This window comes from Neoalteromonas flava, assembly GCF_002807685.1.
In the GTDB taxonomy this organism is placed as follows: Bacteria; Pseudomonadota; Gammaproteobacteria; order Enterobacterales; family Alteromonadaceae; genus Alteromonas_E; species Alteromonas_E flava.
Map to the genome: position 1 here is coordinate 403700 of NZ_PEAX01000002.1, position 57671 is coordinate 461370.

Sequence of the window (57671 nt, forward strand, 5' to 3'; positions counted from 1 at the left end):
CTAGCCGCTGCTTTCTACCCGGTCAAGACCGAGCTCGTGTGGTAAATAGTTTTGATACCACGAGCACCGTGCGAGCAATGTTCGAATCAATCTTGCAGACCTATCGCTTTAACATCGATTTTGAAGATAAAGAACGAGATTTGCAGCTGATGGATAGTGCACTACGACTGCGTCTTAATCGGCAGCAATTGGCGAGTGTAACTGCTGTAGAGCTACTTAAACCCGTTTTTTATCGCGGTAAAGCAGCCTATTTGATAGGTCGCATTTGCATGCCTGATGACACTCTTCCTTTTGTTCTAGCGTTACAGACTAATGATTCGCAAAAAATTTTCGTTGATGCGCTACTCACCGAACGCAAAGATTTAAGTGTTATCTTTGGCTTTGCGCGCTCTTACTTTATGGCAGATACACAGTTCCCGGCCGAAGTTGTCGCATTTTTACAAGAGTTACTACCGAATAAAAAGCATTTCGAACTGTATATGGCATTGGGTTTCTATAAACACGGGAAAACCGTGTTTTATCGTAATTTTCTCGAACATTTGCAGCAAAGTAACGACAAGTTTTGTATTGCCCCGGGGATCCGTGGTTTAGTCATGGCAGTTTTCCATTTACCCACTTATGGGGTGGTATTTAAGATAATCAAAGATGAGTTTGCCGAAAGTAAGAAGATCACCCGTGACCATGTAAAAGATTGCTATCGGTTAGTTAAAACCTCCGATCGGGTCGGACGCATGGCCGATACTCACGAATATGTGAATTTTCGTTTTCCCCGCGCACGCATGGAGCCTGAGCTAATCGATGAATTGCTTGAAACGTGCAAATCCAGCATAGAACTAACCGAGAACGAAGTTATCATCAAGCACCTCTATATTGAACGCAAGATGATCCCGCTGAACCTATACCTGCAACAGGAAACCGACCCAGAAAAGATCCGTAATGCCATTGATGAGTTAGGCACGTGTATCAAGCAAATCGCACTGGCGAATATTTTCCCTGGCGACATGCTGCACAAAAATTTTGGTATCACCAAGCATGGTCGAGTGGTGTTTTATGACTATGACGAAATATGTTTCATGCATGAGCGCAACTTCCGTGCACTGCCGAAGTCTGACGATCCTTACGTATTGGATACGCTTTCGGTGGCACCCAATGATGTTTTTCCCGAACAGTTTGAACATTTCATCGTTGGTAAAAAACAATTTAAGGATATTTTAAAGGAATTGCACGGCGATTTGATGACTCCAGAGTATTGGCGTGAAGTACAACGCATTACCGCGACAGGAGCCATTCAAAACTTTTCACCTTATCCTGCCAGCCGACGGTTTACCCGTTAACGGTATTATTCTGCCACTAACCGAAGGCCAACAATAGGCGAACAAGAAGCATGATTGAGCAGGCAAAACCAATCACCCAAAAAATGCTCCGTACCACGTGTAAGTTAAACCAATAACACAGCAGATAGATGATACGACTTGCGACAAAACACATGGCCAAAAGCTTAGCCGTGTCATCAATCGCTCCTAGTGCAATTACAGTCACCACAGCTGGGGTAAAATAAGCAATGGCCTCAAAACTATTTTTATGAGCTGCAAGAGCACGCGCCCCAAACCCCTCCAGTTTTGCCTGCTGCTCACGCGGATGACGGTTATCATACCCGGCTAGCTGATGCATGGCTAAAGCAACGGGAGCTTTTGCCACAATCGGTAAAACTAAGGAAATAAGTAAACAAATCAACATTACCGCCATGAAAATGTTCTCCTGTACATGACAAAATTGTCATGTAAATAAACTAATCTAAACTTCACCAGGTGCACGTATCAACAACAAAACTGTTAGTTCGAACACATATGAACTGTTTAATCATCGAAGACGATAATGCGGTAAGTCAATACATTCAGCAAGGCTTGCAGGCAAAAGGGCACGCGTGCACAGTATGTCGCGACGGTGAGGCCGGATTGCAGGCGTTGGCCAAAGATAAATTTGAAGCGGTGATATTAGACCGCATGTTACCGAAGCTTGATGGACTTGGGGTGCTACATGAGGTTCGCCAAGAACATGAAGATTTACCAGTGTTGATTTTAAGTGCGCAAAGTAAAGTGGATGATCGGGTTTCTGGTTTGCGCGCCGGCGCTGATGATTACCTCACCAAACCTTTTGCATTTGAAGAATTGCTCGCACGCTTGGAAATTTTAGTGCAACGTCATGGTAAAAGTTCGTCTGTTAGCACTCCGGATACGACAATAAAAGTAGGTGATCTGACGCTAAATTTACTGACGCGAGAAGCAACGCGCGAAAATCAAACCTTCGCTTTAAAAGCCCGTGAGTTTCGTTTACTCGAGTTTATGATGCGTAATCCGAACAAAGTCATCACGCGCTCAATGTTACTCGAACATGTTTGGGACTATCACTTCGACCCGCAAACTAACATTATTGATGTGCACATTAGCCGTTTACGCAATAAAATTGATAAAGGTTTCTCGCACTCCATGATCGAAACCGTGCGCGGCGCTGGATATCGATTATACGCCTAAACCCCAGGGTAAACTGGGCGTTTTTACTCTTAGCAATTGCCTTTGCCGCGGTGGCCTAGTTGTCTTGAGCATACTTTTGCAAAAGCGACCATGCGAACTACACTTATCCTATAAAGTATTCGGACGCAGCGCATTGACAGCACAGTCACTACGACAGAAAGACCAGCAGTACCGCCGCAATTTGGTAATTTCAGCGATAGTTGTAGTCCTTATTGGTATGGCTGCCTCTGGTGTTTCTTTTTACTACTATCAACAGACTGAGAAAGCGTGGAATCAGTTTTCTGAGCAGCGTCGAGTAGTGTATGAGCAACATGACAGGCTGGTGCGGTACTGGGGCTACGGCGGGTTTATCCATGACTTTAAAAACCTTGTATTGAGGCGGAACACCGAACGTTATGAACCGTCCATACGCAAGTCACTAGCGGTCTTAAAAAGCACGGTACAAGGATTATATGAATCTTCCCTATATGACGCATCTGAAACCAACGCGCTGGTTAACACCCTCGCTGCCTACGAGGCCAATTTTGAGAAAACGTTGCTCTTAATTAGTCAAGGTCTGTCGGCTGAAGATATCGATCAACAAGTGAAAGTCGACGATACCTTAGCGTTACAGGCATTGGCTGATTTTGAAAGTAATATGCGCCAGCGTATCGAGCAAGAGAGCAAGGCCTTACATCAACACTTTGCATTAGCTCGCTGGATACATATCGTAAGCGTTGCCGTGTTTTTAATCGTTATTTTGGTGTATTTGCGGGCCTTATTCCAAGCCAGCATTAGCGAGCGTTATTTAGCTGAGAAGGCTTTGAGCAGTGCCCAATCCAAGTCTGATTTCCTTGCCAATATGAGTCACGAAATTCGCACTCCGCTTAACGGAGTCATGGGCATGCTGCAACTATTGCAACGCAAGATCCAACGTAAAGAAGATGCCGAAAAAATTGACAAAGCACTTTACTCCACCAAAACGCTGCTAACTATTCTTAACGATATACTGGACTTTTCTAAGATCGATGCTAACCAGCTGAAAATCGAAAGTGTGGCTTTTTCGTTAAGTCTGCTATTGGAGTCTTTAGACTCCGATTTATTGCCAATCGCCAGTGCAAAAAGCAACCAGTTGACCTTTGAAAAACCGGCAGACTTACCCAACTATTGGATTGGAGACCCTGTACGAGTGCGGCAAATTTTGCTTAATCTGTTATCCAACGCATTAAAATTTACCGAAAATGGTGAGGTTAAGCTGCAAATTGCTCATTCAGCGCAAGGCCTACAATTTGAGATTATCGACACTGGAATTGGCATCTCTGCAGAAGCACAAGCTCATTTATTTGAACGCTTTAACCAGGCCGATGCTTCCACAACACGCAAATATGGTGGGACCGGCTTAGGCCTTGCGATTACCCATAGTTTAACCACCTTGATGAAGGGCCGCATTGAAGTTAAAAGTGAAGCTAATAAAGGCACACATTTTACCCTGCAGTTGCCTTTAAAGCAGGCACCGCAAGAACACAGTTTTTCCGACAATGAAGTTCCAAAGGGGCCGCCAGATTTGACCGGCCGCACCATCTTACTCGCTGAAGATAATTTGATTAATCAAGAGATAGTCAAAGCCATGTTGGAAGAAACCAACGCGCAACTGATCGCCTGTGAGAATGGCCGCGAAGCCTTTGAAGCCAATACTAAACGTAAATTTGATTTGATATTAATGGATATCCAAATGCCTGTAATGGATGGTGTGCAAGCATGCATTAAAATTCGAGAACAAGACACACACACGCCAATAATTGCGTTAACTGCAAATGTTATTAAAGAAGATGTTGAACGCTATCAACAAGCGGGGTTTAACGAGCACGTGGCTAAACCCATTGATTTGGAGAACCTTTATAAGACGCTTAGTCGTTTTTTGACCCAACCCGAATAACGCCAATTAATAGCAAGTGATATCGCGGCCTTTGCGCTTGCCCTCGTAAAGATGACCATCCGCAATTTTAATACATTCATCCAAGTTTTGGTCTGGCATTATCTGACTAACACCAACTGTCATCGTTACCTTTACTACCTGCTGCTCAAAGTTAACCTCGAGCTCGTGGATTGCTTGGCGAATTTTATTCGCTGTGGCAACGGCAGCGGTCAAATCTGTATTCACCGCTAATAAGATAAATTCTTCTCCTCCCCAGCGTGCCAGTAAATCATGCTTGCGTGTTAATTGCGTCATCATCTGCGCACATTCCACCAGTACCCGATCACCGCACGCATGGCCCAATGTGTCATTGATTTGCTTAAAATGGTCGATATCAATCATCAAAATAGAAAAGGGACTGCCTAAGCGTTTAAAGCGATCCAGCTCCAACTCAGCATGGATGCGAAAATCCCGTCGATTGCGTAACCCTGTCAATTCATCAATTGACGATAAGCGCAGTAACTTCCGATTGATGTCCTCCAAATCTTGCGTCCGCTTTTCCACCAACCGTTTTAACTTATCGGAGCGTTTTTGTAGGTCCCAGACTCGCCACTTATAGACTCCACTGACGAGCAAGAGCGTCAACATTAGCCACAACACTTTTGACCACGTGTTCCAGTACCAGGGCGGAGTGACCACAATTTCAATACTCGCGCTATTCTGACTCCAAACGCCGTCTTTATTGGTACCCCGCACCTGCAATTGATAACGCCCGGGATCTAGGTTTGTGTAGGTGGCGACACGATGACGTGCGATGGCGGTGTTCCAGTCTTGGTCAAAACCATCCAATTTAAACGCATATTGATTGGTCTCTGGTGAGGCGTAATCTAGAGCACTAAATTCAATGCTAAATACATTGTCACTGTGAGCAAGATTGATGCGTTTGGCAATATGAATAGGTGAATCAAGCACCGCGCCTTCACTGTTACTTACTGTAGCGCTAACGGGCTTGTTTAACACTAATAGGTTGGTTAGCACCACATTGGGTTGCCATTGCGAAACACCGATCTGCTCAGGATAGAAATGGCTAATGCCACGCGGTCCGGCAAAAACCAGCTGGCCATTGCTCGCTTTAACACTGTGATTAATATAGTACCCCACAGTAAACGCGCCATTTTTCTTATTAAAGTAACTGATGTTCCCCGTTTTCGCATTGACGTGAGCAATCCCTTCAGTTGTGCTGGCCCACAAATCCCCCTTTGCATCCAACTGAATACCACCAATAGATAAGGAGGCTAAATGTGAGTCTGGATACAGCGCCTCAAATTCGATGACATCATTGGCTTTTAATCTCATTGCATAAATACCTGAGCCTTGTGTCCCCAGTAAAAACTCAGACGCGTTAACTTGAGAGATCCAGGTTACAACGCGTGGGCTGCGTTGCTCTGCTGGTCTTGAATTATCGTGTAAATTGGTGATTGCCCCGGTTGTTTTGTCAATTTTTAACAGCCCCTCTATGGTACCGGCCAAAACAAAATCAGGATGAGTTACCAGCGAGTGGGCTACCGTAGCGACTTCCCAATGTTCAAGTATCTCGCCAGATTGAACGCTGATCCGATATAACCCACTATTGAATGTACCAATCCAGAGTTCACCATTTGCATAGGCGATATGGAAAACATTGGCATCAGACAAAAAGTTAGCAGGTTGCAGACGTGGCTGAGTCACGTCGAAATGATAAACGCCAGTCGTAGTGCCAACCCAAAACTGGCGATTCTGTTGGTCAAATGTAAGACTACGAATGGTGACTGCACTCATTGACTTATCAGTGACCATTGTGGGAAATTTCAACGGGCCACGAACTTCACCACTAACTTCGCGATACCAAATGCCAGCTGCGGTACCAAACCAAAGTCGCTCAGTATCATCAAAAGCCAGTCCTCGTACCCAAGTGTTTGGTGCTGCGTTTAGTGATTTAATTTGCAAACTATTGGGATCAAAAATGGAGAATCCACCTGTCCAAGTTCCCTGCCAAATAAGCCCTGATTGGCTTTCGAAGGTACGTGTCATATGCGCAGAACTAAGCACACTTGCACCATTATTACTAAAGTAGAAATCAGCCGCCTGACTAAGGTCGTCTTGGCGCATGATCCGTAACCCTGTCATGGCACTTATCCAAATATCACCGTTGCGTAATTGTTTAATTGCATTGACGCCTGAACGCGTTAACTCGGCGGGAAGCCCTTGCAGGGGCTCCAGCGACTCAATGCTAAAATCATTGACACGTAATTGCTGTACACCTTGCTCCAGAGTGGAAAACCAGAAATCGCCCGAGTGTAGACGCTCAATATCTGTCACCTGAGTACCTACCAGGCTATGCTGTGGAGGGATTCGCCCAGTTGTATCAATCAATAACAGTCCTTCGGTTGTGGCAACCAAAGCTATATCTTGGGCGATCGCATCAACGTCAAGTACCCAAGCCGTAGGGCTGATTGGAATGTCAATCGACACAAAGGAATCTGTTACCTCTTGGTAACGAAACAAGCCATGCCGGGTGCCCACCCAAACCTGACCAAACTGATCTGCGGTAACACTCGGTACGATAAACCGTTGTTCGCCGTCACTGCCGGTGAGATTGTAGTGCTTAAATGAGTTGCTGGCGTATTGGTACCGACTAAGTCCGCCAGAGGTCGCTATCCAGATGTCATCTGATGTTGGATCGAGCAATAGTTTGTAAGCAAACTCGCCTATCGGGCCAGAGCCATCGAGTGTGCGATCCTTTTTAAAAATGGCAAAATTATAGCCGTCATAGCGATTAATGCCGTTTTGGGTCGCAAGCCAAATAAATCCCTGCCGGTCTTGAATAATATCAGCCACAGTAACTTGAGAAAGCCCATCTGCGACCCCGACATGACGGAAATAGGTCGGGACCGTCAATGGCTCGATATTAACCGGCTTTGTTTCGCCGAATACCAGCGTGGCGCAGAAAAAAGTCACTGCACACAAATAGCGCCTAAGGCAATAGATTGGATAAATGTTAAGTTCCTGCGCGATTTACTACTACATAATTAAACATAGTCCAGCTTTGGGCATGTGCAAGCTGCTAATTCAAGGCAAAATACTCGACTATTGTCTCTGCATAAAAATGGTAACTTCGGCCATCACCAAGCCAAACTTTTTAATATAGCTGCGGTTCATCATGGTGTTCTCATCAAACGCCCAAAACCAATCATCAAAAGCGACACGATAAGTAGTGCCATCGACAGGAAGGTCCATCTCGTACCTGAAATTAAACGCATTACCGTGGGCAATACCTTGAGCAGGTCCAGCAATATCTCCGGCATTGCCAATGTATTTACCATTAGACGCGCGCTGGATCCGCCAGACTCGGCTTTTAGGGCCATCGCCTACACCGTACTCAAATGCCTCATCGAGAATCAGTACGTCGTCGTCCATCCGCCCATCAATATTTACAATAAAGCGCTGAACCACCTCACCACTGCGATTTTGTACAATACCCCAGGCTTTAACTTTGCCGTTAAAAAAACTGTTGATTTCAAAGGTAGGTTGGACGTTTTTGTAATCTTCGCCATCAATCGAAACACTACAGGCACTTAACCCCAGCATCGTAGTGATAATAAACAAAGAGCGTATAAGTGTTTTCATTTTACCTCCTGCAGAGAGACCAAGCATTCGATCGTTGTTGGTACCGTCTGACTATTTCATTTGTCCGTTGTATGTGAAAAAATTAAGCCGACGCGCGTCTACAAATTGAGTAATTTGCGCCGCATACCAGGCTCTGACGTCTTCTCGCCCAACCAAATAGCAAAAAAACGTCGGGTGAATTCTGCGTCATCTACCGCACCGATCGGGTTTGAATCCAAATAAAACTGCGACACTCCGTTTGAAGCTACACCGGTTATAGACTGCCCCTCCTGCACATCGGGAAATATTGCCTTCATTTTCTCGTCCCACTCCATAAGGCGCTGCTTATCATCAAACCCTTGCTGACGAATTTCGTCTAACGAACGTTCAGCAATGTCTTCGCCTTTAAAATCTCGCAAGTATGTGATTGCCAGTGCAAAGTTTTCATCTGGTGCGTATTGCCCATTTGGCGCATAAAGTCTGGCTCGATAAATATCCCAAAAGAAGTACTCCAGTTTTGCCTCTCCGACCAATTTGTGGTCTGCCAACTCTGGTTCAGAAACAAGTAAATCCGCCATTGTAACTCCATGTAATCCAAGGAGAGCAATCAAGGTAAGCATCAGTTTTTTGCCGCTCATTACAGTCTCCGGCATTGGTGTAATAAAATTTGATACGCGAGTTAAGACAGTCTGATCAATTACCGACGTTAATTTTTTGTCATTGGGTATTTCAGCTCCTACCTCATGCGTGCAAAGCGAGAGCTGGACTGTACATTACAACTGAATTCCCGAATAATCGGAGTATCGACCCCTTTTTTTTGACTGACCCGCTGGCTCTTGAACGCGCTTATTCACTCGCAATTATCAATTACCATACCTAGCCCACTGGAACGGATACGACCGCAATGGCGAAATGCCAAAGACTACACTCTGTGGGTCAAACGAGATGATCTGATCCACCCGATTATTTCGGGCAATAAATGGCGCAAGCTAATGCCGATGCTCGACCAGATAACTACAGCTAAGCAGCATGGGGTTGCCAGTTTTGGCGGTGGATATTCCAATCATATTCATGCCCTAGGCTATATTTGTTACCGTTTAAACATACCGTTTTATGCTGTTATCCGTGGAGACTATGCACACAATCTAACCCCCATGTTGCGTGATATCATTGCCTGGGGAACCAAGATTATTTACGTGACTAAAATCGAATACCAACGCCGTACGGATCCCCAATACCAAGCCCAGTTGCAGCATCGCTTGCGAGTGTCTGTCATCATTCCAGAAGGTGGAAGCGCGCAAGGCCATTTTGTTGGTATGCAACAATTGCACGACGAGATAACGACTAAATTGGATTTACTGGTCTGCCCGTTAGCCAGCGGAGGCACGCTGGCCGGACTCGCTTTGAGTGAGGGTAAAATAAAAGCTTTATTAGGCGTCGCAGTATTAAAAGGGCCTGACTATCTAAGTAAGTTGGTCAAAGGATTGCTAAGCAAAGGGCCCAAAACCCCATATACGCTAACGCATGAACATCATTTTAACGGTTATGCAAAAGCACCTGCAGAACTACAGATGTTTTGCCAGCAAATGGAGCAGCAACTGGCAATCCCATTTGAACCAGTTTACTCAGGCAAGGCATTGCATGCGTTTAAGCATGTTGTTGAAAGTGGTCAATTTCCTGTAGGAAGCCAACTTGCGTTATTACATACAGGGGGGTTGCAAGGTGCGCGCCCATCTCAGTGTTGAACCAATTAATCCTTTTTTCCGTTTAATCAGACATTAGGGTTGCTGGAGAGAGATATGCGTAAACAATTGCCGTGTCTGGGCACTGTTAGCGCTCATGCACTGGTTCGAATCTCACTGGATTTTGCCCGACTTTTATTAGGTTTGGGTAGTTCCTTCTTTCCCTTTGCGACACTGGCAATTGGAAAGCAGATTGATTGTGTGGTGTGTTCTGACAATGAAGCTGCCCAGGGCGCTCTAATCGAGCAACTTGAATGGTTAATATTAGAGCGCAGCCATCAATTAGACAACGCAGAGAGTGTATTGGTCTATCTAGCTGAACAGCGATTGGGGCCCTGCCGGCAGGAGGTGTTGGTGGTCACGTTTACCCGTTCCTTCAACCAAACACAAAAATATATTTATCCGCTCAGGCGTGATGAAAACGGCGTATCATTCGGTACACCACAGGTCATTTAGCGATTAACTTCACTTGCAAGATCGTGATTTACTGCTAGCATTCAGCGCAAAATCAAAGAGAGTCTTTAGGATATTAGTTTATGGCAAAAGTACTTATTATCGGTGCCGGCGGAGTGGCCGCAGTTACAGTTAAGAAATGCGCCCGTTTAAGCGAACATTTTGATGAAATTTATTTAGCGAGTCGCACTGTTTCAAAGTGTGAAGCCTTGCAACAAGAGGTTGGCGCTGATCGAGTTAAGGCAGTGTTTGCTGTTGATGCAGACAACGCGAAAGAAGTAGAAGCATTAATCAATAAGGTTAACCCTGACTTGGTGATCAACCTCGCGTTACCGTATCAAGACTTACCCATAATGGATGCGTGTTTAGCCACCAAAACTGATTACTTAGACACTGCGAATTACGAGCCAAAAGACGAAGCTAAGTTTGAGTATTCTTGGCAGTGGGCCTATCAGGAGCGTTTTAAAGACGCAGGGATCATGGCATTGCTTGGTTCAGGATTTGATCCGGGCGTTACCAACGTCTATACCGCCTATGCAGCGAAGCATTACTTCGATGAAATCCATTATTTAGATATCGTAGACTGCAATGGCGGTGATCACGGTCAGGCTTTTGCGACCAACTTTAATCCTGAAATTAATATTCGTGAGATCACTCAGCGCGGTCGTTATTGGGAAAATGGCGAGTGGAAGGAAACCGATCCTCTCAGTGTGCGCGAAGATTTGGACTATCAGAACATTGGCGTGCGCGCTTCTTATCTAATGTTCCATGAAGAGCTGGAGTCTATCGTTAAACACTTCCCAACGCTCAAGCGTGCACGCTTCTGGATGACATTTGGCGACGCTTACCTTACTCACTTAAGAGTATTGGAAGGGATCGGCATGACCAGTATAGAGCCAATTGAATTCCAAGGTCAGCAAATTGTGCCACTGGAGTTTTTGAAAGCCGTATTGCCTAATCCCGGCTCTCTGGCAGAGGGTTATACCGGTAAAACCTGTATCGGTACCTACATAACGGGCATTAAAGACGGCAAAGAGAAAACCATCTTTATCTATAACAATTGTGACCATGCAGCCTGTTTTGAAGAAGTGGGTGCACAAGCTGTTTCGTATACTACCGGTGTGCCCGCAATGATTGGTGCAGCATTAATGCTGAACGGCACTTGGAAGCAGCCCGGTGTTTGGAATATGGAACAGTTTGATCCTGATCCATTCATGGACATGCTGAATCAGCACGGTCTGCCATGGCATGTACTCGAATGTGACTCCCCATTCGCGCGCTAATAAGGAATGACTATGGACCTGACCACTCGACGTGATATTCCGTCACCATGCTATGTGCTGATTGAAGAAAAACTCGAACGTAATCTGCAACTCATGCAGCGTGTGCAAGCTGAATCCGGAGTCAAGATTATTCTTGCTCTCAAGGGCTTTTCGATGTGGTCAGCCTTCAAACAAATCGGTCAATACTTACATGGCGCTACAGCCAGTTCGGTGTGGGAAGCAAAACTTGCAAAGTATGAAATGGGTGGTGAAGTTCATGCCTATTCTCCAGCCTATAAAGAAGCAGATATGCAAGCGCTTGTGCAACTGGTAGATCACCTCTCATTTAACAGTATCGCTCAGTGGCAACGTCATCAAGCGACTGTCGAAGCTGCGGGATTATCAGTTGGATTGCGAGTCAATCCTGAAAACCAAGAAGCGGATACACCACTTTACGACCCGTGCGCTCCAGGCTCACGTTTGGGGATTCGGGCTGAACAGTTACGCGGAATCGACCTGACCGGCATTGATGGATTTCATGTCCACAATTTATGTGAATGTGATTCCTTTGCCACAGAACGTACGCTTAGAGCGATTGAAGAAAAGTTCGCGCCATGGCTTGGTCAAATGAAATGGTTGAACTTAGGCGGTGGACATCTTATGACGCGGCAAGGCTACAATGTCGAACATTTGATTACGACATTGAAAGACTTTAAAGCGCGCTATCCACACCTAGAGATCATTATGGAACCTGGCTCTGCAGTCGCGTGGGATACCGGCCCTTTGATCGCTGAAGTAGTCGACATTGTCGAAAACCAACAGCAAATTGCAATTTTGGATATCTCTGCAACGGCACATATGCCAGATGTATTGGAGATGCCGTATCGCCCGCGCATCTTGCATGCGGGTCAGCCAGGTGACAAACCACACAGCTACAAACTGGGTGGAAATTCATGCTTAGCCGGTGATGTCATCGACGAATATACTTTTGACCAACCGTTAAAAGTCGGTGACCGCTTGCAGTTTGAAGACATGATGCACTACACCATGGTCAAAACCACATTTTTCAATGGGGTTGAACATCCAGCAATTGCAATCTTGCGCAAAGATAACACCTTAGATGTTATCCGCACGTTTAACTACGAAGATTTTAAAGGGCGTTTATCCTAACGCCCGTTAAAAGTAATACTGCACTCCAAGCTGCCCATTGCGCGGCTCACCAGGGAAGTATCGGGGACCACTAAACGTGGTAAAGTCAGCGCGCTCAGCGTAGGCTCTGTCAAATAAGTTATTGATTTGCAAGGTCGCCGTTAATTGGGGTGTGATCTGCCATACACCGCGTAAATGAAACAGATGATGACCGTTATAACGGTCGCTATTTTCTGGGGCGATAAAATAATCATCACTAAATTCCCAGTCTAACTCCGCCCGCAGCGAAGAACTCGGTTGCCATTCTAATTGTGCGCCACCCAGCCAACGCGGGGCAGTATCCATATCATTCCCTACAACTTCACCACCCAAATCACTGGCATAAGTATGCTTGTTGTAACTCAAAGCTGTGGCGAACGCCCACGCATCTGAGAGCGGAAGGCGCAGCGATACTTCGATACCACGATGCTGAGTTTTTGCGTCACTGCGATTAAAGAAGTCACTGTCACGAATAATCACATTGTCCTTGTTCATCGCATACACCGCCGTTTGTAGTTGCCAATCGTTGGCAAAAAATTGGTAGCCTACTTCTGCGTTTAACGCCGATACACTATCCAGCTCTGCGCTGCTTTGCCCTCTCTGCAGGCGATAGAGCTCGGTTGCTTGCGGTGCTCGATACCCCTGACCCAATGTAGCGTACCAGGCGGCATTAGAATCGACTTGATAGTATAATGAAACGCGCGGAGTGAGATTGAAAAAACTATCTTTTCGATCCTCAGGCCGAGAGTAGCGACATCCACCAAACCCACATGCCTGGCCGTTTTCGTCTACCCGTCCGCTAACCATCCTATTGTCGTAGTCATAACGCATTGATTCAGCCCGCAAGCCCACGGTAATGCGCCAGTCTAGCGATACTTGCCAATTTACTTGCGCAAATCCAGCAATCTGCGTAGCGTCGACTTGATAGTCATATTGTTTACCCGCCGGAATCGTGGCTTGTAAAAAGGCTGAACCTGGAGTGGCTTCGGCTTGAGTTTGGGCTAAGTCTGCGTGTGTGACTTCCGCATCAGCCCCAAATTGCAACTCAACATCAGAGCGCAGTTGCCAGAGTATGGTCGATAGCACTCCCACACTTTGCTGACTATTTTCTTCCAAAGGCTGGCCGGGTAGGAAGTGCATTAAGAATTCCATATCCTGCCAGCGAAAATAAGGTGTAACTTGCCAACGATTATCACCTGCACTGGTATTTGAAATTTTAGCCCACCCGCGCACGGCTGTAGCCTTTCGGTACGCTTCTGGGTTGGCATTTGAACGCGCTATGGCAAGATTTTTATAACTGTCTAAACCTACGATATATCCAGCCGTTTCTTGGTCTAGATTGTTTGCACTTACGCCTATTTCTAATTGTGTTTTCGCCACCTCATGACGATAACGAAGATGCAGTTTTTGCTGTGACAAACCTTCGTTGTCTCGGTACCCATTGTCATCCGTAACAGATAAATGCGCACCTAAACCGTGCAGCTCGCTGTCGTTACCCACCGTAAGCAGGCCGCGCTGATAGCCGTAGGAGCCCCACTCAGCACTAACTCTATTTGGTGCGGATATCGGATCCTGGGTCAGTACATTAATAACACCATGGATCGCATTCGAACCATAAACTACCGTACCCGGTCCTTTAAGCACCTCAATACCTTGCGCATACTCTGTGCCGGCTTCAAATAACTCATTGATGTTACAAAATCCCGCTGCCCGCAGCGCAATACCATCTTCAGCTGTAAGAAGCTCACCGCAGGCTCCAGCTCCAGTGAATACCGGAGATCTCACTGCAGGCAGGTATTCCTGACCATTACCGCGCTGCAAATTTACGCCAGCAATCCGATTGATCACTTGTTCAATATGCTGTGGGTTAACTATGCTAAGTGCTTGCTCATCCAACCAACCCAGAGCCCCACCCTGCTCTTGTGCAATGCTAGCGAGACGCGACGATGTTGTGGTGATACGTTCAATATCGCTGCTATCAGGCTGGGCAAAAGACTCTTGACAGACAAATACAATTAGGGAGCTGAAAATGGCCAAATATTGTTTCATTTCTCTCTTAAGTTCATGTTGTTGGGGTTGTTAGAAAAATTATGATAACAACTCTATAAATGAAGACACCCAAACTTATCGCAGGTTACTCACAGTTAGTCGAGTCTGAAATACTAGGCTTAACGAGCGCTGATTATCCATTAACAAAGTCCATGTCTTATACTGACTTGCCAAATGAGAGTGCCGCTAAACACTTTTTGATTGAGTTATTAAACGCCGGGTTATCGCTAAACGATCATTTGTTCTCCATTAACCAGGCGTACAACGCATTTTTCTTCAGGTTGAAATGGGCTGCAACAATCGCCGCAGCTTTCTTCGGGGGTAGTTCATTGCTCAATGCTTGCAGTAAGTTGATTGCCTCCGCAGGCATAGCTTCGCCGCCACTTTGAGATGGAGAAATCATAAGTACAAACTCACCTTTTTGATGTTTCTCATCAGCCAATAACCAAGCTTTGACCTGGTCCGGTGAGCCACTGATGTATCTTTCAAACGTTTTACTTAACTCTTTTGCCAGTACAATTGTTTGACTTGGATGCAAGTACTCACAACAGGCTTCAATCGTCGCGAGAATTCGCCGTGGCGCTTCGTAGCAAACCGTAGTCATGGGTGCAGCTGCTATCGCCGATAAACTGTTGACTAAGGCTTGCTGCTTAACCGGTAAAAAGCCGATAAAGTGAAATTGGTCGGTCGGCAATCCTGAAGCACTCAATGCTGTAATTGCCGCGCATGGACCCGGCAAAGCCACCACTGGAACATCGTTAGCTCGGCAATGGTGCACCATGACGTAACCCGGATCACTGATCAAGGGCGTGCCAGCATCAGAAATTAACGCCACACTTTGCCCTTCTTGCAAACGTGCGCACAACATCTCCGCACGCTGCTGCTCATTGTGCTGATGCATAGAGATCAGTTTAGCGTGGATGGAAAAATGCTCAAACAAACGCTTACTGTGTCGAGTATCTTCTGCTGCAACTACATCGACGCTCGACAGAATTGCCAGCGCACGTAATGTCATATCGGATAAGTTACCAATCGGCGTAGGCACAATGTATAGCGTGCCGGGTTCAGCGCTTTGGGTATTAAGCGCAGCATGATTTTCAATTAATTCGTTCAGCGGTTGCATATAGATTTAGAGAGTTCTCATCGAGTAAGACGAAAAGTGTATCACGGGATCCGGCTTAGCCTCTATTGTACATCATGTACCTTCCTGTACTTTAGCCCGAATTCGCGCTGCGGTAGTGGTACATTGCAAATGCCTAGTGTTAAACTCTTTAGTCTTAATTAATTGAACGGTATGCGTGCATTGAATTTATCTGCTAAAGCGCACTTTGCAATACTACATACAGTGCTACTTGGATTGCTGGTTTTATTATCTGGCTGTGGTTCAACCCCAAACACAGCGAGCCGTTTGCCTGTGCCAGAGATCAATCAGCCGGTCGATGTTGAGCAAAATGAAATGCTCACTGCTGAGGCACTGATTGACCTGGCTAGAGAAACTGCGGCGATTGAGGCAGAAGGAGGTCCACTGAATGCAACAGCGACCGACTACTTATTACAGGCAGCAGACTTGTATAAAACGCAACAGCAATGTGACCGAGCATTGACCCTGTTACATGCTTTAAAACCCTCGATTACTGACGTGTATCGCGCTAAATTCAATCTAATCTTAGCGACCTGCGCAGGTCGTAATGATTTAACTCTGGAAGCACGTTTAAACCTTCTTCAAACCTACTCAAATGACGCAGCATTGAGCGCGCAACAACAGCAATTGTTGGCTCAAACCTATGCACAAGAAGGTCTGTGGGTCGATGCTGCCGCAGCGCTAGCTCGCCAATCAATAGTTTCTGAAGAGGACAACCAACTAATTTGGCAGTGGCTGAATAAAGTACCCGCAGAACAACAGTATCAATGGTTGAACCAACGTAACGGTAATGTGCTGCACCCATGGTTAACTGTAGCCGCGATGCTGCGTGAGTACGGTGCTGACCCAGAGCGTCTCTTTCAAACCTTTCAGCAGTTTGTGATCAATAATTCTGAACATCCAATAGCCCTATATCCACCCGCCGAACTAGTAAATGGTATACAAGTGCAGAAGGCTAATATTAAGCGCGTAGCAGTGCTGTTGCCGTTTGGTGGGCGTTTAGCTAACCAAGCACTGGCAATTAAACAGGGGATCGTTGCTGCGTATGTTCAACATCAGCAAACGTTAACTCCGGATAATGAGCCGATAGATCTCCGATTTGTTGATTCCGAAACGTTAACCGCAGAGGTGGTAGCTGAGCAGCTGAGCGATATAGACATTGTTTTAGGTCCATTGTTGCGTGAAGAGATTGTACGTATTGAGCCACTATTGCCCGCATCTACAACCTTGTTGGCGCTCAATCGGGTTACTGAAAGCCTTGAGATATCTTCTGCTGAAGCCCCATTATTAGCTGAACCGTTGCCCAGTGACATCGCCACCACCAGCGAACAAGCTGCTGAGCAGGTGTTACAAGAGCACTATTTCTTCGCCCTAGCACCCGAAGATGAAGCGCAGCAGTTAGCACTACATATATTCAATCAAGGATATCGCGCGCCAGTTATGGTGCACTCACAAGACAGTGTTAATCAACGCATGGCGGCTGCGTTTTTAAGTCAATGGCGAAAACTCAATCAACTGACAGACAATCAGGGCATTACAGTGGTCAGTTATGACAGCATTAACAGTATGCGTGATGGTATCGCCAGCGCATTAGATGTTGCTCAGAGTAAAAGCCGGATCAATCAGCTGGAAAGTATTTTAATCCCTGAGCTGTATAATGTGCCTCGCAACCGACGTGATATCGATGCCATTATTGCCTTTTCGAGCCCCGACCAAACAGAGTTACTCAATCCGGTTATTGAAGCCAGTCTCAGTCCTTTTACTGACAAAGATGTGCCCGTTTATGTAACGTCACGCAGTATTCGTTTTGATAGCAGTAAAAATTTACTTCGAGATTTACAAAACATTCACTTTATTGATATGCCTTGGATGATGCCGAATTCAGAATGGCAAGAATTAGCAAGTGAATACACTATGCTTTACCCAAATCAGCGTGAATCATTAAAACGCCTGTTTGCGCTTGGCTACGATGCATTCCAAAAGATGCACGTAATGCGGCATATGGCTGTGGTCCCACAATTGAGTGATTATGGCCTTACCGGCCGCTTACACCTTAATAGTGAGAATGAAGTTGTAAGAGAGTTACCACTTGCCATCATTGATAACGAACAGGTTCGAGTGATTGCCAGCCCAAGGTAACCAAAATAAAGCGATTGGAGATAACGCTGAAAGTCGTGCGCTCGCGTATTTACTGAAACAAGGGCTTGCTTTTGTAACCCGCAACTATCGTTGTAAATGTGGCGAGATTGACTTAATTTTTCGGGAACAAGCGACTTGGGTGTTTGTCGAAGTTAAGTTTCGCAGTGCACATAAATACGGGTATCCGGTAGAGCAACTTTCTGCAATGAAGCTACGTCGAGTGGTTAATGCAGTTCGGGTGTTTTTAATGGATAATCACTTGAATGAATATGATACTGCAATTCGGATTGATTTAATCGCGCTAGATGAAAGCTCAATCCAATGGATTAAAAATGTAACGGGATAACAATGATAGAAAAAATCAAAGCGAATTTTACTGAAAGTGTGCAAACCAAACTGTCTGCGCTCGAAGTACTCCCAGAGTCTATCGAGAAAGCAGCCATGATGATGACCCAGTGTTTAATCAATGGAAATAAGATTTTAAGCTGCGGGAATGGGGGTTCTGCCGGTGATGCACAACACTTTTCTTCAGAGTTACTTAATCGTTACGAGCGAGAGCGGCCCAGCTTGCCCGCGATTGCATTATCAACGGATACATCCACATTAACGTCTATCGCCAACGATTACAGTTATGATGAGGTCTTCGCTAAGCAAGTTCGTGCACTTGGCCAACCTGGTGATATTTTGCTTGCCATTTCGACCAGCGGAAATTCACGCAATGTTATCAATGCCATGCAAGCCGCTTTATCACGTGATATGACGATCGTAGCGCTAACCGGCAAGGACGGCGGAGAGATGGCTGGCTTCTTTGGCCCTAATGATGTCGAAATTCGTGTTCCTTCCTCGCGCACCGCGCGTATCCAAGAGGTACACTTACTGGTCATTCACAATCTGTGTGAATGCATTGATGATACTTTGTTCCCTATTGCGGCGGATAGTTAAGCATGCGTGACATCAAAAAGTACTCGTTCTTGAGTGTAGTCTTAGCACTAACACTATTGACCCAAAGTGGTTGTACGATTTTAGCGGTAGGCGCCGCAGGAACAGTTGCTGCGGTGAGCGCTAATGACCGCCGCACTGTTGGTACGCAACTCGACGACACAACCATTCAAGGTCGCGTTGCGTTTCAGCTCGCTCAAGTCGAAGCACTGCGCGAACAAGCCAACATTCAAGTGAATGTATACAATTCAGTTGTACTACTTACTGGCCAGGCTCCTACTGAAGCGCTGCGCCAAATGGCGATCGATGCGACTCAGAAAGTCGAAAATATCAGTAAGATCCACAATCAAATTCGAGTTGGGCAACCGATTGGCGCAACCACTCAAGCGAATGATATTTGGTTAGCCAATAAGATCAGAGCCAAATTCATCACCGATGAGCGAGTACCAACACTCAACGTTTCGGTAATTGCTGAGAATGGTGAGATCTTTTTAATGGGGCGCTTATCGACTTTGGAAGCTAATGCTGCTGTCGACATTGCTCGCAACGTGGATGGGGTAAATAAGGTTATCCGCGCTTTTGATTTAAAGTCCTAAAGAATAGATTTCGGTCCAAATAAGCGCTCTGCATTGATTAATTCAATTAAGCAGAGCGCGAACCAGCGGACTGCGCTTTTCGCGCTGTACAAGTTAACGTTTGTAAAGCGCTTCCAAAGTCACTGACGCCAAAGCATGGGCATTTACCATAAAGCCTGCAACCGCAGAAGATGCCCCTTCAGGGATCTCAAGAACATCACTCAATGCAAACACGGTAAACTGATAGCGATGGGCAATGTGCCCCTCAGGCGGACAAGCACCGCCAAAACCTACCGTGCCATAATCATTGATCTTTTGAAAACTTCCAGCTGGAAGATTAGCTGAATCGCTACTGCCTGCGCCCGTAGCAAGTTCAGTTACATCAGCGGGAATATTAATCAGTTGCCAATGCCAAAATCCACTACCGGTTGGCGCATCTGGGTCGTAGCAAAACACTGCGTAGGCTTTAGTGCCTTCTGGCGCACCTTCCCAGGCTAGATGAGGAGAAGTATTCTCACCATCGCCACCAAACACATCGGCTTCATGCTTTTTACTCATAAATTCGCCGTGTGCAATATCATTGCTACGTATGGACATCGTGCCAGGCATAATGGATTTCAATAATGTTGTCATAATAGATTCTCCTTATTATCACTGCTTATACCTATTGATAGGGAAAAAGCGGCCAATATTCATGCCTTCAGACAGGCTAACAACTTTGCGTTAACTGAAATAAACAACAACACTAGCACAAAGCAACAATATAGCTATGTAAGGCAGTGGCGATTGGTACCAACGTAGAGGCTGTCGCGACTGCACTAGAGCCAGCTCAGGATCTCCACTTTGCGCGGGCAAAAATGGCAGCAGCAAGAACTAATCGCTTCCCCATCAATAAATTCCTTTTATATCAATCTTCTATGGTTTGTTCGTTAAGCCAGTCGTTGAGCATTACCATATCCTTGTGCACTGCTTCTTGCAGTTCCTCTACCCAGTCTTGGACATTTTGCCACCATGCAGGGTGGTCACCTTGTTGAATTTGATTCGCAATTCGTTGCACCCGAGCCAGTCCTACTGAACCCGCAGCCCCTTTAATTTTATGGGCTTGCGCACAAACTTCTGATTTCTCGTCAGCACTTAAACTCAATTGCAGTATTTCCATATATTCCGGCATTTTTTCTTGGAATACTTTGACGCTAGTGCGCACCATGTCCTCACCAATAGTATCCACGAGCATCTGCAATAAATCCAAGTCAAGCACATTGCCCAGATCTTTGTTGGGTTTTGCTGTTGAGTTTGCTCGGTTGGTTGCACCTGGAGAATAATCAAACAAGGCGTTGAAAACCTCTATCACCCGGCTTTTCTTTAACGGCTTTGCGATAATGTCGTCCATGCCATTTTCTAAATATTCCTCACGTTTCTTAATCACATTGGCGGTTAACGCAACGATAGGAGTTTGCATGACCAAATCTTCTTCGTGCAGTGTTTTGGCCACTTCAAAACCATTCATGTCGGGTAATTGAATGTCTAACAGGATGAGGTCATAGGTATTCTCACGGGCCTTATCAATCGCTTCTTGGCCAGTCATTGCCACATCGACAGTTTGCCCTAGCTTTTCAAGTAGTGCCTTGGCAACCATCACATTCAACTCAATATCTTCAACTAATAAAATGTGTAACTTATCAACTTTCAATGATTCTAGCTGCACAGGCTTTGTTGAGATGGCAACAGGTAATTCAACTTCAAAACAAGAACCATGACCCACTTCAGAATGCACGGTAATTTTACCGCTCATTAAGTCCACCATTTGCTTACAAATGGCCAAGCCAATACCGGTTCCTGTGGCGGTTTGATGATCAGGGTGGTCAACTTGATAGTACATCGCAAAAATCTTATCCAGCTCCTCCTGCGGGATCCCAACCCCAGTGTCTTCAATAACAAACTTAACCAGAGAAACCCCTTGTTCAGGTAAGGTCGCCGAAACTGTAAGAGCTACTCGCCCTCGGGGCGTAAACTTAACTGCGTTAAACATGATATTCCATAACACTTGGCGCAGTCGGGTGCCATCCACTTCAATAAGCGTTGGTAGAGGTTCTTTTATTTCCCAAACGAAATCTAACCCCTTGTCAGCCGCCAGCAAGCGAATAATGCTGCCCAGTTCGTCAGTAAACTCATGCAAAGATACGGTCTTTAAGGATAATTCCAGCTTGTCACGATCAAGTCGGTCTAAATCAATAATATCGTTGAAAATATTGCCCAAAGTGATAGCACTGGCATAGATCGTACTTACCCAGTTAAATTGCTCCTTGCTCAACTCTGTGTCGCGCAACATGCGACTTAAGCCGACAATACCGTTTAACGGAGTGCGCAGTTCATGGCTGATCGTCGCAATAAAGCGGGTTTTATCCTTGCTGGCTTTCGCCGCCTTGCTTTCAGCCTGCTTACGCTCAGTCATATCGCGCCCAAATGCTAAAAGCCCAAGACGATTCCCTTCGTTGTCAAAAAAGGGCACTTTCCGCATTTCAAAGTAACGATGACGACCATCTGCGAATCGTAACCAGAGTTCTTCAGTAATACTGGCGTTACTCTCAAGTACTTCATGATCACTGGCCACGACTTGCTTGGCGAGGTCTTCTTCATAAACGTCGTGGGGTGTCAAACCCAGTAATTCGTCTTGCGTCTTACCGGTTAATTGCTCTGCTACACGGTTACATCCGGCGAAACGCCCTTCTTCATTGCGGTAGTAAATCAAATCGGGAGATGCATCGATAATCGAACGTAGCAATGTCGATAAACGGCGCGCTTGCAGTTCTTGCTCAGACTTATCTCTAATTTCCTTTTCCAATTCAACAAACACAGTTTCGCGTTCCAGTTGAGCCGCTTTACGCTGCTCTATTTCATGATTCAACTGACGTATATTGTTTTGCAGTTCGCGATTGAGAAACACGTCTTCTTCGCGCAGTTTCTCCATTTGCTGCACAAGGTCTTGCAAATCAGTTCTTGAGTGTTCCAGATGCTTCACTAATTCACTAAAAAAGTATAACACCCACGGTGCGCTGAGCATGGTCAGTACGATAGCACTGATAAAGTCATCCGGTTCAATCGAACTATTTAAACTGACCCGAATGATATAGGAACCGCCAATGGTAAAAACGAGGCTACCCAAGACAAATAGAATACTTAACTTAATGGTGCCAATGCGCTCTACAAATTGAGCAAAGCGAATAGCCCAGGAATCTTTTGAAGGTTGTTGTTGCATGCAAATGATCGTTTTGATTCAGCGATATCTGCATGTTACCAGCATTAAGCTGAGTTGTTAGCCTCTACTCACTGTCTATTTAAGGTATTTTTTATGCCACGGGATTCATACCCAGTTAACCACACACCTACAATGCATAAAAATTCACAATAATACTGATATTTTGCATTTTTATGCTCTACCCCGTATTCGATTGAGTCTTTGTTCAGGTTTGTAAACTGGATGTTAACACCCTGCAAAGCGCGTTTAATCAGCCTAATTTAGGAGTAAATTAGTTGCATATGCAACTGTTGTAATAAATATATAAACCCATGTTTTAATTACGTTTATAATTATTTCATTCGAAGTAATCCGATTAACCGAGAAACTCCAATTGATTTTCCCGCTGGACACGGGTATTTTGTTTCGTCCGCAGTATATAAAAATGAATAAAAATGCGGTTCAATAGGGCCTGTATCCTCACAAGTACAACGACAGTAATACAATACAAACACGCAGTTCTAACATAGCCACAAAGAGGTCTATGCTGTGCTAGCGTGCTTAATAATGTGTGCTTGATCTGCCCTCTTATCGTTGCATTTGGCACGCTAAGAAAAGCAATAGGAGTTTTGGAATGAGTTTATATAATCCTGCTGATTCACGGGATAACTGCGGATTTGGCCTTATCGCCCATGTGCAAGGTGAGGCGAGTCACCGACTTATCACCACGGCGATCGAAGGGCTAGATCGTATGCAACACCGCGGTGGGATCGCAGCAGATGGTAAAACGGGTGATGGCTGTGGGCTCTTGTTGCAAAAACCCGATTCGTTTTTTCAAGCGATTGCAGAGGACAACGGTTGGCGTTTGAGTAAAAAATATGGTGTAGGTACCATATTTTTTAGTCAGAACAATGACCTTCGTGAGCGCGCTCGCAAGGTTATCGAAGAAGAATTAACCAAAGAAACGCTTGCCGTAGCCGGTTGGCGCCAAGTGCCCGTCGACCATAGTGTATTGGGTGATCTTGCGAAAACAGGGGTTCCTCAAATTGAGCAAGTGTTTGTTAATGCACCTCCTGGCTGGCGTAAACGTGATCTAGAGCGACGCTTATTTATGATCCGCCGTAGGGTCGAAAAGCAGCTAACCGATGATCCGGATTTTTATGTTGCTTGCTTATCTGCTCTGGTAACCATCTACAAAGGGCTTGTAATGCCCTGTGATTTGCCTAAGTTTTATTTAGATTTAGCGGACCCCCGCATGGCTAGTGCCATTTGCGTGTTTCACCAACGATTTTCTACCAATACCTTGCCGAAGTGGCCTTTGGCACAACCATTCAGATTCCTTGCTCATAATGGCGAAATTAACACCATTAAAGGCAATCGGGATTGGGCTATGGCGCGCACAGCAAAGTTTGCGACGCCATTGATCCCAGATTTGAAAGATGCTGCCCCCTTTGTGAATACTGAAGGGTCGGACTCCAGTTCGTTAGATAACATGCTGGAATTGTTCTTGGCTGGTGGTATGGATTTATTCCGGGCTATGCGTTTATTGGTGCCCCCCGCCTATCAGAACAACAAAACTATGGATCTTGAACTGCGGGCTTTTTACGAGTTTAACTCAATGCACATGGAGCCATGGGACGGACCGGCCGGTATAGTATTGACCAATGGTCGTCACGTCGCCTGTAATTTGGATCGCAATGGCCTGCGTCCTGCACGTTATGTGATCACCGATGACGGCTTCATAACACTCGCTTCAGAAGTAGGAATTTGGGATTACGCCCCTGAATCCGTGATAGAAAAAGGTCGGGTTGGGCCTGGTGAAATGCTGGCGGTAGATACTTACACTGGCAAAATCATGCGCTCGGCTGAAATAGATGACGACCTAAAAAGCCGACACCCGTATCAAGAATGGCTAACTAAGCATATACGCCGTCTCACACCAATAGAACAAATGGATGCCGGGTTGATTGGTAAACGCGTGTTTGATGACGACGCCATCGCAACCTATCACAAACTGTTTAATTACAGTTATGAAGAGATCCAGCAAATAATAAAAGTTCTTGCCAAAGATGGCCAGGAAGCGGTGGGTTCTATGGGTGATGATACGCCAATGGCAGTCATGTCATCGCGCCAACGGATCCTCTATGACTACTTCCGCCAACAATTTGCCCAAGTAACCAATCCTCCAATTGATTCATTGCGGGAAAACCACGTAATGTCACTCGCAACCTGTATTGGTCGCGAGCAAAACGTTTTCAGTGAAACCAGCGGATATGCTGACCGGGTATTATTTGAATCCCCCGTGCTGATGTATACGGATCTGAAGCAGCTTAGAGAGTTCAATCCAGAGAACTATTATTCTGAAGTTGTCGATATTAACTACGCCCCCGAGGAAGGTCTGAAAAAAGCCATTGAACGTATTTGTGGCGAAGTTGAATACCTGGTGAAGCAAAAGCATGCTGCGTTTGTAATCCTGTCAGACCGTCATATCAAACCGAACCGTATTCCAGTTCCTGCGGCCATGGCAGTAGGTGCAGTGCATCAACGCTTGGTGGCCAAGCAATTACGTTGTGACGCTAATATCGTGGTGGAAACCGGCAGTGTGCGTGACCCGCATCATTTTGCTGTGCTAATTGGACTAGGCGCGACAGCGATATATCCGTTTTTGGCCTATGAAACCATCGAGCAAATGGCCGAACACAAAGAATTTGACATTCCTGTATTAGACGCTGTGTTGAATTACCGCAAAGGGATCAACAAAGGTCTATACAAGATCATGTCAAAAATGGGTATTAGCACCATTGCCAGTTACCGCAGTTCTAAATTATTTGAGGCGGTTGGCATTAATCGCAGTGTCATGGACTTATGTTTTAAAGGCGTTACTAGTCGGATCCAGGGCGCAAGCTTTGAAGATTTCGAACAAGACACCTTAAATCTCGCCCGCATTGCTTGGTTAAAACGCAAAAAACTGTCTCATGGTGGATTGCTAAAATATGTCCACGATGGCGAATACCATGCTTACAACCCTGATGTGGTACAAAGCCTACAAAAGGCGGTTAAAACTGGTGACTATGACGATTATAAAGTATACGCGAACTTAGTTAATCAGCGCGCGCCTGCACATCTGCGTGACTTGTTTGGACTTACCAGTTCACTTGAGCCGATTGACGTTAGCGAAGTAGAACCTGCCGAGCATTTATTTCCACGCTTTGACAGCGCAGCCATGTCGATTGGCGCATTGAGCCCAGAGGCGCATGAAGCATTAGCTATTGCGATGAACAGGCTCGGCGGTAATTCAAACTCGGGAGAAGGCGGTGAAGATCCGGCTCGTTTTAACACTGAGCGCAACTCAAAGATAAAACAAGTTGCTTCCGGGCGCTTTGGTGTAACACCGCATTATTTAGTCAATGCGAGTGTCATTCAGATCAAAGTAGCACAAGGCGCAAAACCGGGTGAAGGCGGGCAATTACCCGGTGATAAGGTCAATAAATACATCGCCGAGTTGCGTTACTCGGTGCCAGGGGTAACCTTAATTTCTCCTCCACCGCATCACGATATATATTCAATCGAGGACTTAGCTCAGCTAATTTTTGATTTGAAGCAAGTGAACCCTGCAGCGCTTATTTCGGTGAAACTCGTTTCTGAGCCAGGTGTTGGTACCATTGCCACTGGGGTTGCCAAAGCTTACGCAGACTTGATAACCATTTCAGGATATGACGGCGGTACCGGCGCGAGTCCATTGACCTCAGTAAAATATGCGGGCAGCCCATTTGAGTTAGGCTTATCTGAAACGCAACAGGCGCTGGTAGAAAACGGCTTACGACATAAAGTACGCGTACAAACTGATGGTGGGTTAAAGACTGGGCTAGATGTAGTCAAAGGGGCCATCTTGGGTGCCGAAAGCTTTGGTTTTGGCACTGGTCCGATGGTCGCGCTTGGCTGCAAATACCTGCGTATCTGCCACCTTAACAACTGCGCTACAGGCGTAGCAACGCAAGATCAAAAACTACGCGACAACTATTTTATCGGCCTTCCTGAAATGGTTATGAACTACTTTAAGTTTGTCGCTCAAGAAGTTCGTGAAATACTCGCTTCACTTGGCGTGCGCCGTCTTGACGATGTGATTGGCAGAACGGAGTTTCTCACGGTCTTAGAGGGGCAGACCGCCAAGCAGACCAAACTTGATCTGCAACCACTGCTAGCCAAGCCTGCAGCTGGTGAACACACACGCTTATTCTGCTCTGAGACGACGAATGCACCGCTTGATAAAGGCTTGTTAAACCAGCAAATCTTGCGCGATTGTGAAACGGCAATCGCGACTGGTAAGGGTGTTAATTTGGAGTACGCGATTCGCAATACCGATCGCAGTGTAGGCGCAACCTTGTCTGGAGCGATTGCCAAAGTGCATGGCAATGAAGGACTTGATGATAGTCCGATTAAGATCACTTTACGTGGCACCTCAGGTCAAAGTTTCGGCGTTTGGAATGCTGGCGGCGTGCATCTGCATTTGATTGGTGACGCTAACGACTATGTGGGTAAAGGAATGGCCGGTGGTAAGCTGGTTATTCATCCTCCGCGCGGGATCCAGTTTGATCCGCATCACAGCGCAATCATGGGTAATACCTGCTTGTATGGTGCGACAGGCGGCAAGTTATTTGCAGCCGGACGCGCAGGTGAACGGTTTGCGGTACGTAATTCTGGCGCTATCGCGGTCGCTGAAGGAATCGGTGACAATGGTTGTGAATATATGACCGGTGGGATCGTTGCTGTACTTGGTAGTATTGGGGTGAACTTTGGGGCCGGAATGACCGGTGGTTTTGCATATTTATATGATGCCAACGATGATATCACTGCGCGTGTTAATCCGGAATTAGTAGAGATTTTACCAGTTGAACAAAAGGGTATCTTAACTGAGCATTTACGCGGCCTTATTGATCAGCACTACGAGGAAACAGGCAGTGAGCATGCTTTGCATTTACTGACTCATTTCAGCGATGAAGTCGCCAAGTTCCGACTCATCAAACCCAAAACCAGTGATGTGAAGAATCTACTAGGGCACATTAGCCGCTCTACGTCAGAACTTCAATTACAAGCGCAGTAGTGTGAGGAAGTATTAAAAATGGCCAAGAACGTTTATCAATTTGTCGATGTTGAAAGAATTGATCCGCCGAAAAAGCCCATCCTTGTGCGCAAAGAAGATTTCGGTGAGATCTATCAACCGTTAACGCAGTCACAAACCGAAGGTCAGGCTGACCGCTGTCTTGATTGCGGTAACCCATACTGTGAGTGGAAGTGTCCGGTACACAATTATATTCCTCAATGGCTAAGCCTTGCCAATGAAGGACGTATTCTGGAAGCGGCCGAACTCTCTCACAAGACTAACAGTTTGCCTGAAGTATGTGGCCGCGTTTGCCCACAAGACCGCCTGTGTGAAGGCGCATGTACGCTCAATGATGACTTTGGCGCAGTAACCATAGGAAGCATCGAGAAATATATTACTGATACCGCCTTCAAAATGGGCTGGCGTCCGGACATGTCTGGTGTCACCTGGACTGACAAAAAAGTCGCTGTCGTAGGTGCAGGCCCCGCTGGCCTGGCCTGTGCCGATATTTTAGTTAGAAATGGGGTTAAACCCGTGGTGTTTGACAAATACCAAGAGATTGGTGGTTTGCTTACTTTTGGCATTCCGTCCTTTAAACTCGAAAAAGACGTGGTCAAGTTGCGCCGCGAGATCTTTACCGAGATGGGGGTCGAATTTGTCCTCAATACTGAAATTGGGAAAGACATTCCGTTTCAACAACTATTAGATGAATACGATGCTGTTTTTCTTGGCATGGGCACTTATAAGGCAATGGAAGGCGGCTTTGCACATGAAGATGTGCCCGGTGTATACAAAGCGTTGCCATTTCTGATCGCCAACATCAATCGCCTGATGGGATTCGAAAAATCACCTGACGAGTTTATTGATATGCAGGGCAAGCGTGTGGTTGTTCTCGGTGGTGGAGATACCACTATGGACTGCGTGCGGACGTCTATCCGACAAGGTGCAGCGAGTGTTACCTGCGCATATCGCCGAGATGAGGAGAGCATGCCGGGATCACGCCGCGAGGTGGTCAATGCCAAAGAGGAAGGTGTTGAATTTCAATTTAACCTACAACCACTGGATATTGCGGTTGATGAGAACGGAAAGACCATTGGCGTTAAGCTGGTGCGCACGGAGATGGGACCGCCCGATACACAAGGTCGACGTCGACCAGTTGAAGTTGAAGGCTCAGAGCATATACTCGAAGCAGATGCAGTTATAATCGCATTTGGATTTCAGCCAAGTCCAGCTAGCTGGTTTGCGGATTTTGGCATTATTCTCGATGAGAAAGGCCGGGTACGCGCTCCTGCTAACGGCACGTTCGCATTCCAAACCTCAAACCCAAAGGTATTCTCAGGGGGCGATATGGTACGTGGCAGTGATTTAGTCGTCACGGCTATTGATGAAGGTCGCAAAGCCGCGGAAGGCATCCTCGATTATATCGGCGTATAACCTCGCTCCAGCAATGCGTCAGGGCTCTGGCGCGTTGCGAGAGCAGACATTAAGTATCTAACCCAAACTCGCAGATAAAAGTCGTACCCGACGGTACATTGTCACTGATTGAGATAGTCCCGCCTAACCGAATGGTTACGATATTGGCGACAATCTGCAGGCCAAGACCAACACTTCCTGCTTGACGCCGCGTGGTAAAAAAAGGTTTAAAGATTTTCTCTTTTATCTCGTTGCTAACACCACAGCCGTTATCACTGAAGCGTAGACTCGCCGTGTTGTTTTGAATAGAAACTACAATGGTAATTTTTGGTGATAGCGTCGCACTAAAAGCATGTTCAATTGCATTCAAGGTTAATTGTGTAAGCAACTGAGAAATTGCGCCTGGATAAGTTTCTAAACGGATATTTTCAGGACAATCAAGTTGCCATTCCACGTTAGCTCGTTGCATTGTTGGCCCAAGATTTACAAGTACTTCGTACAAATATGTCTTTAAGTCAATCTGCCGTTTAGTTTGCGAAATTTGATCGGTCGATAAGTTCTTAAAGCTATGCACAAGATTGTTGGCTTTCTCCAAGTTTGTAGCAATTAATGCTGATCCTTCCGTGATACTACTTAGCGTTTTCTCAAAGTCAGACCGTGTAACTTTGTGCTCCTTGAATTTGCTTAATAATTTTTGCGCATCATCGTGAATCAATGAAGAGGCAGTAACTGCAATACCGACTGGCGTGTTTATTTCATGGGCAACACCGACAACCAGCGAAGTCAAAGAAGCGTTCTTTTCTGACTCTATCAGCTGTGTTTCGGCATTTACCAACGCTTCACTACGTTTTTTAATCTCCATTTCTAAGTGCTCGTTACTCGCTTTAAGCGTCGCCATGCGCCAGCGGTTCCAAACGCTAAAAAACAACACGGCCAGCAGTACGTAACAAACAATCGCCGAAGGTGTTTGCCACCAGGGTGCTAGAATACTGAATCTAAAAGTTGCTACTTGTTCTTGGTTAATCCCTTTTCCAGTGCTTACTACCTGAAACTCATAGTCTCCAGGAGATAAACCAGCATAGCTGACCGTAGACTTTTCTGTTGGCGATGACCATTCTTCTTTGTGCCCAACTAAACGATAAGAGTAATTTGCCGCGATATTAGAAAGCAGGTTTAAATCAGCAAAATGAAAGCTAATATCCTTAGTAGAGTGGCTATATTCGTGCACCCTCTTAGGCTCTTGCTCAGTAAAAAGTATGTCAATGTCATCAACAGTTACATGACTAATGGTAATTTTTGAATTTACCTTAATTGGTTGTAATGACGCCGTGCGGATCCTCGAGAAGCCCGTAGTTCCCCCAAAATACAAATCACCATTAGCACTCGCAAATCCTGACTTAATGACAAATTGGTCTGCGTGCAGTCCATTATCGCTAGTAAAGTGTTCAAGCTGCGTACGTTGAGAATTCAGTTGATAAATTCCGTTCGCAGTGCTGAACCAAATGGCGTTGTTCACATCTGCCAAGACTTTCTTGAGGGCAAGGTTTTGGATCCTGCTATCCTGAGGGAAGTACTGGAAGGTATTGGAAATATCATCAAGCTTGTTGAGCTTATTGTCTGTAGCAACCCAAAGTGTATTTTCATTATCACGGATCATATCAACAATATTATTGCTACTTAAGTCTCCCTCTTGTCCTGCTTGAAAAACCAGCCGTCGCTCGCTATCTAGACGGAAGCGTAAAACGCCAGAACCCAAAACAGCAACATTAATAAATTGGTGTCGATCTTCCGCTATTGCAGCAATCGCCGCTTGGGTAAATTGTGGCCAGACGGAGCTAAGATCAACACGTTTAATTGCTTGTCCGTCATACACAAACAGCCCATTGTGTGAAGTTCCAATCCACACCAAGCCATCAGAGGAATGTAATAAGGATTCGACTAAATAACTTTGCGTATCGGGGAACAGCGATTGCAAGTTAACAAATTCATTTTCACGGCTGCGTTTGCGGAACAGTCCTTTGTTACTGCCAACCCACAAATCACCTTTTGCATCTTCAATGATAACAATCACTAGTCCGATATCCGGATCGACCATTTGCGGCGTCGTCTCACTGGGGTCAAGTCTTAACAGGCCTTGTGTAGAGCCTATCCATACCCGTTGCTGCGAATCTTCAAGTAAAGCATGCACGCGACCAATATCAGCTGTACTTCCCTGTTTGTCCTGATACTCTGTGAAGCCTGTTATTGAATCGCCAATAAAGCTTATTTTAATCAGCCCAGAAGGCCGTGACGCAACCCAAAGCACACCATTGCTGTCATATACAATATCTCTAATATCATCATGCGGAAGCAAAGCTAATCGCTGCCCATTGACCAACGGAATAAAATTCTCTGTGTTAATATCATAGAGATAAAGGCCTGACAGTGTACCAATCCACAACTGGCTTTGGTCGCCAAGGGCCAATGCTGTGATGCGCACGTCGGTGACATTTTGCGCATTAAACCCGGCTATAGTAGAACAACTATCCCGCGTGGCGGTCATTTTACATATGCCGTTTTCGGTCCCCACCCACATATCACCGGTAGGCGTTATCAGTAAACGTCGAATGCGTTCCTGAAACAGGAGGCTGTCGTCTGCCAGCAGCGCATTAATTGGTTCAACTGTGAAGTCATTATTTCGAATACGATCTAAGCCCGCACCAGTAGCAATCCAGATAGCGCCATCCACATCTTGATTTATGTGCCAGACTCGATTGTGACTGAGGCCAACAGAGTCGCCGTCCCTTTGCATAAAGGTTTGCGTACGATTGGACTGCCTCAGGAATACAGATACACCTCCGCCGTTTGTGCCGATCCACACATTACCTGCCGCATCTTCGAAGAAAGTCTGCACTAAATTACTATATAGTCGCAGTGACTCAGCCGCCTGCTCAGATAAATGTAACTTGAGGCGCAACTGCTGATCGTACACAAAAACCCCTTGCCCCCAGGTACCGACCCAGAGCCTTTGTTGACTATCAATAAAGATATTACTGTTGTTGCGCGACGTGACTTCGGTCCCTTGGGGATTCGCTGCTGAGAAGTTGTCAAATGTCTGGCCGTTAAAGCGCGACAGTCCATTCGGTGTACCCAGCCATAAATAGCCTTGTTGGTCGCGAGCAATACTAAATACAGTGCTGTCAGGGAGTCCAGACTTAACTGAATAGCGGTCAACATCGAAGAAAAATTGTTTTGCGTCAACGTATGTGGATAACAACAAACTTAAGAGGACTAAGCTGACGATAATAAATCGATGGAATAAAGCAACGAGCTGAAAATTGGCAACCATTGATTGAACGACTACGCCCCCAAGAGTACGGTATGAATCAACCTGAAACTGCGCATGGTCAAATCCGTTGGAGCGCTGAACTATCTATTCACTAGAATAGTTCAAAATCCCTAAAAGAGGCAAAATTACGGACAAATAATGATCAGTAACTATCGGTAATTTCTATTCTTCTTCGTTAAACTTGCCATCGATGAGTTGTTTGACTGCGGCGAATGCCTGTTCAGCGTCACTGCCCTCACAAACGATATCAACAGATTCTCCTTGATGGCTCTCTAACATCATAAGGCCAAGAACGCTGCTCGCATCCGCGCTTTTGTCATCTTTATTGAGGGTAATGGTAGCGTCAAATTGATTCGCAAGAGTGACCAACTGCGTCGCCGCGCGCGCATGCAAACCTAACTTGTTGACGATGGTTACCGACTGTTCAATACGCGCCATAAGGAGTCCTAGCGATTGAGTTCGCGATGGCGGATTTGCACATCGGGATGAATGTCTTGAAATGTGCGCGCTAAGCATTCAGTCACGTATACAGAACGATGCTGCCCGCCAGTGCACCCAATCGCCACAGTAACATAACTGCGATTATTGCGCTCTAAATGAGGCAACCATGTAGAAATTAGATTCTGAATTTGCCACACAAACTTAGTGACTATCGGTTGCGAGCCTAAAAATTGCTCCACAGGGGAATCTAAGCCAGTTAAATGCTTAAGATCGGGTTCCCAATGAGGGTTCGGTAAGAAACGGGCATCAAAAACATAGTCTGCATCTTTGGGAATGCCATACTTAAACCCAAAACTTTCAAAAACCAGTACTAAGCGCGAACTTTTCTTACCTAATACTCGTTCTCGGATAAGTTCAGCCAACTGATGTACAGATAATTTATCCGTATCTAAATAAAGGTCCGCGCGCTCTGCAATTGGCGCCAGTAACTGCTTTTCGGCGATTATCGCATCTGATAACGAACGATTTTCCTTCGAGAGTGGATGTAAACGACGGGTCTCACTGAAGCGTTTGACTAACTCATCATCACTGGCGTCTAAATAGATAATATTCATATCCCAGGCATCTGGGAGATAGTTGAGAATTTCGACTAGTTCGTTAGGGTCTTTAGGTAAGTTTCGAACATCAATGCTGACTGCAACCAGATCATATTCATCAACCACTGCGTGAGTGAGAGTAGGTAACAAATTAACTGGAATGTTATCAACACAGTAGTAACCCAAATCTTCCAGAGCACGCAGTGCAATTGATTTCCCTGAGCCACTGCGACCACTGACAATAATAAGTTTCATGCGTACGTATCAATTCCCTAAAAGTTATAAGTACAGATTAGGCTAAAGCTTGCAGGATTTCATCACTAGTTTGCGCCTTACGGATCAATTTGACCCGCTCCTTGTCAGCCAACTTTCCAGCGACAGTTGCCAAGGTTTGTAGATGCCCCTCAGCTTGTTCTTCCGGGACCAGGATAGCAAAAAAAATATCTACCGGTTTGTCGTCGATAGCATCAAAATCAATAGCCGGTTCACTAGTCACTACAATCGCCATGACGTTGCTCAACCCGGCCAAACGCCCATGTGGGATCGCAATTCCATTGCCAATGCCGGTGCTCCCCATGCGTTCACGTTGCATCAGCGCAGCGAGTACTTTGTCATGGTCTATGTCAGGGTTATTATCCGCGGCTAGTTGGCTAATGATTTCAAGAATTCGTTTTTTACTATTACACTGAACCGCACATTGCGTGCGGTTCGTGCTTAAAATTGTTTGTAGGTTCATGATTTATTAAACTGCTCCAAATCTCCAAACGGAGAGGATCGTTTTAATGCTTTTTCAGCTTTTCCTTATGCCGGATGACCTGACGATCAAGCTTATCTATCATGCTATCAATCGCTGCATACATGTCAGTATCTTCCGAAGATGCAAATATCTCTGCACCACTAAGATGCACAGTTGCTTCTGCCTTTTGATTTAACTTTTCCACGTTCAATATAACGTGAACATTGGAAATATGATCGAAATGTCGTTCCAGCTTGGAAAACTTGGTGTCGACGTAATTGCGTAGCGAATCGGTAATATCAACGTGGTGACCAGTTAAGTTAATTTGCATATATCGTCTTCCTTCTTGTTCGAGCTATTAAAGTAAACTCTTACGTTGATTGGACGGGGGAATCGCAAGCGATTCTCGGTACTTTGCTATTGTCCGACGGGCCACCTGTATGCCTTGGTCCGCCAACAATTGAGCAATCTTGCTGTCACTGAGTGGCTTGCTAGGTTTTTCTGCTGCCACCAGTTTTTTAATTAGTGCACGTATTGCCGTAGAGGAACATTCTCCACCACCATCTGTCGCAACGTGACTAGAAAAAAAGTACTTCAGTTCAAAGATGCCGCGAGGGGTATGCATATATTTTTGCGTTGTAACCCGTGAAATAGTGGATTCATGCATATCCACCATTTCAGCCACATCATTTAATACCATGGGTTTCATCATTTCTGGCCCATGCTCAAAAAATCCAATTTGCTGTTGCACGATACAATTAGCAACCTTCAACAAGGTTTCGTTACGACTTTCTAAACTCTTAATAAACCACTTTGCCTCTTGCATATGCGAACGAATAAACTGTGAATCACTGCTGTTACGGGCGTTTCGGCTCATCGCTGCATATTGCTGATTGATACTTAGTTTCGGCAAACTGTCAGGGTTCAGCTCAACATGCCAACGGCCATTCTTCTTACTCACAGAAACATCCGGAATGACATACTCTGGCTCTTTAGTAATAAGTGCACTGCCTGGACGCGGGTTCAGCGTTTGCAATAAACGTAATGCTTCTCTTAACTCTTCTTCCTTTAGTCTGCTTTTACGCATCAAAGTTCGATAGTCTTTACTGCTTAACAGATCCGAAAATTCGATGAGAATTTGCTTGGCCTCGGATACCCACGGTGTGTCTGGTGCAAATTGATTAAGCTGCACCAACAAACATTCCTGCGGAGTGCGGGAGCCTGAACCTATGGGATCAAACATCTGAATGCGCTTGAGCACACACATCACTTCATCTTCTTCAATCTGCTCTTCAGTGACATCGTCATCATTCACACTGGAAAGAATGTCATCGACAGAACAGGTCAAATATCCTGATTCATCGATTGAATCGATAATTGCAATCGCGATAGCACGATCGACCTCGCTAAATGGTGTCAGGTCCATCTGCCATAACAGATGGTCTTGAATATTGTCGGTGGTTTCGCCTTGAAAAACCTGATCGTCGTCACTGCCTGAAGACATTGGAGCTGGCGCTGATGAAGCACTGTAATATTCATCCCAAGTACTATCGATAGGAAGTTCATCCGGCAGCTCTGCTTTTTCCAGAGCGTCTCCACTTTCTAGCGAGTCATCACTGGAATTCGCCGTTGGCTCTTCTTTTTCTTTGCTATTGGTTTGCAAATCACTATTGCTATCCGGCTCGTGCCCCTCTTCTAGCTCAAGTAATGGATTTGAATCAAGCGCCTCTTGAATTTCAGTTTGTAAGTCGAGTGTTGATAGTTGCAACAGCTTGATCGCTTGCTGCAACTGTGGGGTCATCGTAAGTTGTTGACTAAATTTAAGTTGTAACGAGGGCTTCATTTATTGCTCTTTACTTCCCACACCATGTGTTGACACACTCTACTTTGAACAAATAATCGTTGTTAGGTTAACTATAGCCTGAATTGCTCACCGAGGTATACATCTCTAACTTTTTGATTCGCTAAAACCTCGTCAGCTGTGCCTGAAGCAATTAACTCTCCATGACTAACAATGTATGCTTTTTCACAAACATCAAGGGTTTCACGGACGTTATGGTCGGTGATCAAGACACCGATACCACGCTCACACAAATGCTGAATAATTTTTTTAATGTCGTTAACTGAGATGGGATCTACCCCGGCAAAAGGTTCATCAAGTAGGATGAATTGTGGATTGGCGGCTAGAGCTCTGGCGATTTCAACCCTACGCCTTTCACCACCTGACAAACTCATGCCAAGACTATTGCGAATATGATTGATATTGAACTCATCAAGTAAGGCATCCGCCTCTTGTTCTCGCTGAATCGTCGTCAACTCTTTTCGGGTTTGCAAAATTGCCATGATATTTTCGAGAACAGTTAGCTTACGAAAAATAGACGCTTCTTGTGGTAGATAGCCGATACCCTGTCGCGCCCGCTCATGCATTGGCAGCACAGTGAGTTCGGACTGGTCAATATATATGCGCCCATGATCCAATGCTACGAGGCCCACGATCATATAAAATGTAGTAGTTTTCCCTGCGCCATTAGGCCCCAGTAAGCCAACTATCTGCCCGCTATCTACGCTCAGACTAACGTCTCTAACGACTTGCCTAGACTTATAAGACTTCGCTAAGTTCTTGGCGATCAACGTTGCCATTATCGCGGTTCTTCCTGTTGCGGTTGATCTTCTTCTGGCTCATCTTCTTGGATGTCTTTAAACGTTTCCGGGCGAAAAACGGTGGTAACCCGACGCTCTTCATCGTTATCATTGCTTTCTGCTAGAAGTTGTTCTTTTTCCATATCAAACTGAATCAAATCGCCTTGCACCATACTGCTATCACGCACCAACTGTGCAGCACCGTCTAAAGTTATGGCGCGTGACGATACGGCATAGGTAATCGAATTCGCTTGCGCTGTTACTCGGCTCCCATCATCCATATTTTGTGCGTACATGGCAGGCTGCCCGCGAGCAATAAATACTTCTCTGCCTTCACCATCAGTCGCAATTACTTCAACTTCATCCGCATGTATTTCCATCGAGCCTTGCGTTATGTGCACGTCATCTTTAAAAATTGAGGTTTTATTCTTACCATCCACAAACTGGCTTTTTGCGTCTACTTTGATGGGCTGACTAAAGTCAGATTGACCTGCCAAAGCGAGTGTTGATAAAAGGCTGAAGCTCAATACCCAAGCGGTGCCGCGCAAGGCACCTGAAATCGAGAATCGGTTGACGAGATAATAAAGGGGAAGCAGCATACTAAAGGGCCTTGTTTGAAGGAGAATATACAGTCTGGACATGCTGTTGCAATTCATAAGTCTTGTTGGTGAGATCCGCATTCAATCCATCGCTTTGTATTTGGTAATCCTCACCTACAATGGTGACCGCTTGATCCGATGTCATTATTTTAGTCGTTAAGTCTATTTGAAGGAACTCTGTTGCAATAGTTTTTACGAATTCATCGTCACTCAGACTCCGAATGGTCACATTTCGTTCAAGTTGGATGCGATTATCATCATACAACGTGCCTTCTTCCGCCGTGACTTGCCATGGCGTCTCTTCATCTTCCATATATATGGTGTATTGGGGTTGCTTAAAGTAAACAAAACCTAGCTGCTCAAAGTGCTCCATTTGTTGCGCAAAAATACGATGGCTAAGTTTACCCGACTCATCATAGATTGCGCTGCGCAGGTTTTTGGCTTGATAGGTCGGTTTGTAGGCGTCTTCTTCATTGCCCACGGTGCTTACAGAATCCTCTTTCAACCACGTTGGAATATAAGTCGCTAACGCTAAAATAAACAATGCTGAAATACTGTAGCCTAGCCTATTCACACGCTAGCTCCAGTTATGTCATCAAGGTGGCCGTGAATTTGAAGAAGCACATCACAGACCTCACGCACAGCGCCAAAACCGCCTCTTGAAGAGGTTATCCAACGAGCTTGCTTCAATACTAAAGGATGCGCATCGGCGACTGCGATAGGAACAGCGCTCAATGCAAACAGACCTAAATCTGGCACATCATCACCAATGGCGGCAACCTGCTCTGGGGCTAATTGCGTCGATGTTAGAATGTCTTGTAAAGCTTGAGCCTTGTTTTCCTGCCCTTGAATAATAAAATTGGTGTTTAACGAGCGCATGCGTTGCTCTACGATTTTAGACTCACGCCCAGTTATAACAGCAGTTTTAATACCAATCCGCTGCAATGCTTTGAAACCAAATCCATCTCGGGTGTGAAAGGCCTTGAGCTCCTCGCCCTGATTCCCCAAGTAGATGCGCCCATCGGAAAACACACCGTCAATATCGCACACAAATAAGCGAACCTGACTTAGGGCCGTGTAGATATCTTGTGGTAATGCACCGTACAAGGTCTCAACGCTCTGCATTACAATACTCCGGCCATCAGGAGCATATGCATGTTGAATGCCCCAATCGGTTTACGGTCACCATCAACAGCAAACATTGCACTGATTTTATGCTGTTCCATTAAATTTAATGCATTTACTGCTAACGTGTCGGGAGTAACAGTAACTCCATTTTTGGTCATGACTTCACCGACCGGCGTAGTGTGAATATCAATACGGCTGTCTAAAATACGGCGTAAATCCCCATCGGTGAAGATACCCGCAAGTTTACCTTGTTGATCTTGCACTCCAGTCATCCCCAATCCTTTGCGCGAGATTTCTAGCAATGCGGTAGAAATGCTTTGCTCAGGATTTACCAACGGGAGTTGATTGCTAGCTAGCATTATATCACTGACTTTAAGCAATAGTTTACGACCTAAACTGCCCCCTGGGTGCGACAAGGCAAAATCATCAGACGTGAATCCTTTGGCATCGAGCAAAGCAACCGCAAGCGCATCGCCCATAACCAATGTGACTGTTGTACTGGTAGTGGGCGCAAGGCCTAATGAGCAAGCCTCTTCATTGACATGGATATCGAGCATCACATCGGCGTGTTTGGCGAGGTTACTTTCGCGACTATTGGTCATTGCGATGATTGGGATTTTCAAACGTTTTACCACGGGCAATATGCTTAACAATTCGGCCGATTCACCAGAATTAGAAATAGCCAAAAGCACATCATTAGTGCCTAACATACCCAAATCGCCGTGATTTGCCTCGCCTGGGTGCATAAAAAAGGCTGGTGTTCCTGTACTAGCAAGGGTAGCTGCTATCTTATGCCCGATATGGCCAGATTTTCCCATTCCACTAACCACAACTTTGCCAGTACAACCTAAACAGAGCTCACAAGCTTTGGCAAACTCGCCATTAATACGCTCTCCCAATGCGGTAAGCTCTCGCTGTTCAATCTCTACAACTCGTTTACCGGAGGCAATAAAATCTGTCATGGTTTATCCAAATAGTACCCATTGATAGGCAAAAAACGCAGCAACAAGAGAAAATGCTTCGTATCGATTAATCCGGCGTCGACCGCGCAAATCGAAACTATACACGATTAATAACACCGTGAGGCCCAACATTACGAAAATATCGCGCTCCGCTGCCTGAGCTTCAATGATACCCGGCGTGATCAAACCGGGCATAGCCAACACACCGAGTAAATTGAAGATGTTCGAACCCACGACATTACCCAATGCAAGATCATGTTCATTCTTCATCACACCGGCTATGCTCGCAGCTAGCTCGGGTAAACTAGTACCTAGCGCGATAACAGTTAGGCCGATTACCAATTCACTTACGCCCAGATAAGCGGCAATCTCAGTGGCTGATGCAATAATAAAATGCGCACTGGCAGGGAGTAACGTCATACCTAACAGTACCCATAACCACGCGTGCAGGTTGGGCACTCCTTTGGGGATTTCATCATCAGTTTCATGGTGTATCGGATCGTTCTTTTTGGTTGTTACTGACAAATAAGCCATTCCAAACAATACCAGAATCAACCCAATGGTTAGTGCAATACCCTCCGCTCTGCTTAGCGTTTGGTCATAAATAAACCAGGATGCAACAACACAAATAAGCAACAAAATCGGCATCTCTCGCTTCACAGTCAATGAACTAACCACAAGCGGTTTGATGAGGGCCGTGACTCCTAGAACCAGAGCGATATTGGTAATATTTGAGCCCAACGCATTTCCTACAGCCGTATTCCGATTGTCATTAAGCGAAGCGATGATTGAAACCACAATTTCTGGCGCAGAAGATCCCATGGCAACGATAGTAAGCCCAATCATCATTGGTGAAACACCACTGTTGCGAGCCAATGCTGAGGCCCCATAAACGAAACGATCGGCAGCCCAACTTAAGATTGCGATACCAATGATAAAAATGACTACACTACTCAGCATGAAGCACTGTCAGTTGCTTTTGAATTAATCGAATGATCGCAAAAATTTGCTGCACTGCCTAGTGTATACCGCTGACTTGGATTAATTTTTTTCAATCTTTCGCAACTCTATGCCACTTTCTGCGGTCTGTATGGGTATAATAGTAGGGATATGGCGCAGCTTTTATACAGGAAAAGAAGTGGCGCCAATTATGTTTCGAAATTTTCGGATATATGTTGTTACTTTTTAACTTTGCTCGAACAACTTGAAAACCGTTAAAATATCGCTACATAGTCGAATCTATCGACGAGCACTAATGGCGCCATTCATTCAAGGCAGGCATGGATAATTTAGTTTCAATCAACAATATGACTTTCAACCGTGGTAACCGGACGATTTATGATGGTATTTCGTTAGAGGTCCCGCGTGGCAAAATAACTGCGGTTATGGGGCCCAGCGGTATCGGCAAAACCACGCTGCTTAAGCTCATTGGTGGGCAATTAACCCCCGATGCCGGCACTGTCGAATTCGATGGTAAAAACGTACATAGCCTTTCGCGCTCCAAGTTATTTGAGTTACGTCGTGATATGAGTATGCTGTTTCAAAGTGGTGCGCTATTCACCAATATTTCAGTGTTCGACAATGTCGCATTTCCCTTGCGTGAGCACACTCAGTTATCCGAGTCAGTGATCGAAACCTTAGTTGCACTGAAACTGCAAGCCGTTGGGCTGAGAGGTGCTGCACATTTAATGCCGGCAGAATTGTCAGGCGGCATGGCGCGCCGAGCGGCGCTTGCGCGAGCCATCGCTCTGGACCCGAAATTAATCATGTTTGATGAACCCTTTGCTGGACAAGACCCTATTTCAATGGGTGTTTTGGTGAAGTTGATCCGCGCCCTCAACGACTCATTAGGCGTCACTAGTATCGTTGTTACTCATGATGTAACCGAGGTGCTTACCATTGCCGATTACGTCTACATATTGGCGGAACAGCGTATTATTGGCGAAGGCACACCCACCGAAATTAAACAAAGTGAGTCTGCGTTGGTACAGCAATTTTTACAAGGCAACGCCGATGGCCCTGTGCCATTTCATTTTAAAGCGCCAAGCCTAGAATCCCAATTGTTTGGGGAGCAAGCATGATAAATTGGATTGCCGATATCGGGCATAACACTTTAGCTAAGATAAGTGCTTCTGGCCGCGCCGGCTTGATGTTATTTGGTGCCATATTTGCGTTACCGCAATTTAAAAATATCCGCCTGACTATTCAACAAGTCTACGTGGTGGGCGTTCAGTCTCTGTTAATCATTATCGTGTCAGGCTTGTTCATCGGCATGGTCATGGCTTTACAGGGTTATACCATATTAGTGGATTATGGCGCGGAAGGCAGTCTCGGCCCTATGGTTGCACTGTCGTTACTACGCGAGTTAGGGCCGGTAGTAACAGCATTATTGTTCGCTGGACGCGCAGGTTCCGCGCTAACGGCAGAAATTGGCTTAATGAAGGCGACTGAACAATTAAGTAGTCTTGAGATGATGGCGGTTGACCCGCTGCGTCGAGTAGTCGCGCCCCGTTTTTGGGCCGGTGTCATTGCAATGCCGATGCTTGCCGTTATTTTCAGTGCTGTGGGGATATTGGGCGGCCATTTAGTTGGGGTCGATTGGCTAGGCGTTGATGCAGGAAGCTATTGGTCAATTATGCAAGCTACGGTCGAATGGCAAGCTGATGTTGTGAATGGCATTATCAAGAGTGTCGTATTTGCTTTAGTTGTTACCTGGATCGCCATTTTCAAAGGCTATGATGCGGTACCAACGTCTGAAGGTATCAGCAAAGCTACCACGGAAACCGTAGTATTTAGTTCTCTCGCCGTATTAGGCTTGGATTTTGTGTTAACAGCACTCATGTTTGGCATTGAGTAGGAGAAAAAATGACAACGCGCAAAACAGAATTACTGGTCGGAATGTTTGTCTTATTGACACTTGCCGCATTGTTATTGTTGGGGCTTAAAGTTGCCAATCAGGGAATGCAGGCAAATGGCGAAACTTATGTGCTAAAAGCCAAGTTTGATAATATTGGCGGATTGAAGGAGCGTTCCGCAGTTAAGGTTGGCGGAGTTACCGTGGGTCGCGTCGAGTCAATTAGTTTAGATGCAGACGATTTCACTCCTGTTGTAACGTTAACTATTAGTAAAGAATATAACAACTTCCCAGAAACCACTTCGGTAGCAATATTAACCTCAGGGCTTTTAGGCGAGCAGTATGTAGGGCTACAACCTGGATTTTCGTTTGGCGATATCGAAAACCTGAGTGACGGTGATTTCATCGAAGATACTAAATCAGCACTGGTACTCGAGGACCTTATTGGTCAGTTTCTTTTCAGCCGAGACAGTGAATAACAAATAACCTAGGAGTAATTATAGTGAAAAATTGGTTGATCGGGCTGCTCTCCGCGAGCATTTTATTCTCTGCCAGTGCCCTCGCCAACGTCGAAGCGACAGATCCCTACGCGATGGTAAAGGACGTAGCATCTAAAACCTTTGACCGGATCAAACGTGAACAACAGGACATTAAGCAAGATCCTGAAAAACTACGCAAGGTTATGGAAGAAGAATTACTGCCGTACATCGACTATAAATTTGCCGCGTTTATGGTGCTTGGTAAGCATTTTCGTTCCGTCCCCGAAGACAAGCTAGGTGAATATGTACAGGTCTTTCGCGAGTATTTGATCACCAGTTATGCGATTGCAATGGGTTATTATGATGATCAGGAGGTTTTATTTGAACCTTCTGGTGAATGGGACGACAAGAAGACAGTCACGGTTCGTGCATTAATCAAAGATGACGACAGACCGGACATAAAAGTCGCTTTCATGGTGCGCAAAAACAAAAAGTCTGACGAATGGCGGGCTTATGACATGGTGGCAGAGGGTATCAGTTTGATTTCCAGTAAGCGCAGTGAATTTGAGTCTATTTTGCGCCAAGATGGGATTGAGAAAGTTATCGCCATCATGCGCGACACTATCGAGAAACCGATCGTTTTACAGGCTAAAGAAAGTTAATTCATGACCCCCTACTCCATAGCTGTGCAAGGTGGCAACACCTTGCAAATTTCCGGTGATTTAACCATGTATACGCTGAATAAAGACTGGTGGCCGAGCGCCAGCAAAGAAACTTTATTGCAGCTGCAAAAGCAATCAACGATATACATAGCATTAGGAAACGTCACTCGTATTGATAGTGCCGGGCTTGCGTGGTTGTTGAATCTTATTCGTGATGCAAAAAACGCAGGTATTGCCGCGAAATTACAGGATCCCCCCAAAGAATTGCTAAATCTTGCAAAAATCAGCGACGCTTCCCCGCTTTTACCGTTAGAATAGCGCTTAAGTTATTAAGTTTGTAGAGATCGCATGACCAACGAAGAAATCGAACTTTTATTAAAAGAAGCACTCAACCTTTCTGAAGTCCACGTACAAAGTGAAGGTTCGCACATTAAAGTCATTGCCGTTGGAGATGTGTTTGACGAGCTTAGCCGCGTGAAAAAGCAACAATACGTGTATGCCCCGTTAAAAGAACTCATCGCTGACGGGACCTTACACGCCGTGACGATTAAAACCTTTAATACCCAACAATGGCAACGTGAACGTTTGTTCAATTTGCCCGGTTAGAATAGAGTTTCAATGGATAAATTGGTTATAAAAAAGAGCCCTCCACTCCACGGAGAGGTGGTTATTTCTGGTGCTAAAAATGCCGCACTGCCCCTGCTTATTACGTGTTTGTTAACGGATCATCCGTGTACATTCACCAATGTGCCAAACCTTCGCGATATTAACACCAGTCTGGCATTACTTGCTGAACTCGGTGTTAGCGTGGACCGCGCGACTGATAGCGTTAAACTCGATGCGAGCACGCTAAACTCCATCACCGCGTCATATGAGCTGGTGCGCACTATGCGTGCTTCCATACTAGTATTAGGCCCACTGTTAGCGAAACATGGAAAAGCAAATGTATCCCTACCCGGCGGTTGTGCAATTGGTGCGCGTCCGGTCAATCTGCATTTAGCCGGATTAGAGAAAATGGGCGCAAAAATCGCCGTAGAAGAGGGCTATATTCGCGCACACGTCGATGGCCGTTTGAAAGGCGCGCGTATTTTTATGGATATTGTTAGCGTCGGTGCCACAGAAAATCTGATGATGGCAGCTGCATTAGCCGATGGCGAGACCATTCTAGAGAACGCCGCCAGAGAGCCCGAAATTGTTGATCTAGCTGTTTGCCTAAATCGCATGGGCGCAAAGATCGAAGGCGCAGGTAGCGACAATATCCGTATTCAAGGGGTAGAAGCTTTACACGGCGGTACTCATCGAGTGTTACCCGATCGCATAGAAACCGGTACATTTTTAGTGGCTGCAGCAGCCAGTGGTGGCAAAGTACGCTGCACCAACGCGGCTCCAGAAACGCTTGATGCCGTCATCGATAAGCTTGAGCAAGCGGGAGCAACAATTACCACAGGGTCTGATTGGATTGAGCTGGATATGGCGGGCAAACACCCCAAAGCGGTCAATTTGAAGACCGCCCCTCACCCTGGCTTTCCGACCGATATGCAGGCGCAATTTGTCACCTTAAATTGCATTGCCGAAGGCACAGGGGTAATTACCGAGACTATCTTTGAAAACCGATTCATGCATGTACCAGAATTACATCGCATGGGGGCCGATATCGCACTTGAGGGCAATAGCGCAGTTTCTAAAGGGCGCTCTAATTTGCGGGGCGCGCCAGTAATGGCAACTGATCTTCGCGCCTCTGCAAGCCTTGTTATCGCAGGCTTACTGGCTGAAGGCGAAACCACAGTTAATCGTATTTATCATCTTGACCGCGGTTACGAGTCGATTGAAAAAAAGCTTAGTGGTTTAGGTGCCATCATTGAGCGCGTAGCAGAATAGCTACGCGCTATTAAGGTTATTTGGTGAGCAGCGCTGTCATCGCTTGATTAAAAATACGCAGCCATTTGACGCTGAATTGGCCTTTTGCTTGTCGATTAATGGCAATCACTGCATCCTTTTTTGAGAGCTGTTCTTTGCCGTTGTGCGCTCGCGAGTGGGTCATAGCATCGTAGGTGTCTAGTATTGCTAACAGTTTCGCGCCATCGCACATATCGGCTTCTTTGATTCCCAAGGGGTAGCCGCTGCCATCCACCCGCTCATGATGTTGCATTACAATTTTACGCGCTCCATCCCATAATTCTAAATGCTCAAGTAAACGCGAGCTCTTGTACACATGCGAGCGCATCAGGTTAAATTCTATTTCACTGTACTTTTCAGTCTTATGCAGCAACTTTAATGGCATAAAAGCCATTCCAAAATCGTGCACATAACAAGCGACTACCAATTGTTCCGGGTCGATTTGATTGCCTGACGCTTTATTCACGTAACTGGCTAGTTTGGCGATCCTGTCTCCCCGACCTTCCCAATAATCTGAGCGGCGCTCTATGGCTTTCATTAAATCCCTAAAAAACAAAATGTCTTTTTGCTTTTCAGAACTCAGATCTTTGGGGATCCCCGTATTGCCAAGGGTCTTACTCGCGTTAGGTGCCGCTCTTCCTTCACCTGCGTCTATGTCTAAGTCAAGGCTCGGATCCAACAACAACACGGCCTGGGCCAGCAATTTTTCATGTTCACTTTTGTTTTCGGGTTTGATCTTGCTGATGGCATCAACAAGTTGATTATGCAAGTCACCATCATAACTGGCCTTGCCCTGCTCCATGCATGATTCTACGAAGACCTTTACCCGGTCCATCGTAATCAAAACCAAATCACTCATGGTGCTAGTATAATCAATCTGACCTTTACGCAGATAATCGAGAAGATCTTCAACATGTTGCAACAATGGGATCATCGGCGAAAAGCTGACAAGCCCCAGATCGCCCTTTATGGTATGCACCGAACGGAACAACGCACGTTGCAGTTCATTGTCATTCGGACGTAATTCCAATTCAATTAGGGTTTGTTCGCTGGCCTCGTACAACTCTTGGATTTCTTCCATCAAGTCGCCCAGAATTTCGTCGTCCAGTTCTTCCGGCGTAAATACTTGCATTCTCGACATTTTCCTCGCGCTAGCGTCGTTAACAAAAATGTATCGACCATATTAATTTAACACTTTAGCACAGCTTTGCGGTGAACAAGCGAATTGCAGGTAGGAGGTGTCATATTAGGGCTTTAGATTTTGTCAGAGTGGCGTATACTTCCGCGCAAAAATCATTTGAGCGTACACGTGTTAGCTGTTCTTCGTTGTTTATTTATTTTTATTTATTTCATTGTGATCAACCTGCTATTGATCTTGGTGTGTTTAGTTCGTCCGTTTCATCGCAACAATGTTTACCTTGCTGGGCAGGTCTATGGTTCGGTTTCTCGCCTTATTGGGGTTAAAGTTAAGCTCCGTGTTGCACCTGAAATTAAGGCCAATCAGCCTTACGTATTTATTGCCAATCATCAAAACAGCTATGACATCTTCACCATTTGCAAAGCAGCCTTGCCTGGTGTTGTGACCGTCGGCAAAAAAAGTCTGAAATGGATCCCTATTTTTGGCCAATTATATTGGTTATCCGGCAATATCATGATCGACCGCAAAAACAGCGGTAAAGCGCGAGATACTCTCTCGCAGACCGCTGAAAAAATCCGCGAACGCAAGCTCTCAGTATGGTTCTTCCCTGAAGGGACACGATCCTATGGGCGCGGTCTCTTGCCGTTTAAGACAGGGGCATTTCGGCTAGCACAAGATACTCAAACCCCTTTGGCATTAGTTTGCGCAAGTAATACCCATCGCAATATAAAACTCAACCGCTGGGACAATGGCACCGTGCTGATTGACATCTTGCCGCCGCAGGTCATAGATGACTCACATAGCGCCAAAGCTTGGGCTGAAATTTGCCATCAGCAAATGCAAACGCATCTGCAAAAATTAACGGATGAGGTCGCCTTGCTGGACGCAAAAGAGTAAACTAGCGGTAAAACGTTCAGAGTGGTTGTGTATGGATATCGAACAAGAAAGACAAGAGTGGCATGCGTTTAATCAAGAAACGATTGATGCATTGCGTGAAGATGGCAGTCAAATGGACGCGACTTACACGGTTGAGCATCATTTTGCCTGTGCCGACTTCGACAAACTAGAAAAGGCTGCTGTTGACGTTTTTAAAGCAGGTTTTGAAGTATCTGACGCCGAAGAACTCGTGCTTGACGATGGTGGTACTATTTTTTGTTTTGACGCAGTGATTGAGCGCAAGCTTGAACGCACGATCCTCGATAAAGATACCGATAATTTGTTGAATATTGCCGACAAACACCAGGTTCATTATGATGGGTGGGGCACCTATTTCATAGGTGAAGAAGGTGCGGTAAACCATACGTTGAACGACTAATTAACGCTCTTCAGATGAATTAAATGGAAAAGCCAGGTAGATATCTACCTGGCTTTTTTTATTACCATTACCTGCATTTATACTTCCTGCTTCGAATAATTACTGGGTCAGAGTTCATTCAACTTTCAGTTTTTGTTCAGCTTACGCGGTGCACACTCTATTGCGTAAAGTAAAACCAGAGCAGGGAGTTCACCATGAGAACATATACGCTAGCCGCAATGAGTATACTAGCCACGCTGTTTACCAGTTCGTACGCCATTGCCCTAGACAGCGATATCGAAGTAAAAAGTCTTGAATTTCAATACGACCAGCCGTTTTCATCGCCACAGCGGATTGGCCCAAGCAATAAAATGGCAACCACCAACGCTGACGCAGCTACCAGTTGGGAGCTGAAGAATACCCAGTTGGCTGCCACTGATTGGCAGTCTAAACACCGCTCGGCAACTGGGTTTATCGACACAAATCCTGATTTTTGGATATACGATAGCTGGACAACCTTGTCGCATGACTTTGATTATGATGGCTATTATTCCAAGCTAACCGTTGAATTTGATGCTGATACCGTGTTTAGCCGTGCCTACGTATATGCTGTGATTTATCTCGGTGTTGATGGGATCTTTGATCCCATTCATACCACCTCAGTATTTGCCATTGACGGAGATTCCAGTACTGACAGCTTTGTTGTAGAGAGTGAATTGATCAGCGGCTTTCCCAGTAATGATTATGAGGTGCTAGTTGAACTTTACGACGCTGACTATGATGAGTTTGTCGCGTTTGCTGATGGTCTTGATGATGCAGACTTAACGTTTAACCCACTCGAAAGTGAGGACTATGAAGTTGTTACCGAAACTCGGGTAGTGATTGTTGATGAACATGGCGGCAGCTCTTCAGTGCTCTCACTGTTTGCTCTATTCGCTGGGATTTTTATGCGCGCTCTGTTAAAGCGGGAAACACACTAAAACAGAGCCGCAGGAGTGACGTTTGTCACTCCTTTTCGGTCGGGTCGGAGGCGTCAGTGTCTTCAATATCTATGCTGACACGTTCGACAAGTTTGACCCGACCATTTTTCACCAACGCGTCACGCAGTACAAACTCAATTTGTGCATTTAAACTGCGCAGATCATCATCGGCCCAGCGCTGCATAGCAGCTAAGACTTTTTCGTTGATGCGCAGTGGAAAGGCTTTTTTACTCATGAATACAGTGAACCTGTATTGACCACAGGTTGTGTACTCTTGTCTCCGCACAGTACCACCAATAGATTACTTACCATGGCGGCTTTTCGTTCCTCATCGAGTTCTACGACCTGCTTCTCACTGAGCTTGGTTAGCGCCATTTCAACCATACTCACCGCACCTTCCACGATCCGGCCTCGTGCTGCTATGATCGCCGCAGCCTGTTGGCGCTGAAGCATAGCACTAGCAATTTCCTGGGCGTACGCCAAGTGACTGATTCGAGCCTCATGTACCGTAATACCGGCTCGCCCTAGACGTTCCTGGATTTCTTCTGACAAACGATTGGCAATCTCAATGGGGTGACTGCGTAAGGAGATTTCAGCTTCTTCGTCATCCCGCGGATCATAAGGGTAACTGCTAGCTAAGTTACGCAATGCAGATTCACTTTGGATAGTGACATAACTCTCGTAATCATCAACTTCGAACACGGCTTCTGCAGTATCCGTTACTGACCATACCACAACGGTGGCAATCTCGATGGGGTTACCTTGGTTATCGTTGACCTTAATCTTGGCACTTTCAAAATTGCGAATACGCAAGGAAATGGACTTGCGCATAAACAGCGGAATGGTCCACCGTAATCCAGCCCGCTTTTCAGTCCCTACATACGCGCCAAAAAGCGTTAACACCTTGCCCTGATTCGGCTGCACCATAAAAAAGCCAGCAAACAGCAGTAACTCAATTACCAGCAATATTATTTTAACAACTTCACCGCCATTCAACGGCACTGTATTGCTCTGTACCCAAACGATCGTGCCTACGGTAACAGCAAGCAAGACCAATAAGCTTATATATCCATTAAATGATAAAGCTTTTTTTTCTGTAATCATGATCAACTCCAATTGATATCATTTTGATATCAAAATAAAGTCACAGACTGGAAATGTCAATATTTATGTAAAAATTGGACTTATTCAACAATCGATACCATAGTTTTAATTCGACTACTCGTATGTACCTTGGTAATAATGAAGTCTTCAGATGCAGTGACTAACACGGATCAAACAGGGCAAAACTCACGCCGTAAGTTTATTAAATCCGCTACATGTGCCGTAGCCAGTCTTGGGTTTAGTTCCAAGGTTTTTGCTATTGGTCAGCCCAAACCAACCATACGTGTGCTTGGTACCCACGTAACCTTACAAGAGGAGCTACGCAAGCAAGCACGTGAAGATTTGGGTATAGAGATTGAGTTTGAGCCCCGCGGTAGCGCTGCGGTTTTACAAAAAGCCTCTATGTTGCCGCAAAGCTTTGACCTCTACGAGCAATGGTCTAATAGCATTCAGTTGTTGTGGCGTACCGGTGCAATTCAACCCATCGAAAAAAGCCGCATCAGTTATTGGGATGAAATCAATCCTTTAACAAAAACCGGCAAGCTGACTCCGACCGCTAGAATAGGAGCTGGTGATGCCCCTTTTAAAATTGTCAACGTTGATAAGCTGGGGCAGTTAACCGCTGAGCAAACTGAATTAGCCAGCTTTTTACCCTATGTACACAACGTTGACAGTTTCGGCTATAACACTCAGAAAATTGCACAAGGTATTGCGTACGAAACTGAGAGTTGGGGCTGGCTGTTGGAGCCAAAATATCAGGGCAAAGTAGCTATCGTCAACGATCCCACTATTGGCTTGTTTGATCTTGCGCTAGCAGCACAAGCCAAAGGTCTGGTTCAATTTAACGACATTGGAAACATTAGTAATACGGAACTTGATGCACTTTTCGGTCATTTAATTGAGATGAAATTAGATGGCCATTTCTCAGGATTCTGGACCTCAGTACCTGAATCGGTAGAGTTTATGCGTTCTGACCGCGTGCGTATCGAAAGTATGTTCTCGCCAGCGGTCTCAGCACTTAACGGTCAAGGTATGTCTGTACGTTTTGCTGCCCCTAAGGAGGGCTATCGGGGTTGGCACGGAGTGATGTGTTTGTCTTCTGCAACCGAAGGTAGAGTCAAAGATGCCTGCTATGAATACATGAATTGGTGGCTTTCCGGCTGGCCGGGCGCTTTTATCGCTCGTCAAGGTTACTACATTTCGAATCCGCAGCGCTCAGCGAAATATCTCAGTACTGCAGAGTGGGATTATTGGTACGACGGCAAACCCGCATCTGAAGCACTTCGCGGAACCGATAATAAGGTCTCTGTACAAAAAGGTGATATTCGTACGGGCGGCAGCTACATGACTCGATTAAGCAATGTTGCAGTATGGAATACAGTTATGCCAAGCTACGAATACAGCCTGCAAAAGTGGTACGAATTAGTGAGTTCCTGATTACTCTATGAGCCGTTCTTGGTACCATTCTATCCGCTTTCGGGTGATTGCTATGCTCACCCTAGCGATGCTTTTATTGGCATTGCAAAATCTCATGTCTTTGCGCACCAAAACAACGATGACGAACAGTATTGAGCAAACTCAACGCTCATTGGCGGACGTAAGCACCGTTCTTCAACTCGAACGCGATGTCATTGACCTACAGCGCAATGTATTGATTTTCAAAGATTCGGCGAGCCTGACTGCAGTTTCTCGCTTTGATCGGCTGTTTCAGCAGATTTCTGAAAACGTTGGCATCTTGCGCACCTCACCATACTTTGTAGGCAATCAGGAAAACCTCAATCGCCTAGATCGCATGCAAGAACATTTACGCGACTATGAAACTAACTTTCGGCAAGTTATCGCTGCACGTGATAGGCGTACATCGCTCCTGAATGACCAAATCTACTCAAGCTTAACTAAGCTGCGTGATTTTCCGGCGCAAGAAACGGTGCCTGAAGATTCGTCCAATGCGCAGCTGGAGCTTCTGATTACGCTGCTTGAAAATCATATTCTCGCGTATTTAGAACGACCTGATTCCTCTCACATTCAAGGGTTTACTGCCACACTGGAACAACTTCAAGTTGCGACCAATGAATATCTCTCTCCTGTTGGCGCTATCAACTATTCTGTACAGTTAGACCAACTGCAAGACGGTTTTCTGTTACTCACGCAATTAACCAGCGGTAATCTTTTTCTCATAAACGTGGTTATGTCTGGCTCTGCGAATGAGTTTCTATATTTAACCAACGCGTTGGTAGAAGAGGTCACTGATTCTACTTTAGCAGCAACTGCGCTCAGTCAAACCAACTCAGCCAACGCCCGCCAGTTCAGCAATCTAATCGCGGGGACAGTGCTGTTTGTGATGCTGCTCATGATGATTTATCTGGTTACCCGGGTTATTTTACCTATCACCGAAATGACTAAAGTGTTTCGCAAGATTGCCGCGGGCGAACGTGATGTAACGATTCCTGCATTGACGCGCAAAGATGAAGTAGGTGAACTTGCATCGGCAGCCGATGTATTCAAGCTTAAAAGTGAGCAAGCGTTTGAGCTCTTACAAGATGCCACTGTATTAAACGAAGAGCTTTCCAAAGAGCGCAATCGGGCAGAACAAGCTACTGCATCAAAAAGTATCTTTTTAGCCAACATGAGCCATGAAATACGCACACCATTGAATGGCGTGATAGGTTTGTTGGATCTTGCGCGTAAAGAAGCGTTAACCGATAAGGTTGAGAACTATCTGTCTAAAGCCTCTTTCTCAAGTAACATTTTGATGAATGTTATCAATGACATCTTAGACTTCTCAAAAATTGAAGCCGGAAAGCTTGAGATTGAAACAACCAGTTTTTCATTGCATTCACTGTTTAACACCGTGGTTTCTATAGTGGGTCTACGCGCTAAAGAGAAGAATTTACCCGTCGTTTTTGTTGCTGATCCCGATATGCCGCCGCAGTGTTTAGGCGACCCTATGAGGATCTCACAAATATTACTTAATTTGTGCAGTAATGCGGTCAAATTTACCCATAAAGGGCAAGTTACTATCACACTCACGCATACCATGAATGCAGCCGGAAACGGAATGCAATTAAAGTTTCTCGTTGAAGATACTGGTGTTGGTATGACTAACCAGCAATTAGCTAATATTTTTAATCCCTTTACTCAAGCTGATAGCGCAACAACACGACAGTTCGGAGGAACCGGATTAGGACTTTCTATAGTAAAACAGTTAACCGAGCTTATGGGTGGTAAAGTGTTCACCTGCTCAGAGCTAGGCAAAGGCAGTAGCTTTTGCGTTAGCCTTCCTTTGCGCACCTTTAAAAATCAAAAAGGGCTATTTGACCTGAACTGTTGTGCCACACTACCCAGCATTATTTTCCAGAATACGCCGGTAATTCCGCCCCAGTATGCACAAAATGCCTGCATAGATATTGCTATACACTCGTTAGACTCGCTGGAAGACAAATCATCTCTCTTGGCCAATAAAAATGTGTTATTGGGTATAAATCGCGAGGAAGAACTAGACGCGAGTTTGAATCGCTTGTTAAAACTAAATAGTAACTATACTGCAATTGGTCTTGTTACCCGCTTCCCTCTGAGCTCGGGAAGCCGGCAACGATTAAGGTCATTAAACGCAACCTATCTCTATCATCCCTTCACGCCGTTGCAGTGGCAGAGCTTTGTATGTTCACTGAATAATCTACCTGCGCCGAATTTGGAAGCGAAGCCAAGCGAAATAACCACTGAACTTAGCGGGCATGTTTTGCTGGTGGAAGACAATACTATCAATCAAGTCGTAGCGGGCGAAATGTTGTCGCAAATGGGGGTTACTCACGACATTGCTGAAGACGGCGAACAAGCAGTCTTAAAAGTTAAAAACAAACCTACCTATGATGCAGTGCTGATGGATATACAAATGCCAGTGATGGATGGCTATGCAGCAACACAACAACTGCGCCAAGAGGGTTTCGACCATCTCCCAATCATTGGCTTATCTGCAAACGCTATGCGCGAAGATTTTGCTCGCGCCAAAGAAGCTGGAATGAATGACTATCTGACTAAACCTATCAAAAGCCAAGCGTTATACGACAAACTCAAAGAATACCTCGTCGAAAAAGACCCGGCCAAAACGAGTTGACCGGGTTTCCACTCTATAGCTCTTGAATGGTTTTCTGTTGCTCTTGCAGTTTATGTAACTGCTGACTTGCTTCAGCCAGTTTCTGCTGCTCTTTTTCGATAACCGCGGCTGGTGCCTTGCTGACAAAGTTCTCGTTACTGAGTTTACCCTGCGTGCGCTGAACATCCTTTTCGATTTTTTCTACCGCCTTGGCAATACGCGCAAGCTCAGCCTCTTTATCTATCAGGCCTGCCATTGGGATCAAGACTTCCATCTCGCCCACAATCGCACTCGCTGAGGCTGGTGCAGTCTCATTAATGCCGAGTACTTTTATCGACTCTAACTTAGCCATTCGAGTGAGATAAAGCTCGAGCTCCTCAGCTCGTTGTTGGTCGAGTTCACTAGCGTTACGAAGTATTACACTCAATGGTTTATTGGGGGAAATGTCCATTTCACCACGAATGTTACGGATCCCAACAATAACTTTCTTTAACCACTCGATGTCAGCCAAGACTTTCTCATCAATGCCTGACTCTGGTGGTTGGGGAAATCCTTGCACCATAATACTGGCAGGTTGTTTTCCTGCATGACCCGTAAGAACTGCGACACGTTGCCAGATACTCTCTGTGATAAATGGCATCATGGGATGCAATAAACGCATTAACTGTTCTAACACATTGACTAATGTGTGACGCGTGCCACGTTTTTGAGCTGCCGAGCTTTCTTCACTGTTTAACACTGGTTTGGTGAGTTCTAGGTACCAATCACAGAATTGATTCCAAGTGAATTCATACAAAGCTTGCGCTGCAATATCGAAACGGTATTGGCCGAGCGCTTGCTCAAAATCAGCAACGGTTTGATAAAAACGCGCCCAAATCCAGCGATCCGCCATGCTTAATTCAAGCTCGTCTGCGCTGGCTTCTTTGCCAGTATCTTCAGTTTCGGTGTTCATCAATACGAAACGTGAAGCATTCCAAATCTTATTGCAGAAATTGCGATAGCCCTCGACACGGCCCATATCGAAATTAATGTCACGACTGGTCGATGCCATAGCTGCGAAAGTAAAGCGCAAAGCGTCGGTACCATAGCTCGCTATTCCTTCAGGGAATTGCTTTTCTGTGCGCTTGGCTATCTTGGCTGCTTTTTGCGGTTGCATCATGCCACCTGTGCGTTTGGCAACTAACGCATCAAGGCTTATCCCATCAATCAAGTCGATTGGGTCAAGTACATTGCCTTTTGACTTAGACATTTTATCACCCTGCTCATCACGGATCAGACCGGTGATATAGATGTCTTTGAAAGGGATCTTTCCAGTGAACTTCTTGGTCATCATGATCATGCGTGCGACCCAGAAGAAGATAATATCAAAACCAGTCACGAGCACTGAGCTAGGTACAAAGGTATCTAGTTCTGGCGTTTTCTCTGGCCATCCCATGGTCGCAAATGGCCACAATGCTGAAGAAAACCAAGTATCTAATACATCATCGTCCTGACGTAAAACCACATCATCGGCTAATCCATGCTGAGCGCGTACGGCGGCTTCATCTTCGCCAACATAATACTGCCCTGCGTCATCATACCAAGCAGGAATTCGATGACCCCACCATAACTGACGCGAGATACACCAGTCCTGAATATTATGCATCCACTGATAATAGGTCTTGTTCCAGTTCTCAGGCACAAAACGAATTTCACCTGACTCAACAGCTTCTATCGCTGGCTTTGCCAACGATTCAACGGCCACATACCATTGATCGGTTAAGTAAGGTTCGATGACGGCACCGGAGCGATCCCCACGCGGTACTTTCAGCGTATGCGGTTCAATTTTAACTAAAACACCAGCGGCGTCTAAGTCGGCAACAATCTTTTCGCGGGCATCAAAACGATCTAATCCTTGATAAACAGCAGGTACCTGATCATTCAGCTTTGCATCGTCAGTTAGGATATTGATCATCGCTAACTGGTGACGCTTACCCATGTCGTAATCATTGAAATCGTGCGCCGGAGTGATTTTGACGCATCCAGTTCCAAACTCCTGGTCAACATAATCATCAGCGATGACCGGAATTAAACGTCCGGTCAATGGTAATTTTATTTCCTTACCGACAAAACCTTTATAACGCTCATCGTCAGGGTGGACCGCAACTGCAGTGTCTCCGAGCATAGTTTCAGGGCGCGTCGTAGCAACCACCAACTCACCGCTACCATCTGCTAATGGATAGCGCATGTGCCACATAGAGCCGGATTCTTCTTCGTTCAATACCTCTAAGTCCGAGACAGCGGTATGCAGCACAGGATCCCAGTTAACCAAACGTTTACCACGATAGATAAGGCCTTCGTTATAGAGATCCACGAAAACCTTAGTCACCGCCTTGGAGAGATTCTCATCCATGGTAAAAACTTCGCGGTCCCAATCTGTGGACGTGCCCAAGCGGCGCATTTGCTGACTAATGGTACCGCCAGACTCAGCTTTCCATTCCCAGACCTTCTCAATGAATGCGTCACGACCTAAATCATGACGGCTCAGACCTTGCGCATCGAGCTGCCGTTCAACCACCATTTGGGTAGCAATACCGGCGTGGTCAGTACCGCACTGCCACAAGGTATTGTCCCCCTTCATACGATGATAACGGGTCAAGGTGTCCATAATGGTGTGCTGGAACGCATGCCCCATGTGCAGACTGCCGGTTACATTCGGAGGCGGTAGCAAAATACAGTAAGGCTCACCACTACCCGATGGTTTGAAATAACCATTTTGTTCCCAATCGGCATAGCAGGTTTGCTCGATGGCACTGGGGTTAAAGGTCTTATCCATTATTACTCTCTTTTGAAATTTGCTTAAACTGCATTGTGCAACCGGCGGCTTGATACGCTTTATACTTTTCCCGCGCAGCCTGTTTAGCTGCATCATCGGTCGGCACAAATTCAATAATATGTTGTGTCGTGCGCGGCAGGTTTAGTTGTTCTGACGATAGATTAATCATCACTGTTTTCGCCTCACTCACCGGTGGCCATAGTAGCGTTACAGGTGCGCCTGAGGATGGCCCCTCGCCACGCAGATTGTGGGCGATAAATGCATCATTCGGCTGTTGCCACAAATGCTCATCCCAATGTTCAGCTTGAGACTTAGTGTCGCAGATCAATGCAACTGGCTTGCGGGCACGATAAAAACCCACAATCAACGGCGTCACTGCGGCCGTTATATCGGCATCGTCGAGCTGGTAAAACGTGACATCTATCGGCATGGATTAATCTTCCGTTTTGATCCCTGCGCGATTGAGTAAAAACTGCGTCAGCAAGGGTACCGGACGACCTGTGGCCCCTTTATCCTTGCCGGATTGCCATGCAGTACCCGCGATGTCCATATGCGCCCAATTGTATTTTTTAGTAAAGCGCGATAAGAAACAAGCCGCCGTAATAGTACCGGCAGGACG

General features: G+C 45.7%; 51 protein-coding genes (2 of these 51 running past the window's edge). 25 read left to right on the forward strand and 26 right to left on the reverse strand.

Annotated features, from left to right (window positions below):
• Nucleotides 1-1334: the 3' portion of a bifunctional isocitrate dehydrogenase kinase/phosphatase gene (aceK, locus tag CSH92_RS05680; protein ID WP_100656737.1), read on the forward strand. It extends 382 nt beyond the left edge of the window; the window shows 1334 of its 1716 coding nt (coding positions 383-1716); the start codon falls outside the window, past its left edge; the stop codon is at nt 1332-1334.
• A 16-nt stretch (nt 1335-1350) separates the two neighbouring features.
• Here the strand turns inward: aceK and CSH92_RS05685 are convergent, their stop codons facing one another.
• The gene (locus CSH92_RS05685; protein ID WP_100656642.1) at nt 1351-1746 is read right to left on the reverse strand and encodes an MAPEG family protein; all 396 of its coding nucleotides are present in this window, start codon (nt 1744-1746) and stop codon (nt 1351-1353) included.
• A gap of 101 nt (nt 1747-1847) precedes the next feature.
• Between CSH92_RS05685 and CSH92_RS05690 the strand changes: the two genes are divergently transcribed.
• Together CSH92_RS05690 and CSH92_RS05695 are read left to right on the forward strand one after the other, a co-directional pair.
• Entirely contained in the window at nt 1848-2531 is a 684-nt protein-coding gene (locus tag CSH92_RS05690; protein WP_100656643.1) for a response regulator transcription factor, read from the forward strand.
• A gap of 76 nt (nt 2532-2607) precedes the next feature.
• Nucleotides 2608-4446 carry an ATP-binding protein gene (locus tag CSH92_RS05695; RefSeq protein WP_164084662.1) on the forward strand — a complete coding sequence of 613 codons (1839 nt, stop codon included), beginning with the start codon at nt 2608-2610 and terminating at the stop codon, nt 4444-4446.
• A 6-nt stretch (nt 4447-4452) separates the two neighbouring features.
• Here CSH92_RS05695 and CSH92_RS05700 read toward each other — a convergent pair whose 3' ends face one another.
• From CSH92_RS05700 to CSH92_RS05710, 3 genes are all read right to left on the reverse strand, one after another.
• Nucleotides 4453-7422 carry a ligand-binding sensor domain-containing diguanylate cyclase gene (locus CSH92_RS05700; protein WP_124916926.1) on the reverse strand — a complete coding sequence of 990 codons (2970 nt, stop codon included), beginning with the start codon at nt 7420-7422 and terminating at the stop codon, nt 4453-4455.
• 129 nt (nt 7423-7551) lie between these two features.
• Nucleotides 7552-8091, reverse strand: coding sequence for a DUF3833 domain-containing protein (locus CSH92_RS05705; RefSeq protein ID WP_100656646.1), 540 nt, complete (start codon nt 8089-8091; stop codon nt 7552-7554).
• A 98-nt stretch (nt 8092-8189) separates the two neighbouring features.
• Nucleotides 8190-8708 (reverse strand): chalcone isomerase family protein, encoded by a 519-nt coding sequence (locus tag CSH92_RS05710; protein WP_100656647.1) that lies wholly within the window; start codon nt 8706-8708, stop codon nt 8190-8192.
• Nucleotides 8709-8906: 198 nt separating this feature from the next.
• On the opposite strand from CSH92_RS05710, the gene CSH92_RS05715 reads away from it, so the two are divergent.
• The 4 genes from CSH92_RS05715 to nspC all read left to right on the forward strand — a co-directional run bounded on the left by CSH92_RS05715 (nt 8907) and on the right by nspC (nt 12697).
• Nucleotides 8907-9815 carry a 1-aminocyclopropane-1-carboxylate deaminase/D-cysteine desulfhydrase gene (locus CSH92_RS05715; RefSeq protein WP_164084663.1) on the forward strand — a complete coding sequence of 303 codons (909 nt, stop codon included), beginning with the start codon at nt 8907-8909 and terminating at the stop codon, nt 9813-9815.
• Between the two features lie 54 nt (nt 9816-9869).
• On the forward strand, nt 9870-10268 hold the full coding sequence (locus CSH92_RS05720) for a hypothetical protein (protein ID WP_100656649.1): 399 nt from the start codon (nt 9870-9872) through the stop codon (nt 10266-10268).
• A gap of 80 nt (nt 10269-10348) precedes the next feature.
• Nucleotides 10349-11548: a saccharopine dehydrogenase family protein gene (locus CSH92_RS05725; RefSeq protein ID WP_100656650.1), complete on the forward strand. Its 1200-nt coding sequence runs from the start codon at nt 10349-10351 to the stop codon at nt 11546-11548.
• Between the two features lie 12 nt (nt 11549-11560).
• Nucleotides 11561-12697 carry a carboxynorspermidine decarboxylase gene (gene nspC, locus CSH92_RS05730; RefSeq protein ID WP_420807492.1) on the forward strand — a complete coding sequence of 379 codons (1137 nt, stop codon included), beginning with the start codon at nt 11561-11563 and terminating at the stop codon, nt 12695-12697.
• A 6-nt stretch (nt 12698-12703) separates the two neighbouring features.
• Here nspC and CSH92_RS05735 read toward each other — a convergent pair whose 3' ends face one another.
• Both CSH92_RS05735 and rsmI read right to left on the reverse strand, forming a co-directional pair.
• Nucleotides 12704-14764: a TonB-dependent receptor gene (locus CSH92_RS05735; protein WP_100656652.1), complete on the reverse strand. Its 2061-nt coding sequence runs from the start codon at nt 14762-14764 to the stop codon at nt 12704-12706.
• Between the two features lie 235 nt (nt 14765-14999).
• On the reverse strand, nt 15000-15887 hold the full coding sequence (gene rsmI, locus CSH92_RS05740) for a 16S rRNA (cytidine(1402)-2'-O)-methyltransferase (protein ID WP_100656653.1): 888 nt from the start codon (nt 15885-15887) through the stop codon (nt 15000-15002).
• Between the two features lie 171 nt (nt 15888-16058).
• Between rsmI and CSH92_RS05745 the strand changes: the two genes are divergently transcribed.
• From CSH92_RS05745 to CSH92_RS05760, 4 genes are read left to right on the forward strand one after another with little or no spacing between them, the layout of a single operon-like run.
• On the forward strand, nt 16059-18044 hold the full coding sequence (locus CSH92_RS05745) for a penicillin-binding protein activator (protein WP_124916927.1): 1986 nt from the start codon (nt 16059-16061) through the stop codon (nt 18042-18044).
• Entirely contained in the window at nt 18028-18390 is a 363-nt protein-coding gene (locus tag CSH92_RS05750) for a YraN family protein (RefSeq protein ID WP_100656655.1), read from the forward strand. Before CSH92_RS05745 ends, CSH92_RS05750 begins: the two co-directional genes overlap by 17 nt.
• Nucleotides 18391-18392: 2 nt before the next feature.
• Nucleotides 18393-18986: a phosphoheptose isomerase gene (locus tag CSH92_RS05755; RefSeq protein ID WP_100656656.1), complete on the forward strand. Its 594-nt coding sequence runs from the start codon at nt 18393-18395 to the stop codon at nt 18984-18986.
• A gap of 2 nt (nt 18987-18988) precedes the next feature.
• The gene (locus tag CSH92_RS05760; RefSeq protein WP_100656657.1) at nt 18989-19579 is read left to right on the forward strand and encodes a BON domain-containing protein; all 591 of its coding nucleotides are present in this window, start codon (nt 18989-18991) and stop codon (nt 19577-19579) included.
• Nucleotides 19580-19672: 93 nt separating this feature from the next.
• Here CSH92_RS05760 and CSH92_RS05765 read toward each other — a convergent pair whose 3' ends face one another.
• Both CSH92_RS05765 and arcB read right to left on the reverse strand, forming a co-directional pair.
• On the reverse strand, nt 19673-20191 hold the full coding sequence (locus CSH92_RS05765; RefSeq protein ID WP_205662127.1) for a YbhB/YbcL family Raf kinase inhibitor-like protein: 519 nt from the start codon (nt 20189-20191) through the stop codon (nt 19673-19675).
• Nucleotides 20192-20465: 274 nt separating this feature from the next.
• Nucleotides 20466-22814 carry an aerobic respiration two-component sensor histidine kinase ArcB gene (gene arcB / locus CSH92_RS05770; protein WP_100656658.1) on the reverse strand — a complete coding sequence of 783 codons (2349 nt, stop codon included), beginning with the start codon at nt 22812-22814 and terminating at the stop codon, nt 20466-20468.
• A gap of 613 nt (nt 22815-23427) precedes the next feature.
• Between arcB and gltB the strand changes: the two genes are divergently transcribed.
• Both gltB and CSH92_RS05780 read left to right on the forward strand, forming a co-directional pair.
• Entirely contained in the window at nt 23428-27894 is a 4467-nt protein-coding gene (gene gltB, locus CSH92_RS05775) for a glutamate synthase large subunit (protein WP_100656659.1), read from the forward strand.
• A gap of 18 nt (nt 27895-27912) precedes the next feature.
• A complete protein-coding gene (locus CSH92_RS05780; RefSeq protein ID WP_100656660.1) occupies nt 27913-29328 on the forward strand; it encodes an FAD-dependent oxidoreductase in 1416 nt (471 codons plus the stop codon).
• Between the two features lie 49 nt (nt 29329-29377).
• On the opposite strand, the gene CSH92_RS05785 is transcribed toward CSH92_RS05780, so the two are convergent.
• The 12 genes from CSH92_RS05785 to CSH92_RS05840 form a co-directional block, all read right to left on the reverse strand.
• Nucleotides 29378-32635 (reverse strand): sensor histidine kinase, encoded by a 3258-nt coding sequence (locus CSH92_RS05785; RefSeq protein ID WP_100656661.1) that lies wholly within the window; start codon nt 32633-32635, stop codon nt 29378-29380.
• Nucleotides 32636-32797: 162 nt separating this feature from the next.
• Nucleotides 32798-33073 carry an HPr family phosphocarrier protein gene (locus CSH92_RS05790; RefSeq protein WP_100656662.1) on the reverse strand — a complete coding sequence of 92 codons (276 nt, stop codon included), beginning with the start codon at nt 33071-33073 and terminating at the stop codon, nt 32798-32800.
• Between the two features lie 8 nt (nt 33074-33081).
• Complete coding sequence (rapZ, locus tag CSH92_RS05795; protein WP_100656663.1) at nt 33082-33927, reverse strand: RNase adapter RapZ; 846 nt, start codon at nt 33925-33927, stop codon at nt 33082-33084.
• A 37-nt stretch (nt 33928-33964) separates the two neighbouring features.
• Entirely contained in the window at nt 33965-34408 is a 444-nt protein-coding gene (gene ptsN, locus CSH92_RS05800) for a PTS IIA-like nitrogen regulatory protein PtsN (protein ID WP_100656664.1), read from the reverse strand.
• 43 nt (nt 34409-34451) lie between these two features.
• On the reverse strand, nt 34452-34739 hold the full coding sequence (hpf, locus tag CSH92_RS05805) for a ribosome hibernation promoting factor (RefSeq protein ID WP_100644515.1): 288 nt from the start codon (nt 34737-34739) through the stop codon (nt 34452-34454).
• A gap of 27 nt (nt 34740-34766) precedes the next feature.
• On the reverse strand, nt 34767-36251 hold the full coding sequence (locus tag CSH92_RS05810) for an RNA polymerase factor sigma-54 (RefSeq protein WP_100656665.1): 1485 nt from the start codon (nt 36249-36251) through the stop codon (nt 34767-34769).
• A 71-nt stretch (nt 36252-36322) separates the two neighbouring features.
• The gene (lptB, locus tag CSH92_RS05815) at nt 36323-37048 is read right to left on the reverse strand and encodes an LPS export ABC transporter ATP-binding protein (protein WP_100656666.1); all 726 of its coding nucleotides are present in this window, start codon (nt 37046-37048) and stop codon (nt 36323-36325) included.
• Nucleotides 37048-37647, reverse strand: a complete 600-nt coding sequence (lptA, locus tag CSH92_RS05820; RefSeq protein ID WP_100656667.1) for a lipopolysaccharide transport periplasmic protein LptA — start codon at nt 37645-37647, stop codon at nt 37048-37050. The genes lptB and lptA overlap by 1 nt, the downstream gene beginning before the upstream one ends.
• 1 nt (nt 37648) lies before the next feature.
• Nucleotides 37649-38221, reverse strand: coding sequence for an LPS export ABC transporter periplasmic protein LptC (gene lptC, locus CSH92_RS05825; RefSeq protein ID WP_100656668.1), 573 nt, complete (start codon nt 38219-38221; stop codon nt 37649-37651).
• Nucleotides 38218-38772, reverse strand: a complete 555-nt coding sequence (gene kdsC, locus CSH92_RS05830; RefSeq protein WP_100656669.1) for a 3-deoxy-manno-octulosonate-8-phosphatase KdsC — start codon at nt 38770-38772, stop codon at nt 38218-38220. Before kdsC ends, lptC begins: the two co-directional genes overlap by 4 nt.
• A complete protein-coding gene (locus CSH92_RS05835; protein WP_100656670.1) occupies nt 38772-39737 on the reverse strand; it encodes a KpsF/GutQ family sugar-phosphate isomerase in 966 nt (321 codons plus the stop codon). The genes kdsC and CSH92_RS05835 overlap by 1 nt, the downstream gene beginning before the upstream one ends.
• 3 nt (nt 39738-39740) lie before the next feature.
• Nucleotides 39741-40697, reverse strand: coding sequence for a calcium/sodium antiporter (locus CSH92_RS05840; RefSeq protein WP_100656671.1), 957 nt, complete (start codon nt 40695-40697; stop codon nt 39741-39743).
• A 320-nt stretch (nt 40698-41017) separates the two neighbouring features.
• On the opposite strand from CSH92_RS05840, the gene CSH92_RS05845 reads away from it, so the two are divergent.
• From CSH92_RS05845 to murA, 7 genes are read left to right on the forward strand one after another with little or no spacing between them, the layout of a single operon-like run.
• On the forward strand, nt 41018-41818 hold the full coding sequence (locus tag CSH92_RS05845; RefSeq protein WP_100656672.1) for an ATP-binding cassette domain-containing protein: 801 nt from the start codon (nt 41018-41020) through the stop codon (nt 41816-41818).
• Nucleotides 41815-42594: a lipid asymmetry maintenance ABC transporter permease subunit MlaE gene (gene mlaE / locus CSH92_RS05850; protein ID WP_420807493.1), complete on the forward strand. Its 780-nt coding sequence runs from the start codon at nt 41815-41817 to the stop codon at nt 42592-42594. Before CSH92_RS05845 ends, mlaE begins: the two co-directional genes overlap by 4 nt.
• Before the next feature lie 8 nt (nt 42595-42602).
• The gene (mlaD, locus tag CSH92_RS05855) at nt 42603-43070 is read left to right on the forward strand and encodes an outer membrane lipid asymmetry maintenance protein MlaD (RefSeq protein ID WP_100656673.1); all 468 of its coding nucleotides are present in this window, start codon (nt 42603-42605) and stop codon (nt 43068-43070) included.
• A gap of 44 nt (nt 43071-43114) precedes the next feature.
• A complete protein-coding gene (locus tag CSH92_RS05860) occupies nt 43115-43732 on the forward strand; it encodes an MlaC/ttg2D family ABC transporter substrate-binding protein (protein ID WP_240612751.1) in 618 nt (205 codons plus the stop codon).
• A 3-nt stretch (nt 43733-43735) separates the two neighbouring features.
• Nucleotides 43736-44050, forward strand: coding sequence for an STAS domain-containing protein (locus CSH92_RS05865; RefSeq protein WP_100656674.1), 315 nt, complete (start codon nt 43736-43738; stop codon nt 44048-44050).
• Nucleotides 44051-44080: 30 nt separating this feature from the next.
• Nucleotides 44081-44338, forward strand: a complete 258-nt coding sequence (locus CSH92_RS05870) for a BolA family protein (protein ID WP_100656675.1) — start codon at nt 44081-44083, stop codon at nt 44336-44338.
• A gap of 12 nt (nt 44339-44350) precedes the next feature.
• Nucleotides 44351-45610: a UDP-N-acetylglucosamine 1-carboxyvinyltransferase gene (murA, locus tag CSH92_RS05875; RefSeq protein ID WP_100656676.1), complete on the forward strand. Its 1260-nt coding sequence runs from the start codon at nt 44351-44353 to the stop codon at nt 45608-45610.
• Nucleotides 45611-45626: 16 nt separating this feature from the next.
• Here murA and CSH92_RS05880 read toward each other — a convergent pair whose 3' ends face one another.
• Nucleotides 45627-46760, reverse strand: a complete 1134-nt coding sequence (locus CSH92_RS05880) for an HD domain-containing phosphohydrolase (protein WP_100656677.1) — start codon at nt 46758-46760, stop codon at nt 45627-45629.
• Nucleotides 46761-46937: 177 nt separating this feature from the next.
• Here CSH92_RS05880 and CSH92_RS05885 point away from each other — a divergent pair, with 177 nt between their 5' ends.
• The 3 genes from CSH92_RS05885 to CSH92_RS05895 all read left to right on the forward strand — a co-directional run bounded on the left by CSH92_RS05885 (nt 46938) and on the right by CSH92_RS05895 (nt 49040).
• Nucleotides 46938-47663, forward strand: a complete 726-nt coding sequence (locus CSH92_RS05885) for a 1-acylglycerol-3-phosphate O-acyltransferase (RefSeq protein ID WP_100656741.1) — start codon at nt 46938-46940, stop codon at nt 47661-47663.
• Between the two features lie 31 nt (nt 47664-47694).
• Entirely contained in the window at nt 47695-48081 is a 387-nt protein-coding gene (gene rraB / locus CSH92_RS05890) for a ribonuclease E inhibitor RraB (protein ID WP_100656678.1), read from the forward strand.
• Nucleotides 48082-48275: 194 nt separating this feature from the next.
• Entirely contained in the window at nt 48276-49040 is a 765-nt protein-coding gene (locus tag CSH92_RS05895; protein ID WP_124916928.1) for a choice-of-anchor H family protein, read from the forward strand.
• Between the two features lie 25 nt (nt 49041-49065).
• Here CSH92_RS05895 and CSH92_RS05900 read toward each other — a convergent pair whose 3' ends face one another.
• Together CSH92_RS05900 and CSH92_RS05905 are read right to left on the reverse strand one after the other, a co-directional pair.
• A complete protein-coding gene (locus CSH92_RS05900) occupies nt 49066-49275 on the reverse strand; it encodes a type II toxin-antitoxin system antitoxin (RefSeq protein ID WP_100656680.1) in 210 nt (69 codons plus the stop codon).
• Nucleotides 49272-50144 (reverse strand): SPFH domain-containing protein, encoded by an 873-nt coding sequence (locus CSH92_RS05905; protein WP_100656681.1) that lies wholly within the window; start codon nt 50142-50144, stop codon nt 49272-49274. Before CSH92_RS05905 ends, CSH92_RS05900 begins: the two co-directional genes overlap by 4 nt.
• A gap of 138 nt (nt 50145-50282) precedes the next feature.
• Between CSH92_RS05905 and CSH92_RS05910 the strand changes: the two genes are divergently transcribed.
• Nucleotides 50283-51581, forward strand: a complete 1299-nt coding sequence (locus CSH92_RS05910; RefSeq protein WP_100656682.1) for an ABC transporter substrate-binding protein — start codon at nt 50283-50285, stop codon at nt 51579-51581.
• 7 nt (nt 51582-51588) lie between these two features.
• Complete coding sequence (locus CSH92_RS05915) at nt 51589-54258, forward strand: ATP-binding protein (protein ID WP_100656683.1); 2670 nt, start codon at nt 51589-51591, stop codon at nt 54256-54258.
• A gap of 13 nt (nt 54259-54271) precedes the next feature.
• Here the strand turns inward: CSH92_RS05915 and CSH92_RS05920 are convergent, their stop codons facing one another.
• The 3 genes in view from CSH92_RS05920 to pepA are tightly spaced (at most 3 nt apart) and all read right to left on the reverse strand, a layout consistent with a single transcriptional unit that may run on beyond the window.
• Entirely contained in the window at nt 54272-57052 is a 2781-nt protein-coding gene (locus tag CSH92_RS05920; RefSeq protein ID WP_100656684.1) for a valine--tRNA ligase, read from the reverse strand.
• Nucleotides 57045-57482 (reverse strand): DNA polymerase III subunit chi, encoded by a 438-nt coding sequence (locus CSH92_RS05925; protein ID WP_100656685.1) that lies wholly within the window; start codon nt 57480-57482, stop codon nt 57045-57047. The genes CSH92_RS05920 and CSH92_RS05925 overlap by 8 nt, the downstream gene beginning before the upstream one ends.
• A 3-nt stretch (nt 57483-57485) precedes the next feature.
• Nucleotides 57486-57671, reverse strand: the 3' end of a protein-coding gene (gene pepA, locus CSH92_RS05930) for a leucyl aminopeptidase (RefSeq protein WP_100656742.1). 1320 nt of this gene lie beyond the right edge of the window; 186 of the gene's 1506 nt are visible here — the last part of the coding sequence; the start codon falls outside the window, past its right edge — the gene reads right to left on this strand; its stop codon occupies nt 57486-57488.

Coding starts and splice junctions, on each gene's coding strand:
- CSH92_RS05710 (WP_100656647.1), bottom strand. CDS start 8,708: ATGAGCGGCAAAAAACTGATGCTTACCTTGATTGCTCTCCTTGGATTA.
- rsmI (WP_100656653.1), bottom strand. CDS start 15,887: ATGCAACCGCTGAACGAATTAATTGAAAATCATGCTGCGCTTAATACC.
- CSH92_RS05790 (WP_100656662.1), bottom strand. CDS start 33,073: ATGGCGCGTATTGAACAGTCGGTAACCATCGTCAACAAGTTAGGTTTG.
- CSH92_RS05865 (WP_100656674.1), top strand. CDS start 43,736: ATGACCCCCTACTCCATAGCTGTGCAAGGTGGCAACACCTTGCAAATT.
- CSH92_RS05870 (WP_100656675.1), top strand. CDS start 44,081: ATGACCAACGAAGAAATCGAACTTTTATTAAAAGAAGCACTCAACCTT.
- ptsN (WP_100656664.1), bottom strand. CDS start 34,408: ATGAACCTACAAACAATTTTAAGCACGAACCGCACGCAATGTGCGGTT.
- CSH92_RS05735 (WP_100656652.1), bottom strand. CDS start 14,764: ATGAAACAATATTTGGCCATTTTCAGCTCCCTAATTGTATTTGTCTGT.
- CSH92_RS05765 (WP_205662127.1), bottom strand. CDS start 20,191: ATGACAACATTATTGAAATCCATTATGCCTGGCACGATGTCCATACGT.
- gltB (WP_100656659.1), top strand. CDS start 23,428: ATGAGTTTATATAATCCTGCTGATTCACGGGATAACTGCGGATTTGGC.
- murA (WP_100656676.1), top strand. CDS start 44,351: ATGGATAAATTGGTTATAAAAAAGAGCCCTCCACTCCACGGAGAGGTG.
- CSH92_RS05760 (WP_100656657.1), top strand. CDS start 18,989: ATGCGTGACATCAAAAAGTACTCGTTCTTGAGTGTAGTCTTAGCACTA.
- arcB (WP_100656658.1), bottom strand. CDS start 22,814: ATGCAACAACAACCTTCAAAAGATTCCTGGGCTATTCGCTTTGCTCAA.
- CSH92_RS05925 (WP_100656685.1), bottom strand. CDS start 57,482: ATGCCGATAGATGTCACGTTTTACCAGCTCGACGATGCCGATATAACG.
- nspC (WP_420807492.1), top strand. CDS start 11,561: ATGGACCTGACCACTCGACGTGATATTCCGTCACCATGCTATGTGCTG.
- CSH92_RS05845 (WP_100656672.1), top strand. CDS start 41,018: ATGGATAATTTAGTTTCAATCAACAATATGACTTTCAACCGTGGTAAC.
- CSH92_RS05745 (WP_124916927.1), top strand. CDS start 16,059: ATGCGTGCATTGAATTTATCTGCTAAAGCGCACTTTGCAATACTACAT.
- CSH92_RS05705 (WP_100656646.1), bottom strand. CDS start 8,091: ATGAAAACACTTATACGCTCTTTGTTTATTATCACTACGATGCTGGGG.
- CSH92_RS05690 (WP_100656643.1), top strand. CDS start 1,848: ATGAACTGTTTAATCATCGAAGACGATAATGCGGTAAGTCAATACATT.
- CSH92_RS05725 (WP_100656650.1), top strand. CDS start 10,349: ATGGCAAAAGTACTTATTATCGGTGCCGGCGGAGTGGCCGCAGTTACA.
- kdsC (WP_100656669.1), bottom strand. CDS start 38,772: ATGCAGAGCGTTGAGACCTTGTACGGTGCATTACCACAAGATATCTAC.
- CSH92_RS05905 (WP_100656681.1), bottom strand. CDS start 50,144: ATGATTACAGAAAAAAAAGCTTTATCATTTAATGGATATATAAGCTTA.
- CSH92_RS05780 (WP_100656660.1), top strand. CDS start 27,913: ATGGCCAAGAACGTTTATCAATTTGTCGATGTTGAAAGAATTGATCCG.
- CSH92_RS05785 (WP_100656661.1), bottom strand. CDS start 32,635: ATGGTTGCCAATTTTCAGCTCGTTGCTTTATTCCATCGATTTATTATC.
- rapZ (WP_100656663.1), bottom strand. CDS start 33,927: ATGAAACTTATTATTGTCAGTGGTCGCAGTGGCTCAGGGAAATCAATT.
- CSH92_RS05720 (WP_100656649.1), top strand. CDS start 9,870: ATGCGTAAACAATTGCCGTGTCTGGGCACTGTTAGCGCTCATGCACTG.
- mlaE (WP_420807493.1), top strand. CDS start 41,815: ATGATAAATTGGATTGCCGATATCGGGCATAACACTTTAGCTAAGATA.
- mlaD (WP_100656673.1), top strand. CDS start 42,603: ATGACAACGCGCAAAACAGAATTACTGGTCGGAATGTTTGTCTTATTG.
- rraB (WP_100656678.1), top strand. CDS start 47,695: ATGGATATCGAACAAGAAAGACAAGAGTGGCATGCGTTTAATCAAGAA.
- lptA (WP_100656667.1), bottom strand. CDS start 37,647: ATGCTGCTTCCCCTTTATTATCTCGTCAACCGATTCTCGATTTCAGGT.
- CSH92_RS05910 (WP_100656682.1), top strand. CDS start 50,283: ATGAAGTCTTCAGATGCAGTGACTAACACGGATCAAACAGGGCAAAAC.
- CSH92_RS05915 (WP_100656683.1), top strand. CDS start 51,589: ATGAGCCGTTCTTGGTACCATTCTATCCGCTTTCGGGTGATTGCTATG.
- hpf (WP_100644515.1), bottom strand. CDS start 34,739: ATGCAAATTAACTTAACTGGTCACCACGTTGATATTACCGATTCGCTA.
- CSH92_RS05895 (WP_124916928.1), top strand. CDS start 48,276: ATGAGAACATATACGCTAGCCGCAATGAGTATACTAGCCACGCTGTTT.
- CSH92_RS05920 (WP_100656684.1), bottom strand. CDS start 57,052: ATGGATAAGACCTTTAACCCCAGTGCCATCGAGCAAACCTGCTATGCC.
- CSH92_RS05900 (WP_100656680.1), bottom strand. CDS start 49,275: ATGAGTAAAAAAGCCTTTCCACTGCGCATCAACGAAAAAGTCTTAGCT.
- lptB (WP_100656666.1), bottom strand. CDS start 37,048: ATGGCAACGTTGATCGCCAAGAACTTAGCGAAGTCTTATAAGTCTAGG.
- CSH92_RS05880 (WP_100656677.1), bottom strand. CDS start 46,760: ATGCAAGTATTTACGCCGGAAGAACTGGACGACGAAATTCTGGGCGAC.
- CSH92_RS05685 (WP_100656642.1), bottom strand. CDS start 1,746: ATGGCGGTAATGTTGATTTGTTTACTTATTTCCTTAGTTTTACCGATT.
- CSH92_RS05840 (WP_100656671.1), bottom strand. CDS start 40,697: ATGCTGAGTAGTGTAGTCATTTTTATCATTGGTATCGCAATCTTAAGT.
- CSH92_RS05835 (WP_100656670.1), bottom strand. CDS start 39,737: ATGACAGATTTTATTGCCTCCGGTAAACGAGTTGTAGAGATTGAACAG.
- CSH92_RS05810 (WP_100656665.1), bottom strand. CDS start 36,251: ATGAAGCCCTCGTTACAACTTAAATTTAGTCAACAACTTACGATGACC.
- CSH92_RS05755 (WP_100656656.1), top strand. CDS start 18,393: ATGATAGAAAAAATCAAAGCGAATTTTACTGAAAGTGTGCAAACCAAA.